This is a genomic window from Micromonospora sp. SCSIO 07396 (genome assembly GCF_053667945.1).
Genome location: NZ_CM132210.1, coordinates 7,347,218 through 7,403,799, shown reverse-complemented (window position 1 = coordinate 7,403,799; position 56,582 = coordinate 7,347,218). Strand labels below are relative to the sequence as shown.

Sequence of the window (56,582 nt, the reverse complement as noted above, 5' to 3'; positions counted from 1 at the left end):
GGCGGGCGGGCTCGGCGCGCACCGGCTGGTACGGCCGGGCCGGTTCGGCGCGCACCGGCTCGTACGGGCGGGCGGCCTCGGCCGACCACTCGGCCGCGCGTTCGGCACGGGTACGTCGGCCGACCGGTGGTTCCTCGTCCCGCGACCAGGAGGGGCCCCAGGTCCCGCCCCAGCTCGGGCGGTTCCAGCTCGGTCCGGACCAGTCCGGCTCGTCCGGCCCGGCGGTCGCCCGGCGCTCGCCGGACGGCGGCTCCCCGGCACCGCGCGCACCGACGCCCCGCTGGTCCGTCCCGGACGGCCCGGTGTCGGCGGTGGGCTCGGGGCGGTCGGCCCCGCGTGGCCCGTCAGGCGCGGAGAAGCGGTCGCGGGGGTCGTCGCCCGGGGAACCGGTGCCGCCCCGCTCGGGCGCGTGGAAGCCGGGGGGCACCTCGAAGCCGGAGGCGGCGGTGCCCACCGGGGGGACCTGCACGGCCGGTGGGGCCGAGGTGGGCAGGTCGCCTGCGGGCCGGTGGGCCGGCCGGGGTGCGGCGGGATCGTCCGAGGAATGCCGGGCGGCCTCCGGGTCGTGCTGCGGCCCGGCCGGGGAGGCCGGCCGGGGGGCCGGCACGACCAGCCGGTCACCGTCGGTGACCCGGGGGTCGGCGGGGTGGCCCGGCCCGCCGGGCGGGGCGCTCACCGGGCGCCGCAGCGGCGCCGGGAAATCCGGTGCCGAGTCGTGACCATTGCGGTGGACCCGACCGTTACGCGGGGACTCCTCGTCTGTCGACGGGGCGGCGAACGGCGCAGGTAGATCACCGTGCCGGGACGGCTGACCACCCCAGCCGCCGGCGGGGTCGGGCCGGTTCCACGGCGACCCGGTCTCCCGGTAACCCGGGGCGTCGACGCCGCCGGACCACCCGGTCGCAGGTGCCCACCCACTGGCGGAGCGGGCCAGGTCGTCGTGCTGACCCGTCCCGTCGCCGTGCTCTCCCGGGGTGGCGGCACCGGGTTGCCCTGATTCACTCACCGCGCGCTCCTTGGTCGCCCCCGCTGAGGCTACCGTGTGGTGACAGTGGCGATAAGTTACAGCGGCGGGCCAATTCCGGGGCCGGGGTGAGTGCCCTGACCGGTACGGGGTAAAAGTGCCGGCTGGAATGACGAAACTCGGAGGTTCCCATGACCGCTGTGGGGAACGGTGCGCAGACTGCCGGCCGGCCCACCCGGCTGCCCCGTTCAGCACGCCGTAAGCAGCTACTCGCGGCGGCTCAGGAGGTGTTCGTGGCGCAGGGGTACCACGCCGCCGCGATGGACGACATCGCCGAGCGGGCCGGGGTTTCCAAGCCCGTGCTGTACCAGCACTTCCCGGGAAAGATGGATCTGTATCTGGCGCTGCTCGACACGCACTGTGACGCCATCGTCGCCAAGGTGCACGAAGCGATGCGCGGCACGAACGACAACAAGGAGCGGGTCGGCGCTTCGGTGCGCGCGTACTTCGACTTCGTCGACCACGAGAGCGAGGCGTTCCGACTCGTCTTCGAATCCGACCTGCGCAACGACCCGGCCGTCCGGCAGCGGGTCGAGCGGGTGGAGCAGGGCTGCATCGCGGCGATCACCGACACCATCATCTCGGACACCGGGGTCAGCCGGGCGCACGCCGAGCTGCTCGCCTCCGGCCTGGTCGGCGCGGCCGAGACGGCCGCCCAGTTCTGGCTGGCCGGCGGCCGGCAGGTGCCGAAGGCCGAGGCGGAGGCGCTGGTCGCGGCGTTGTCCTGGCGGGGTATCGCGAGCTTCCCGCTCCAGGGTGAGTCGGCCTGAACATCCGGCTCCGAGATCGGATAGCCTTCCCAACGGCGGCTATCTCGCCCACCTGAGGAGGCACACGTGGAGGTCAAGATCGGCGTGCAGTACGCGCCGCGCGAGCTGGTTCTGGAGAGCGCGCAGTCGCCGGCCGAGATCGAGCAGATCGTGACCGACGCCTTCGCCAAGGCGGAGGGGACGCTCTCCCTGACCGACGAGAAGGGTCGACGGGTCATCGTGCCAGTCACCAAGGTCGCCTACGTCGAGATCGCCGAGGCGTCCGCCCGCGCGGTCGGTTTCACCGTTCGCTGAACCGGTCCGACCCTGCGGCGGGCGATGCCTGCCGCAGGGCGACCCGGTGACGCGGGTCACATTTTTCACCCCTGCCGAAAAGCCGGCCATCCAGGTCAGGGGCGTGTACCCACCCGCTCGGGTAGGATGAGGTAGTTGCCGTGGGCGCCGATCTGATCGAAGTCCTGCCCACGGCGCGCGTGCGGCCCGGTCTGACACGGCGATTTTCCGCCGCCGATCGCGTGGCCCGCGCCATACCGACCGCGCCCTGAGGACACCACGGGGCGCACCACGAGAGGGCACCCCCAGATCCAGATGAGCGAACAGATTCTCGACCAGCTGGAGGGCCAGGAACTGGCCCCCACCGCCCCGGTCCGCCCGGAGGCCCCCACGTTCGCCGCGCTCGGCGCGCGGCCCGAGACCGTCGAGGCCCTGGCTGCGGCGGGCATCACCCGCGCCTTCGCGATCCAGGAGTACGCGCTGCCGATCGCCCTGCGCGGCACCGACCTGATCGGTCAGGCACCCACCGGCACCGGAAAGACCCTCGGGTTCGGCGTCCCGCTGCTGGAGCGGGTCTTCGCCCCGGCCGAGGGCAGCGACGGCGTGCCGCAGGCCCTGGTCGTCGTACCCACCCGCGAGCTGGGCATCCAGGTCGCCAAGGACCTGGCCGCCGCCGGCCGTACCCGGGGCGTCCGGGTGCTGCCGATCTACGGCGGGGTGGCGTACGAGCCGCAGATCGACGCGCTGCGCAAGGGCGTGGAGATCCTGGTCGGCACCCCGGGCCGGCTGATGGACCTGCAGAAGCAGAAGCACCTGCGGCTGGACCGGGTCCGCGCGCTGGTGCTCGACGAGGCCGACCGGATGCTCGACCTGGGCTTCCTCGACGACGTCGAGAAGATCCTGGCGATGCTGCCGGAGGACCGGCAGACCATGCTCTTCTCGGCGACCATGCCGGACCCGATCGTCACCCTCTCCCGGCGGTTCCTGCGCCGGCCGGTGACGATCCACGCCGGGCACACCGCCGAGACCGGGCCGTCCCCGCAGACCCAGCAGCTGGCCTACCGCACCCACTCGATGAACAAGATCGAGATCGTGGCGCGGATCCTCCAGGCCGAGGGGCGCGGGCTGACCATGATCTTCACCCGGACCAAGCGGGCCGCCGACCGGGTCGCCGAGGACCTCGACTTCCGGGGCTTCGCGGTGGCCGCGGTGCACGGCGACCTGGGCCAGGGCGCGCGGGAACGGGCGCTGCGCGCGTTCCGGGCCGGCAAGATCGACACCCTGGTCGCCACCGACGTGGCCGCCCGGGGCATCGACGTGAGCGGCGTCACCCACGTCATCAACTACGACTGCCCCGAGGACCAGGACACCTACACCCACCGGATCGGTCGTACCGGCCGGGCCGGGGCGACCGGGGTCGCGGTCACCTTCGTCGACTGGGACGACATGCCCCGGTGGCGGATCATCGACAAGACGCTCGGGCTCGACATGCCGGAGCCGCCGGAGACCTACCACACCTCCCCGCACCTCTACACCGACCTGGACATCTCCCCCGAGATGACCGGCACCCTGCCGACCGCCGAGCGGACCCGCGCCGGGCTCTCCGCCGAGGTCGAGGAGGACCTGGGTGGCCGGTCCCGCCGGGGCGAGAGCGGTGGCCGGGGCGGCCGACGCGGCGAGACCCGGGGACGCGGCGAGAGCAGCGGTCGGGGCGGCGGACGCGGTGACCGGCGTCGGGCCCGCCCCGACTCCGACGCGCCGGATGCCACCGGAACGCCCGTGGAGGCCGCCGAGGAAGGCCCGCGTACCCCGCGCAGCCGGCGTCGCCGCCGGGCCGGCGAGGTGGTCGGGGGCGAGTCGACCACGGTGACCACCGGCGGGTCCACCGACACCGCCACCGGCCCGACCGGCGAGCCCGCCGTCGCCGCCGGGTCGGCCACCGAGGGTGAGCCGGGCCGGCCGCGTCGCCGCCGTCGCCGGCGCGGTGGTGGCGGCTCCGGCGCGGACGCGCCGGCCGAGGCCACCGCCGACTGACCCGACAGCACCGCCGACATCCCCCGGCCGTCCGACGGTCCGGGGGATGTCCCGTCTGCGCCGGTGGGCACATCGCCCTCCCTGCCCGGGGCGGGCCGGAAGCGGCGAGGGCCGGGTGGGAAAGGATGATGGGACCATGCCGGAACCGTTGGACGCCGCCCTGACCGAGGTCAGGGCGTTGCTGCTCGACCCCGCCCTGACCCGTGCCGTCGCCGCCGGCCGCCGTCGGGGCCAGCGCCCCTCGGTGGTACGCGCCGAACTCCGCCCGGTCGCCCTCAAGGCCGGCCCCCGGTTGCAGATCGCCACGTCCGACGGCGCACGGCCGTACACCCGGAACGTGTCGCCGGGCGCGGAGGCCGACGCGGCGGTCGACGCGCTGCTCGCCGAGCCCTTCGGCAACTGGCACGTGGAGACCGCCGGGGCGACCCTGCAGCTCCGGGTGACCAAGTCCGGCGAGGCGCAGGTGCACCGGGCGGCGGCCAGCCGGCCGGCCGCGCCCGCCGACGGCCACGACCGGGCCAAGGAGTACCTGCTCGACCCGGGCGACCCGATCTTCGCGGAGATCGGCGGCAACGCCGCGAAACGCCGGCAGGTGGACGCCTTCCTGCGGGCGCTGGCCGCCACCCTGCCCGACGACCTCACCGGGCGGCTGCGGGTGGTCGACCTGGGCTGCGGCAACGCCTACCTGACCTTCGCCGCCTACCGCTACCTGACCGCCCGCGGGCTCGACGTGGAACTGGTCGGGGTGGACGTGCGGGAGGACCAGCGGCAGCGCAACAGCGAGCTGGCGGAGCGCCTCGGCTGGGCCGACCGGGTCACCTTCGTGGCCGGCACGATCGCCGACGCGGTGGTGGAGCCCACCCCCGATCTGGTGCTCGCCCTGCACGCCTGCGACACCGCCACCGACGAGGCGCTGGCCCGCGCGGTGCGCTGGGACGCCCGGTGGGTGCTGGCCGCGCCGTGCTGCCACCACGACCTCGCGGCGCAGCTGCGCGCCCGGCCGGCCCCGGCACCGTACGAGTTGCTGACCCGGCAGGGCATCCTGCGGGAACGCTTCGCCGACGTGCTCACCGACGCGCTGCGGGCCGGGCTGCTGCGGTCACACGGCTACCGGGCCGAGGTGGTCGAGTTCGTCGACTCCCGGCACACCCCCCGGAACCTGCTGATCCGGGCCCGCCGGACCGGCACCGGCGGCGGTGACCCGCAGGCGGCCGAGTACCGGCAGCTGGTCGACCAGTGGCAGGTGACCCCGCGCCTGGCCACGCTGTTGGCCGACCCGACCGGGGACGGCGTGGCGGACAGCGTGCGGGGCTGAGCGGTTCAGCGCCGCCGGTCGCCGCCGCGGCCGCCGGGGCGCTCCCCCGGCCTGCGGTCGACGATCGAGGAGATCCGCTCCCGCGGCCTCCGCTCGTCGTCGCCGGGCGCGGCAGGGAACGGCACCACGGTGCCGGACAGTTCGGCGTTGCCGGCGGCGGCGAACGCGTTCCAGGAGATGTCGACCAGGAGCCGTTTGAGTTCGGCGTGCCTGACGGCGGCGCTGCGTTGCAGGGCCAGCCGGACGCCGAGCAGCACCCCCACCAGGGTGGTGGTGACCGCACCGGCGGCGGCCAGCACGTGCGCCCCGGTCGCCTCGTCACCGGTGAACACCAGCACCAGCAGCCAGCCCCAGAAACCCAGGGCGAACACGGCCGCCTTGACGACGAAGAAGAGGCTGACCGCACCGGGACGGTGCGACGCCGGACGGTCGGACTCGGCCATGCTGCTCCTCACCGGATGCGCGACAGGTGACGAACCCGTCGGGTTCGATTGACCTACGACAACTGACGCTGTGTCACGAACTGTGCCGCCGCCCCGCGTGGAGGCCGGACGGGGACTCAGCCGGCCGGTACGGGGAATTGCACCGGACCGCCGTCGTACTACCCTCGGGGGGCGTACCGGACACCCCGGCTCCCACCCGAAGAGGACGATCTCACAGGCATGGGTTCGACAGAGGTTTCACCCCAGATGGCGTTCGCCCGCTTCGTGCGACGGGCCATCGACGACGCCCGTGACGAGCGGGGTTGGACGGTGAGCGATCTCGCTGCCCACACCGGTGTGGGTCGGTCCACCGTCTTCCGCTGGCTCGCCGGCGACTGGCAGGACTACCCCGAACTGGCCAAGGTACGCGGCTTCTGCGCCGCCCTCGACCTGCCGGTCGCGGCGGCCTTCCGGGCGCTCGGCCTGCCCGACGCGGGGCCCGCCCCCCGCCGCCGCGCCGACGACGGCCCGGTGGAGGCCGACGTCCGGGTGATCCTCGACCGGCTGGCCGATCCGACGGTACCCGCCGAGGAGAAGCACCACATCCGTGACCTGCTGCGCTATCTGGCCCGCCGTCCGGTCCGCCGCGCCGGCTGACCGCCGCGCCGGTCGATCCGGCCGGCTCCCCGGACCGCCGGTCTCAGCGGACGGTCAGGGTGAACTCCGCGGTCCGCACCACGCCCGCCACCTGGAAGTCCAGGTACATCCGGTAGTTGCCGGGGCCGGGTGCGGTCAGCCAGAACGTCACCGTGTCGGCGGCCGGCCCCGGGCCCGGGTGCACGTGCAGGTAGCCCAGGTCCCCCTCGCGCAGGGCGACCAGGTGCCCGTACGCGCCGAGGTAGCGCTCCAGGGCGACGGGTCGCCCCGCCGGGTCCCGGACCGTGAACCGCAGCGGTACGGCGGCGTCCACCTGCGGGGTGCCCTCGTAGTCGACGGTGAACCCGTCGACGGCCGCCCGGCTGGCCGGGGCGGGCAGCGGACGGGGCGCGTACTCCCCCGGGGCGACCAGGTCCACGCCCAGCGTCGCCGGGGTCTGCCGGCCGTCGTCGGCGACCGCCGTGAAATCCGTGTACGCCCGCCAGACGCCCGGCTGCGGCAGGGTCAGCGGGATCGACCAGGTGCCGTCGGCGGCCATCGTCGGGTGCAGGTGCTGGAATCCGGTGAGGTCGCGGCGTACCACCACCAGGTGCATCGGCTTGTCGTGCACGACCGCGAACCGGGTGACCGGGCGACGCTGCGCGTCACGGATCTGGAACCGCAGTTCCCCGGCCCGCCCGGCGACGAACTCCCCGCCCGACCGGACGAGTGTGTAACCGCCGGAGCTGACGGACAGACCGGTGGCCGCGTCGCCTGAGGAGTCCCCGCCGGTGCCGTCGTGCTGGTGTGCGCCGGTGCCCGGAGCGTGGGTGTGGTCACCGGCGGCCGTCGCGGCGGTCGCCGTCGTACGCTCGGTCGGCCGCCCGTTGGCCCGGCCGAGCCCGAAACCGAGCAGGACGGCCAGCACCAGACCGCCCACCACCAGCGCCAGCCGCAGCGTGGCCCGGTCCGGCCCCACCGTCGACGCCCCGTCCCCGGTCGTAGTCCCGCCTGACAGGGTCCATCCGCCGGGTTCCGCGCCGCCCGGTTCCTGCCGGTCCACCGGGTGTGCGCTGCCCGCGTCACTGCCGCGCCCCTGCTGGCCCGTCGGTCGGGCGATGCCTGCGTCGGCCCCCCGGGCCGGCTGCTCCACCGGTCGCGCGACGCCCGCCTCGGCATCCCGGCCCGGCTGGTCCACCGGTCGGGCGATGCCTGCGTCGGCATCCCGGGCCGGCTGGTCCACCGGCTCCGGGGTGCCCTGGTCGGGGGCCGGTCCGCCGCCGGCTGCCGGGCCGGCGGGCCGGGTGACGGATCGCTGGTCGGCCATCCGCTCACCGTACCGCCGACCCCGACGGCACCGGGACGACGGCCGGACACCGTGGCGGCGGTCGCACCAGGGCCGGCCGGGGAACTTATCCGCCCGGTCCGCCGACCCGGGCCGGGTCAGCCGGCGACGGCGAGGGCGAGCGGGAGGACGTCGGGGGCACCGGAGCGGCGCAGCAGGCGGGCCGCCATCGTCATCGTCCACCCGGAGTCGACCAGGTCGTCGACGAGCAGCACCGGGCCGTCCAGGACGGTCAGCGCCCCGGCCACCTCGTCGGGGAGGCTGAAGGCGTCGTGCAGGGCGCGTACCCGCTGGGCGCTGTTACCGCGCGGCCCGCCGCCCCCGGCCGGGCCGACCGGGGTGACCGCGCCGAGCAGCGGCAGCCGGCCGACCGTGGCGATCCGCTCGGCGAGCGAGGCGACCAGGACCGGGTGGCTGCGGGAGCCGACCGCGACCACACCGGCCGGGCGACGCGGCCACGGGTCGTCGCCGTGCGCCCAGGCTTTCAGCACCTCCACCACGGCCGTCACGACGTCGTCGGGCACCGGGCCGTCGGCCGTGCCAGGGCCGACCAGGGCGCGGAGCCGGCCACCCCAGCCCAGGTCGGACAGCCGCCCCACGGCCCGACCGGGCAGCGCCTGCTCCGTCGGCGGAATCCGCCCCTTCAGCGGTACGCCGACCGCGTCGAGGCCGGTCGGCCAGAGCTTCTTGGGGGCGATCTGCACCCCGGGGCGCCCGAGGAAGGTCTGTGCGGCGGTCAGCGCGGGGCCGGACACGTCGGCGGTGAACAGGGGCGCGGCGCAACGGTCGCACCGGCCGCAGTCGTCCGCCCCGCTGTCGTCGAGGCAGTCCCGCAGGTACCGCATCCGGCAGCCGGGCGTCGCGGCGTACTCGCGCATGGCCTGCTGCTCGGCGGTGCGGGCCTCGGCGACGCGGCGCAACCGGGCCTCGTCGTAGGTCCAGGGTTCGCCGGTGGCTAGCCACCCCCCGCGCACCCGGCGGACCGCGCCGTCGACGTCGAGCACCTTGAGCATCAACTCCAGGCGGGTCCGGCGCAGGTCGACGAGGGGTTCGAGGGCCTGGGTGGAGAGCGGCCGGTCGGTGTGCAGGGCGGCCAGCACGGCACGCACCTGCTCCTCGGGCGGGAAGGCGAGTGAGGCGAAGTAGCGCCAGATCGCGGCGTCCTCGACGCCGGGCAGCAGCAGCACCTCGGCGTGTTCGACGGCCCGACCGGCGCGGCCGACCTGCTGGTAGTAGGCGATCGGCGAGGGCGGCGCACCCAGATGCACCACGAAACCGAGGTCGGGCTTGTCGAACCCCATCCCGAGCGCGCTGGTCGCCACCAGCGCCTTGATCTTGTTGTCGAGCAGGTCCTGTTCGGCGGCGCGGCGGTCGGCATCCTCGGCCTGGCCGGTGTAGGAGGCCACCGACCAGCCGCGCGCCCGGAGGAACTCAGCGGTCTCGGTGGCCGCCGCGACGGTGAGCGTGTAGATGATCCCCGAGCCGGGCAGCGCGTCCAGGTGGTCGGCGAGCCAGGCCAGCCGGTGCGCCGGGCTGGGCAGGTCGAGCACGCCGAGCCGCAACGACTCCCGGTCCAGGGTGCCCCGCAGCACCAGCACGTCGGCCCGGCGCGCGGCCCGGTCGGGTGCCGCCACCGGACCGGCAGGGGATCCGGCCAGGTCGGCCGACGACCCGGACGATACGTCTCGACCGGCGTGATCGACCTGATCGGCATGATCAGCGCGGTCGGCATGATTGGCGCGGTCGGGCGGGCCTGGGGTCGGTTCGGTGCCGAGTTGCTCGGCGACGTCCCGGGTCACCCGCTCGTTGGCGGTGGCGGTGGTGGCGAGCACCGGGGTCCGCTCCGGCAGGTTGCCCAGGAAGGTACGCAGCCGGCGGTAGTCGGGCCGGAAGTCGTGCCCCCAGTCGGACACGCAGTGCGCCTCGTCGACCACCAGCAGCCCGGTGGTGGCGGCCAGCCTCGGCAGGACGGCGTCCCGGAAGTCGGGGTTGTTGAGCCGCTCGGGGCTGATCAGCAGCACGTCCACCGTGCCGGCGTGGATCTCGGCGGTGATCTCGTCCCACTCGTCGAGGTTGGCGGAGTTGATGGTGCGGGCCCGGATGCCGGCGCGGGCCGCCGCCTCCACCTGGTTACGCATCAACGCCAGCAGCGGCGACACGATGACTGTCGGCCCGTGCTCGCCGCGTTCGCGCAGCAGGGCGGTGGCCACGAAGTAGACCGCCGACTTGCCCCACCCGGTGCGCTGCACGCAGAGCACCCGCCGCCGGTCCACCACCAGCGCCTCGATGGCCCGCCACTGGTCCTCCCGCAGCCGGGCGTGCGCGCCGGCCAGCCGCCGCAGCACCTCCTCGGCCCGCTCCCGCACGGCCGCCCGATCCCCACTCATCCGGCATTCCTACCACCCCGGCCGGACACCCCGACCTCCCACGCAGTTGATCAAGAGGTTTACGTCATGAACCGCTCTTCGGGTGACGCGAACCTCTTGATCACCGGGGCGACCGGGAGGGAGGGAGGGCGATCACCGGGGCTGCCGGGAGGGAGGGGCGGTGGGGTGGGGGTGGGGGGTGCAGGCGTCGGGGTGGTCGGCGGGGCGGGTGCAGCGCTGGGCGGGTGTCAGCGGTCGGTCGCAGTAGACCCAGTGGCGTACGGACTGGGCGTCCTCGCGGGACAGGGTGGTGCCGCCCCGGTCGACGTTGGACAGGAAGCCGAGTGCCCGGGTGATCGCCCGGGCGAGTCCCTGGGCGGAGACCAGGTCGTCGGCGGTCACGGGCAGGTGGACGACGAACCGTTCCCGGCTCACCGCCGCACGCCCGGCTGACCGACCGTGAAGCCTGCCCGGCTCACCGCCGTACGTGCGTGCTGCTCGGCGGCGAAGCCAGTCCGGGTCACCAGCGCACGTCCGAGGTGAAGTGGGTTCGCCAGGAGCGCAACGCGCGCTTGATCCGTTGGTTCTCCTCCCTGGTCAGGGCCAGGTCACGCCGGGCCGCCGCCAGGTCGGCGGCCACCCGGTGCAGGAAGGCGTGCACCTCCACCGGGTCGAGACCCCGCTTGACCAGGCCGAACTGTCGTTCCTTGACCTGTCGGGCGGTCAGCGGCCGACACGCCTGCGAGCGGTACCAACCACCGTTGGGCGGGCGCTCCGACCAGCGTCGTCCCGCCCGGCGACGGTGCGGGCGAGGTCCCGTGCGTTGCCACAGGCGCTCGCGGGTCGTGGCGGGCCACGGTCGATGGCTGGCAAGACGGCGCCACCGGCGGTGAGCGGTGAAGCCGCGCCACGGGCGGCGGAGCAGGGACAGCAGGGTGCGCATGGGTCACCTTCCGGGTCGCGTCCATTCGGTGCAGTGGAAGGTGACCCGGTCCGCCGATAGGGGACGCGGACCGGGTCACCGGCCTCGGGACCGCAGCCCTGTTCGGCGGTACGGCCCCGGAGCCAACCCTTGGTGTCCGCCCCCGAGGTCTGCCGAACCAACCGGAGTCGAACACTCGAAAACCTACACCAGTATCTAGCTATAGTCGACCCTCAGCTACCGGAGTGTCGACAACCTGTTGCAGTTACTTGTGCAGGTAGGGCAAGATCAGGGATGCCGAACCAACCGGAGCCCTCACCATGCCCACTGCACCCGCGCCCTTCAAGGTGATCGCCAACGACTTCGCCGCAAAGATCAAGAGCGGTGAGCTGAATCCGGGCGACAAGCTGCCTTCCACCCGCGAGATTGCCGACCAGTACGGCGTCAGCATGAACACCGCCTATCGGGCGATGTCGCTGCTGCACGACCGTGAGCTGATCACCGGTCAGCCCGGCCGGGGCACCTACGTCGCCGAGCCTGCGACGCGCTGACCCGCCCCACGGCAACCCCGCGCCCGGCAAACCGGCGTGCACGCAAACCCGCGCCCGGCCAACCGGCGTGCACGCATCGCCGGCCACCAGACCGGCGCACCCGCCAGCGTGGAGAACCGCCCCGCCGCCCTGTCGGTGGCCCTTGACCCGGGGATCCACTCTGGGCGACAGAGCCCTCACCCACTGGAGGCAGACATGCGCTGGCTCATCATCCTCATCGTCGTACTCGTGGCCCTCGCAGCCGTGGCATGGTGGCGTCGTGGCCGTCGGCCGGTGACCGACGGCGACCGGCAGGTACGTGACCTGACGGCATCGGAGCAGGCCCGCCGCCGCCGGGACGACCACCGGAACCCGACGGACGGCAGCAACCTCCGCAGCACCGGGGGCGGAAGTCTCTGATCGGACTCCCGAGCCCGAGATCCTGGGTCACGCCACTTCCCTGAACCGATGGGGCGGTGTCGGGCCGGCGTACCGGCCGGCCTCCCCACCCGGACCGTTGGATTGTGGAGAGTTGTTGCGGCCCAGGCGACAACAACTCTCCACAATCGGAGCGCCCCGGCCGTCCGGTGTCCGCGCTACCCCGGTCGCGGCAGCGACTTCCCCAGCGTGCGTACGGCGGTCGACGACATCGCCGCCAGCGCGGGCTGGGCGGGCAGGAAGACCGTGGGGACGCCCAACGACTGGTTCATCGCGGCGAGCCGGCATTCGGCCTAAAGGTCGGTGGTGTTCCGCACGCCCCGGACGATCACTCCCACCCCGTGGCGGAGGCAGTACTCGGCGGTCAGGCCGCGCCAGACGGCGACGGTGACGGAGGTCCACCCGGCTGGCAGGCTCGCCCGGACAGCGGCGGCCCGCTGCTCTTCGTCGACGCCCGGACGCTTCGCGCCGTTGACCGCGACGAGCACGACCACCTCGTCAAAGAGGGCGCGCGCCCGGCCCACCACGTCCAGATGCCCGGGGGTGAAGGGGTCGAAGCTGCCGGGATAGACGGCACGCACGCGTACCCGAACAGGGGTTCCTGCCGGCGGCGGCCCGTCGATGCGCATGGCCCGACTGTAGGTGCCGGCCGTCGCCACGTGCCAGCGAGACCATGTGTACGCGGCCGAACGACTCCTGGCCGGTCCGGGATCGCGCCTGGGCGATTGATCCACTCCCGGGGGCCGATGTAGCGGTGTCCCACGCCACGGGACACCGCTACATCGGCGACATTGAGCAGCTTCTCGACCCGGGCGGGTGCCGGGAGTTCGAAGTCGATCAAGCGCCCGACCAGACCAGACCCGACCGGGCGCGGGCGGGTCAGCGGGTGGTCAGCGGGTGGGGAGGCCGGCGCGGGCGGCGACGGCGGTGTCCGGCTGGTCGGCGAAGACCCCGTCCAGGCCGAGGCCGAGGAAGAGCTCGTACTCGGCGGTGATGTCGCCCCGGGCGTTCGGGTCGGCGCCGATCCGGAAGTCGACCGGGAGGAACTGGTTCTCGGCCCGGAACGTCCAGGCGTGCACCAGCAGCTGGTGCCGGTGCGCGTCGCGGATCACCGTGGTCGGGGCGAGCAGCTTGCCGGTGGCGTCCCGGGGGACGATCAGGTTCTTGTTCAGCCCGACCCCGTCGGCGTACCTGGCGATCCCGCGCAGGCCGGCGGCGGTCGCCAGGTCCTGGTAGGTGCGGGGGTCACCGGCGGCGGTGAAGTCGTACGGCCGGCCGGTGGCGTCGAGGAGCTGGACCAGCGGCACGTCGATCATCCGGTCGAGCGTGCGCAGGTTGGCGGTCTCGAAGGACTGGATGAAGACCGGGTCGTCGCGGTGGGTCAGCTTGTTCCGGCGCAGCACCGTGACCAGCGGCTCCTCCAGCGGCAGCCCGATCGAGGCGAAGTAGGTGGGGTGCTTGGTCTCCGGGTAGACGCCGATGGTGCGGCCCCGCGCCTTCGACTCGGCGCGGGCCAGGTCCAGCACCTCCTGGAAGGTGGGCACCGCGAACCGGCCGTCGAACGCGGTGTTCGCCACCCGCACCTGGGGCAGCCGCTCCTTGGCCCGCAGCGTCTTCAGCTCGGCCAGGGTGAAGTCCTCGGTGAACCAGCCGGTGACCGGCACCCCGTCGATGGTCCTGGTGGCCTTGCGGCCGGCGAACTCCGGGTGGGCCGCCACGTCGGTCGTACCGGAGATCTCGTTCTCGTGCCGGGCGACCAGCACCCGGTCCCGGGTCGAGACCAGGTCGGGTTCGATGTAGTCGGCGCCCATCCGGATCGCCAACCGGTACGCCTCCAGGGTGTGCTCCGGGCGGTAGCCGCTGGCCCCCCGGTGGGCGATCACCAGGGGCCGGTGGGTGGCCCGGTCGGCGCGGTCCGCGTCGTCCTCGCGGGCCGAGGCGGCGCCGGGGGCGGCCACCGGGACGGCGACGGCCACGGCGAGCAGCGCGCCGGCCACACCGAGAGCGGAAAGGGTACGTCGCAACGCGATCTCCTTGGTCGAGGGGCACCCGGCCGGACGCCGGTATGCCCGACAGGCGTTCACAGCAGACCGGGCGCGGCTGACGGCCAGTTGGTCGCCGACTGGCCGTCAGGTGAACCCTGCGGGGAGACCGGGACCGGGCCGGGATACGCGATTCACCGACCCGGTCCCGCCGGAATCGACAGGATTGTCTGGTGCGCCGGTTCCTCCGTCACCCCGTCCGGCTGGTGCCGTTCGGTTTCCTGGTGACGATCGCGATCGGCACCGGCCTGCTGATGCTGCCCTGGGCCACCAGCGCGCACCGGTTCACCCCGCTGGTCACCGCGCTGTTCACCGCCACCTCGGCGGTGTCGGTCACCGGGATGGCGGTCACCGACACCCCGAACTACTGGAACGGCTTCGGGCTGGTGATGATCACCGTGCTCACCCAGGTCGGCGGGCTGGGCATCCTCACCGGCGCGGCCCTGGTCAGCCTGGCGGTCACCCGGCAGCTCGGGCTGCGCAACCGGCTGCTGGTACAGGCCGAGACCGCCGAGTACGGCCCGGCCGACCTGCGCCGGCTGCTGCTGCGTATCGCCGGCACGGTGTTCGGCTGCGAGCTGGTGATGACCGCGGTGATCACCGCCCGGCTCCGGCTCGCCTACGACTACTCCCCCGGCCGGGCGCTGTGGTCGGCGGCGTTCCACTCGATCCAGGCGTTCAACAACGGCGGTTTCACCCTGTACACCGACGGGCTGGTCGGGTTCGCCCGGGACCCGTGGGTGGCGCTGCCGCTGGCGTTCGGCGCGATCGTCGGCGGGCTGGGCTTCCCCGCACTGTTCGAGGCGTTCCGCCAGCGTCGCCGGCCGGGCCGCTGGGCGGTGTCCACCAAGCTGACCGTCTGGGGCAGCGTGGTGCTGGTGGCGGGGGGTTTCGTCGGGCTGCTCGTCACCGAGTGGAACAACCCGTTCACCATCGGCACCTACGACACCCCGGGCAAGTTGCTCGCCACGTTCACCCAGATCGCGCTCAGCCGTACCGGTGGCTTCGACGTGATCGGCGTGGCCGCCCTCCGCGAGGAGAGTTACCCCCTGCTCATCGCCCTGATGTTCATCGGCGGCGGCAGCGCCAGCACCGCCGGTGGGATCAAGGTCTCCACGTTCTTCCTGCTCGGCTTCGTCATCTGGGCGGAGCTGCGCGGTGAACCGGACGTCACCGTGGGCCGCCGCCGGATCGCGGTGGCCAGCCAACGCCAGGCGTTGACGGTGGCGCTGCTCAGCGTCGCCCTGGTGACCGTCGGCACGCTCGGCCTGACCGTGCTCACCACCGACGTCCGGTCCAACGCGACGCTGTTCGAGGTGACCTCGGCGTTCAGCACCGCCGGCCTCACCGTCGGGCTCACCCCGCACCTGCCCGCGTCGGGGCAACTGGTACTGACCGTGCTGATGTACGTCGGGCGGATCGGCCCGCTCACCCTCGGTTCGGCGATCGCGTTGAACACCCGACGCCGGCTGTACCGCTACCCGAAGGAGCAACCCGTTGTCGGCTAGGGACGAAGGCGACGGCGACATCGCCGTGATCGGGCTGGGCCGGTTCGGCTGCCACCTGGCCGGGTCGTTGACCCGGCTCGGCCACCGGGTGCTCGCCGTGGACCGCGACCCCGACCGGGTGCAGCGCTGGTCGGCGGTTCTGGACCGGGTGGTGCAGGCCGACGCGACCGAGGAACAGGCGCTGCGGCAGCTCGGCATCGACGACTTCACCCGGGTGGTGGTCGCCATCGGCGCCTCGGTGGAGGCCAGCGTGCTCACCGTGCTGGCGCTGACCGAGGTGGGCGTACCGCAGGTGTGGGCGCGGGCGACGTCCCGCAAGCACGCCAAGATCCTGGCCTCGGTCGGCGCCCACCACGTGGTCTTCCCGGAGGCGGAGACCGGGGAACGGGTGGCCCACCTGATCGTCAGCCGGATGCTCGACTTCATGGAGTTCGGCGACGACTTCGCCATCGCCAAGGTGCCGGTGCCTCCGCCGCTGGTCGGTCACCGGCTGCGGGACCTGGCGGTGCAGGAGCGCTACGGGGTGATGGTGGTCGGTGCGAAACCGGCCGGGGAACGCTTCCGGTACGCCGACCCGGACACGGTGCTCGGGCCGGGCAGCGTCCTGATCGTGGAGGGCGGGATCGCCCGGGTGCAGCAGTTCGCCGCCCTACGCTGACCGCGCCGTCCGCCCGCCGCGACCGGGCCCGGCCTCAGCCCCGGGGCCCCTTGCCGGGACCGCCACCTGCGCCTCTGCCTCCCTTCCCGGTCACTTTCCCGCTTTTCCCGGTGCCCCACCCGGCCCCTTGCCCGCCGCCGGACCGGGCCCCTTGGCGGGCTTCTCGGCCTTCGGCTTCGGCTTCGCCGGCCCGGCCGCGCCGGAACCGCCCTTGCCGGACGTCTTCGCCGGTTTCTTCGCCGCCGGCTGCTTGGCCGCCGGTTTCTTCGCCGCCGGGGGCTTCACCACGGGCGCGCTGCCGGCCACCCCGGAGACCCGTACCCCGCAGCTCGAATCGCCGACGGTGAACTCCAGCGGCAGCGGGTTGCCCCCGGTGTAGCGGCCGGTCAGCGCGACCTTCTCCGACGCGCCGGGGGCCAGCGCGACCCGCCCGGCCGCCGGGGTGACCCGCACCAGGCGGCCCTCCTGGCGTACCTCGGGGGTGGTCGTGGTGACGGTCTGCTGGCCGGGGAAGGCGAAACTCATCGTCCAGTCCCGCAGTTCCCGGGGACCGGTGTTGGTCAGCGTCAGCTGGGCGGCGAAGTCCCTGCCGGAGTCGCTGCGCAGCGCGTACTCGACCTCGCACGGGATGGTCTCGGGCAGCCCCATCCGGGCCTCGGTGGGCCGGTCGACGCCGCCGCTGGCCGGGCTGCGCGAGGTCACCCCCCAGATGGCCGCGGTGACGGCCACCAGACTCGCGGCGGCCACCCCGGCCTCGATCCTCCGGCGGCGGGCGGCGGCCCGGCGGGTGCGGGTACGCCCCGAGAACGGCAACGCGTCGGTGTCGGCCGACCAGGGCAGGATCGTGGTGCCGGCGTTGGCGAGCAGGGCCGGGTCCATCCGCCCGGGTGCCGGCGAGACGGGCACCGCCGCGACCATCCCGGCCGCCGCGGCGAGGGTACGCGCCACCTCGGCCGTCGCCGGCCGGTCCTCGGGGCGCTTGGCCAGGCAGCGGCCGACCAGCTCGACCACCTCGTCGGGGAGCCCGCGGACCGGGGGCATCGGCTCCGGGTCGTGGTACATGTGCGCCCGCAGCATCTGCGTCGTGGTGCTGGCTTGCCAGGGCAACCGCCCGGTGAGCATCCGGTAGAGCAGCAGCCCGACGGCGTACACGTCGGTGGCCGGGGAGACCTGGCCGTTGTCGAGGCGCTCCGGGGCGAGGTAGGCGGGGGTGCCGAGCAGCGCGCCGTCCGGCCCCTTCTCACTCTCCCCGACCAGCGCCGAGATGCCGAAGTCGACGACCTTCACCCCGGTCGCGGTCAGCATGACGTTGCCCGGGGTCACGTCCCGGTGCACCACCCCCCGGGCGTGCGCGGTGGCCAGTGCCGAGGTCACCTCGGCGCCGATGGTCACCGCCTCCCGCCAGGGCAGCTGCCCGTCGCGGCCGAGCCGCGCGGTGAGCGGACCGCCGTCCACCAGCTCCATCACCACGTACGGCACGGTCAGGCCGACCTGCTCCGACTCGCCGTAGTCGTACACGTTGGTGATGTTGGGGTGGCAGAGCCGCGCGGCGGCCTGCGCCTCGATCCTGATCCGGTGCCGGAAGGCCCGGTCGCTGGCCAGCCGCGAGGCGAGCACCTTCACCGCGACCTGACGGCCGAGCACCTGGTCGTAGCCGCGCCACACCACGGACATGCCGCCCGCGCCGAGCTGCTCGATCAGCCGGTACCGCTCACCGAGGAGCTGGGCGGCGTTCCGGACTCCTGCACCCATGGTCGACCGAGTTGCCCGGGACGGCCCGGCCTACACCTCGATGGTCGTAATCGGTCAGGAAAGTCACCCGATCAGGCGGTCGCGAGCAGTTGGTCCACCGGGGCGTAGTCGTCGGTCAACACCAGCGCGCCGTCGACGAACCGGGTCACCTCGCTGCCGGCGAGCAGGTCCGGGATCTTCGTCACGGTGCCCAACCGGGCCCGCAGCGCCTCCAGCGGCAGCGGGGCGTCCGAGGCGACGATGAGGAAGTTGCTGCCCTGCTGCCCGGCGATCGCCTCCGGTGGCGCGACCAGCGCCATGTGCTCGAACTCGGCGGCCACCGTGGCCAGCTCCGACCTGATGAACCGGCCCGGCGGGTAGTCGATGACGTTCTGCACGTAGATGCCGCCGGGACGCAGCACCCGGTCGACCTCCGCCGCCATCTCCCGGGTGGCCAGGTGCCACGGCACCACCAGGTGCCCGAAGGCGTCGCCGACGACGAAATCCCGGCTGTCCGCCGGTTCGCCGCCGACCAGCATCCGGGCGTCGCCCACCGCCGCCCGCAGCCCCGGCCCGGTCCGGACGCCCAACTCCCGCCGGTCCAGGTCGACCAGCTCACCGTCGATCTCGAAGACCACGTTGTCGGTGCCCGGCCGGGTGGCGCCCAGGTAGCGGGGCATGGTGAACCCGCCCCCGCCCAGGTGCAGCGCGTCCAGCCGTTGCCCCTTCGGGGCGGACACGTCGGCGACCGCGCCGATCCACTGGGTGTACTCGTACTCCAGGTGCGTCGGGTCGTCCAGGTCGACGTACGAGTGCTGGGCCGAGTTGAGATAGAGGGTGCGCCCACCGTCGCGGACCGGATCACGCTCCACCCGGGCGCAGTGGTACGCGGTCTCCACGTCGCACGGGTTCGGCGCGACCGCGCTCAGCCCCGCCGCGACCAACCCGAGCACCGCCAGGGTGGCCTTCAGCCGGGCCGGACCGGGCAACCCCGCCGCCTCCTGCCGGCGCAGGTAGACCCCGAGCGCCAGCCCGACCACCCCGAGCCCCGCCGCCAGCCCGATCAGGATGACGGTGCTGGGCAGCGCCGCCACCAGCACGAACCCGGTGACCAGGGTGGCGGTGATGCCGCCGAGGGTGCCGATCCCGGAGAGCCGGCCCACCACCTGCCCGGTACGCCGCAGGTCGGACAGTTGCAGCTTCACCACCAGCGGGGTGACCGCCGACAGCAGCGCCGCCGGCACGAACACGGCCAACGCGGTGAGCAGCAGGATGCCGCTGACCGCACCGCCACGCAGCAGCTCACCGGCGTACCGGACCACCGGCAGGGTGACCGCGGCGGCGATGCCGGCCAGGATCAGCGCCGGGGCGAGCAGCCCGCGCGGGTCCCGACGGTCGGCCAGCCAGCCGCCCGTCCACGCCCCGTAGGCGATGGCGGCCAGCGCGATGCCGATCACCGAGCTGGTCACCTGGAGGGTCACCCCGACGTAGGGACCGACCAGGCGCAACGAGACCGTCTCCAGCACCAGCACCGCGCCGCTGGCGAAGAAGACCAGGAACGCGGCGAGCCCGTTGGGCAGGGCCCGGGAGGAGGTCGGCGCGGAGGGCGTCGGAACGGTCACGACGTCGGACGATGAGCTGCTCACCGTCGCGATGCTACGTCCCGTTCCTGGGGCGAACGGTCAGTACATCGAAAGATGAACATGGTTTGTGTGGTCGGCGGCCGGGCTGCCCGACCCGCTGTAGGCCCGCCAGCCGGTGTTCGGCATCCAGATCTGCCGGTACCAGATCACGTAGAGCACACCGAGCCGGTTGGCGTTGTTCTTGAAGTAGTTGGCCAGGCTGTCACCGTAGGCCTTGTCCCCGCCGGTGGCCGTCTCGTCCTTGAAGCCGCTGGTGGCGGCCGAGAAGTCGCAGGCCCGACCCTTGGGGTGCTCGCCGCCCCCGCCGCTGCGGTAGCAGGACACGTAGCGCTTGTAGCCGGCCGCTTTGGCCTGCTGCATGGCGTGCAGGGTGCGCGGGGTGATGCAGCCGGAGGTGGTCGGATCGTTCACCGAACACGACTCGCCAGGCCACGACCCGTCGGAGTTGCGCGGGGCCGGCTTCGCCGAACTCGACCCGCCGCTGAAACCGGCGCTGCTCCCCGAGCTGACCGTGGCCAGGGCGCGCTCGGCGTCCCGCTTCTTCTTGGCCAGCGTGTTGAGCTGCTTCTGCTGCTCGCGGACCTCGGCGTCGATCGCGATGGTGGCCTCGGCGGCGGTCTGCCGGGCCTCGGCCAGGGCACGCAGCTGCTTGCCGTCCCGCTGCGCCATCATGTCCAGGTCGGCGGCCCGCTTGAGGAACGCCTCCGGGCTGGCCGTGTTGAGCAGCATCGACGTGGGGGTCAACCGGCCCACCCGGTACGACTGCGCGGCCACCTCGCCCACCTGGGCGGTCAACGCGCCCAGCCGCCCCTCGACCTCCTTGAGCTGGGCGGCCAGCGCGGCCTGCCGCCGCTTGGAGGTGTCCAGCTTGGCCTTGGCCTCGATGTGCCCCTTGGCCGCCGCCGTCAACGCGTCCTTGAGCTGCTTGGTGCCACCTTCGCCGGGCTCCGCCGAGGCGGGCACCGCTCCGACGCCGAGCAGCAGCGCCACCGCGGCGAGCAGCACGGTCAACGGCCGGGTCAGGTTGGTCCTGGGCACGGAGGTGTCCTTCCCTCTGCCGCCGACGCCCGACCGGGGGCCGGTGCGGCGGCGGTCCCGCCGGCCCCGGTTGGCGGCCTGGGGGCGGAGACCGCCGGTCACATTACCGCAATCACGCCCGGTCACCAGGCCCGTGCCGGCACCGGACGGCGACCCTCGACCGGGAGTGTCGAGCCGGTAGCCGAGGGTCCACCGTCGTCGATCCCTCAGGCGGTGGAGCCGGTGGCGCGGCCCGCCGCGCCCCGGAACCGGACCGGCGGTCAGTCGCCGAGCAGGGCGGCCCGGACCTCGTGCCAGGTCTGCTCGTCGGAGGCGACCAGCAGGCCGGTGCCGTCGTCGGCCGGGTGGTAGTCGGTGCCGTCGAAGCGTCGGGCCACCCCACCCGCCTCGCGCACCAGCAGCGCACCGGGGAGATGGTCCCACGGCAGGGTCCGCCAGAACATGACGAACTGCTGGTCGCCGGTGAGCAGGTCGAGGTACTCCCGCCCGGCGCAGTGCTGGCCGGGCAGCAGCTCCCCGATCCGGCTGCGGCCGGCCGCCACCCGGTCCCGGGTGGCCCGGGGCAGGTACTGGACCATCGCGGTGCCGCGCAGCCGATCCGGCGGCAGGACGGGGTTCTCGCGGACCGGCCGGCCGTCCAGGCGGGTGCCGGCCCCGGCGCGGGCCACGGCCATCGTCCCGGCCAGCGGGTCGAACACCCAGGACGCGGCCGGCTCACCGCCGGAGAGCAGGGCAACCATCAGCGCGAACGGTCGCCGTCCGGCGGCGAAGTTCCCCGTCCCGTCGATCGGGTCGACCACCCACACGTCGCCGTCGCCGCGCAGGTGACGCAGCAGCGACCCGTCCTCGGCCACCGCCTCCTCGCCGACGACCAGGGAACCCGGCAGCAACCGGCGCAGCCCCGCCGAGATCCGCTCCTCGGCCCGCTGGTCGGCGACGGTGACCAGGTCGCCCGGTGCCTTCTCCGTGACGTCGGCGTCGTCCAGCTTGCGGAACAGCGGCAACACCACGCCCGCCGCGGTCTCCCGCAGCAGCGTGTCGACGTCGTCGAGCAGGTGGTCAGCCACGCGGCGGCAGCTTGACCACGCTGACGAAGAACTCGTCGATCTGCCGGACCACCGAGATGAAACGCTCGAAGTCCACTGGCTTGGTCACGTAGGCGTTGGCGTGCAGCTGGTAGCTGCGCAGGATGTCCTCGTCGGCCTGGGAGGTGGTCAGCACCACGACCGGGATACGGCGCAGCTCCTCGTCGTTCTTGATCTCCTCCAGCACCTCCCGGCCGTCCCGGCGGGGCAGGTTCAGGTCGAGCAGGATCAGGTCGGGGGTCACCGCGTCCGCGTACCGACCCTCGCGCCGCAGGTAGGCCAGCGCCTCGGCGCCGTCGGAGACGACCGTCAGCCGGTTGCGGAGCTTGTGCTCCTCGAACGCCTCCTGGGTCATCAGCACGTCGCCCGGGTCGTCCTCGACCAGCAGGACCTCGATCGGGCTCTTGCCGTCCGCCGGCGCGGTCATCCGACCCTCTCCTTCGTGCCACCCGTGGTGCCGTGCCCCGGCGGCCCGCCGGGTGGGTCCTCGTCCTGCGTGCCGTCCGGTTGCCGGCCGACAGGCGTCGGTCGGTCAGCCGGCTCGGCGTCCCCGGCCGGGCGGGACGCGTCGTCGGACGTCGTCGCCGTGCCGCCCCCGTCGGGCGCTGCCGGGACGTCCCCGTCGGATCCTGCCGGGACGTCTCCGTCGGGCCCTGCCGGGGCGTCCTCACCGGTCGCCGTCGCCGGGCCCGCCTCGGCGGCCACCTTCGCCGCTTCGACGTCCTCCGGCCGGGCCGGGAGGGTGAACCGGATCGCCGTCCCCTCGGCCTGGTCGGTGTCGACCCAGACCCGACCGCCGTGGTACTCGACGATCTTCTTGACGATGGCCAGGCCGATGCCGGTGCCAGGGTAGGCGTCCTTGGCGTGCAGCCGCTGGAAGATCACGAAGATCTTGTCGGCGAACTCGGGCTCGATGCCGATGCCGTTGTCCGCGCAGGTGATCTCCCACTCGTCGCCGACCAGCCGGGCCGAGACCCGCACCTTCGGCGCGACGTCCGGGCGGCGGAACTTCACCGAGTTGCTGACCAGGTTGACCAGCAGGTTGGTGAGCAGCGGCTCCTCGCCCCGGATCACCGGCAGCTCGCCCCAGGTCAGCTCGGCGTCGGCGTACTGCCGGCCCGGCTCGGTCTGGCTGGCCACGTCGCCCATCACCCGGTTCAGGTCGACGTCGACGAAGCCGGTGGTGAGCCGGCCGATCCGGGAGAACGCCAGCAGGTCGTTGATCAGGCGCTGCATCCGCTGCGCGCCGTCCACCGCGAAGGCGATGTACTGGTCGGCCCGCTCGTCGAGCTGCCCCGCGTACCGACGCTGGAGCAGCTGGCAGAAGCTGGCCACCTTGCGCAGCGGCTCCTGGAGGTCGTGCGAGGCGACGTAGGCGAACTGCTCCAGGTCACGGTTGGAGCGGGTCAGCTCCTCGGCCTGCTTCTGCAACTGGCTGTTGACCCACTCGATGTTCTCCCGGGCGGCCCGCACCTCGGCCAGATCCTTGGCGATCTTCTGCCGCATCACGTCCACGTCGTCGGCGAGCCGGCGGAACTCCGGCGGCCCCGACCCGGCGATGTGGTGCTGGTAGTCACCGGCGGCGACCTCCCGCACCTGCTGGGCCAGGCCGGTCAGCGGCCGGATCACCATCCGCTCCAGGGAGAGCAGCATCAGGGTGCCGGCGAGCACGACCACCACCGCCGCGACGATCAGCAGCATCACCAGCATGTTGCCGGTCCGCTCGATGTCCCGGGCGCCCCGCTCCCGCTCGGCCAGGATCGCCGTCTGGAGGTCGCCCACCGACGCCCGGATCTCGTCGAACTGCTGCCGCGCCTGGGCGGTGATCAACGCCTGGCCGGCGGCCGTGCCGCTGCTGCCGGTCGTCGCGATCACCGGCTCGGCCACCGTCCGCCGCCAGTCCGCCGCCTGCTGCTGCGCCGTGCGCAGCGCATCCACGATCGCCGGGTAGTCACGGCCGAGGTCGGCGATCGTGGCGGCCACGTCGCGCTCCTGCCGCACCCCCTGCTCGTACGGGGCCAGGTCAGCGCGGTTGCCGCTGACCGCGTACCCACGGACGCCCGTCTCCTGGTCGAGCAGCACGTTGAGCAGTTCCTGCCCCTGCACCCGCAGCGGGCCGGTCCGGGTGAGCAGCGTGTCGGTGTAGGCGCGGTTCTTCGCCGCCACCGCCGCCTCGGCCACGGCCAGCCCGACCAGCAGCACGCCCACCACGGCCAGCAGCGCCAGCACCCGACGACGCAGGGTCCACCCCCGGCGGTACGTGTTCACCGGCCACCGCCCCGGGTGACCAGCAGCATGGCGACATCGTCGGCGAGCGGCCCGCCGTTGATCTGCTCGGCCCGACCGACCAGCCAGGCGGGCAGCTCGGCCAGCGGCACGGCATGGTTGGCGCGCTCCTGGAGCAGGCCGGTCAGCCCGTCGACGTCCAACCGCTCGTCGCCGTCACCCACCCGCCCCTCGATCAGGCCGTCGGTGTACATCAGCAGGGACCAGTCATCGGTGTCGAACTCCAGGTCGAACGCGACGGGACGGCGGGGTCGTACGCCGAGCAGAAGGCCACCCCGGGCCGGGACCGGCGCGACCTTGCCGCCGGACAGCAGCAGCGGCGGCGGGTGGCCGGCCAGCCGGACGGTGGCCCGGTTGGCGGCCAGGTCGAGCCGGGCGGTGGCGACGGTGGCGAAGATCTCCTGGAGCCGGCGCTCGCTCATCAGCACCTGCTCCAGCGCGGGCAGCACCTCGTCGTCGGGCACCCCGGCCAGGATCAACGCCCGCCAGGCCACCCGCAGCTCGACGCCGAGGGCGGCCTCGTCCACGCCGTGCCCGCAGACGTCGCCGACGATCAGGTCGACCCGGTCCGGCTGGGTCTGCACCACGTCGAAGAAGTCCCCGCCGATCAGCGCCGCGTGCCGGCCCGGCCGGTAGAAGGTGTGCACCGCCACCTCGTCGGTGCTCATCAGCGGCTGGGGCAGCAGGCCCCGTTCCAGTCGGGCCGACTCGGCCTGGCGCAGTTCGATCTCGCGCAGCCGGCGGGCGTTCTCGTCGGCCCGCTTGCGTTCCACCGCGTAACGCAGGGCGCGGGTCAGCAGCACCCCGTCGACCTGGCCCTTGACCAGGTAGTCCTGGGCACCCTCGGCGACCGCGACGATGCCGAGGTGCTCGTCGGAGCGACCGGTCAGCACGCAGACGGCCGCGCCGCTGGACATCTCCAGCACCCGGCGCAGCCCGTCGAGGCCCTGCGCGTCGGGCAGGCCCAGGTCGAGCAGGACGCAGTCGACCCCGGCGATGCGCTGCCGGGCCTCGCTGAGGCTGGTCGCGACCAGCAGGTCGATCATCGAGTTGGTCTCGGCGAGCAGCTCACCGACCAGGAAGGCGTCGCCCTCGTCGTCCTCGACCAGCAGCACCCGCAGCCGTTCACCCGGCGGCAGGTTGGGGTGCGGCCCCAGCCCGCCGTGCGGGTACGGCACGACGGAGGGCCCGGCCATGCCCGGCCCCCGGTGCGACCGGGTCACCGCCGCGAGACGCGGGAGTTCGCTGGTGATGTCGGGCTCCTTCCGAGTGCCCTGCTGATCCTGTATTAGACAACGGTCGCACACAACACGGTCCGCCCGGTCCGGGCGTTCCCGGGCAAGGCCGTCACCAGGTGAGCGTCCGCTCAGCGCCGCGCGTCACGGTTCGGTTCCGGTACGCCCCGGCCGCGCCCCGCCGGGGCAGGATGGTGCACCACCCCCGCACCACCCCGAGGAGTTCCCGTGGGCGCACCCCCCGCCTCCGCCGCCGACCGGGCCCTGGCCCGCCCCCGGCGTCGTCCACCCGCCGCCCTGGCCGCCCTGCTGGCGCTGGTCGCGGTGGGCGCGGTCGTGCTGGTCACCCTGGCCACCCCGACGCCCCGGCCGGTCGACGCCCCGGCCGACGAGTTCAGCGCCGGGCGGGCGTACCGGACGGTGCAGACGGTGGCGCAGCGCCCCCATCCGGCCGGCAGCGCCGCCCACGACCAGGTCCGTGAGCACCTGGTCGGGGCGCTGCGCGGGCTGGGCCTGGAGACCGAGGTGCAGGACACCGTCGCCCCGGAGGCCGGGCAGCTCAGCGGGGCGGCCGGCGGGGCCACCTTCGCCCGGGTCCGCAACGTGGTGGCCCGGCTGCCCGGGACCGCCTCCACCGGCCGGGTGTTCCTGGTGGCGCACTACGACTCGGTGCAGACCGGCCCGGGTGGCAACGACGACGCGGCCGGCACCTCCACCGTGCTGGAGGTGGCCCGCGCGCTGGCCGCCGGCCCCCGGCCCCGCAACGACGTCGTGTTCGTGCTGACCGACGCCGAGGAGGCGTGCCTGTGCGGGGCGGCGGCGTTCGCGGCGAGCCACCCGCTGGCCGCCGACGGCGGGGTGGTGCTCAACCTGGAGGCGCGAGGCTCCACCGGCCCGGTGATCATGTTCGAGACGTCCCGGAACAACGCCGAACTGGTGGCCGCCTTCGGCCGGGGCGCCCCGCACCCGGTGGGCACCTCGTTCGCGGTGGAGATCTACCGGGCGCTGCCCAACGACACCGACTTCACCGCGTTCCTCGACAACGACTTCGTCGGGTTGAACGCGGCGTACATCGACGGGGGCGCGATCTACCACACCCCGCTGGACACCCCAGCGGCGATGGACCGGGGCAGCCTCCAGATGCACGGCGACAACGCGCTCGGGCTGGCCCGGGAGTTCGGCCGCGCCGACCTGACGGCGCTGAAGTCCGGCCACGACGCCACCTACTTCCCGGTGCCGGGCGGACTGGTCCGCTACCCCGGCTGGCTGACCTGGCCACTGGCCGCCCTGGCGGTGCTCGGGGTGCTGGTGCTGGGCTGGCAGGTCCGGCGCACCGGCCGGGCCGGGGCCGGTCGGCTGGCCGCCGGGTTCGGGCTGGCGCTGGTGCCGATCGTGGCCGCCCCGGTCGCCGCCCAACTGCTGTGGGCGGGGATCACCGCGCTGCGCCCCGGCTACGCCGAACTGCTCGACCCGTACCGGCCGGTCTGGTACCGGCTGGCGGTGGTGGCGCTCGCCGCCGCGATCCTGCTCGCCTGGTACGCGCTGACCCGCCGCCGGGTCGGCCCGGCGGCGCTGGCCGTCGGCGGACTGGGCTGGCTGGCCCTGCTCGGGGTGGTGCTGGCGGCGCTGGTGCCCGGCGGGGCCTACCTGGCCACCCTGCCGGCGCTGGCCGGCGTGATCGCCGGTCTGGTGGCACTGCGTACCGGGATCGACGGCCCGTGGCCGGTGGTCGCGGTGACCCTGGCCGGGGCGGTCGCCGTGGTGATCCTGCTGCCCACCGTGGTGCTGCTCTTCCCCGCGCTGGGGATGGCGATGGGCGGGGTGGCGGCGCTGTTCGCGGTGCTGCTGGGGCTGGCCGCGCTGCCGCTGCTCGACCTGCTGCACCCGGCGGCCGGTGGCCAGCGCGGCCTGGTCGCCGCCCGGGCCCGCCGGCTCGCCGCGCTGCCGGCCGTCGCCGCCACGCTCGCCGCCGCCCTGTTCGCCGGGGTCGGCCTGGCGGTCGACCGGTTCGACGCCGACCACCCCGTGCCCACCCACCTGATGTACGCCCTGGACGCCGACACCGGCACCGCCCGGTGGGTCAGCCGGGAGGCCGCCCCCAGGCCCTGGACCGACGGGTACGTCGACGGCCCCGCCTCGCTCGACGACTTCCCCGGACTGGGGGAGACGGACCTGCGTGGCGGCCCGGCCCCGGCGGCGAACCTGCCCGCGCCGACGGTGCGGGTGCTGGCGGACACCACCGCCGGTGGGCTGCGCACCCTGCGGCTGCGACTGCTTCCCCAGCGCACCGTCCGGCTGGCCACCCTGCATGTGGATGCGACCACCGCCGAGGTGACCCGGGCCGAGGTGGCCGGGCGTGAGGTGCCGGTCGGGCGGCAGCCGACCGTCGAGGAGGCGAAGGCCGACCGGTGGGGCTTCGGCATCGTGTTCCACGCCCCGCCTGCCGAGGGGGTCGAGATCACCCTGACCGTGCGGCCACGGGCGGGGCAGGTGGCGCTGCGGGCGATGGACGCCAGCGACGGGCTGGCGGGGCTGCCGGGGTTCCGGGAGCGGCCGGCGGGGGTGGGGGTGGTCGGCTCGCACACCTCGGAGATGTTGGCGGTCGCCCGCACGTATCCGTTCTGACGTCGCGGCCGAAGCGTTGGCCGATAGCACTGCCAGTAGTACCATCGAACGTGTGTCTTCGGTAAGTCGAATCATGGAAGCGATGCGAACCAACCCTCAGGGCGTCGCCTACCACGACCTGAAGCGGGTGTGCGAGCACTACTTCGGGACACCTCGGCAGGACGGCACCTCGCACGCGGTGTTCAAGATGCCGTGGGCCGGAGACCCACGCGTGAACATTCAGAACGACAAGGGCAAAGCCAAGGCGTACCAGGTACGGCAGGTTCTCAAGGCGATCGAGAAGAAGGAGGCCTTGTGATGCAGGACGTTCGCCCCGAGGTGAGTCACTACTCCTATCGCGTCACGTGGTCGGCCCAGGACAACGAGTTCGTCGCCACCTGCGCCGAGTTTCCCTCGCTGTCCTGGCTGGCCCCCTCTCAGATCGAAGCCCTGCAAGGGCTTCAGGACCTGCTGAGCGAGGTTGTCGCGGACCTGGAGCAGCAGGGCGAGGAAGTCCCCGAGCCGTTTGCCGATCGGAGCTACTCGGGCAAGTTCAACGTGCGCGTCGGTGAAAGCCTGCACCGCGAGTTGGCCATCCATGCCGCAGAAGACGGGATGAGCCTCAACCAGTACGTCGTACGGAAGCTGTCGGCAGCCTGAACACGGTGGGATGGCCCGGATAACCGGTCGCCCGGACCGGCGGGGCGGACTACGGTCCGCAGGATGCGGCTGGAGAAGGTCACCCCGGAGAACTACGAGGCGGCGCTCAAACTGTCGGTGCGCCCCGATCAGGAGGATCTGGTCGGGCCGGTGGTCAAGTCACTGGCCGAGGCGTACGTCTTCCCGGACATCGCCTGGCCGAGGCTGATCTTCGACGGCGACCGGCTGGTCGGCTTCCTGATGGCCTTCCTCGACTACGCGTGGGGCGACAACCCCGATGATGTCCGATCCGGCCTCTGGAAACTCAACATCGCGGCCGACGACCAGGGGAAGGGTTACGGGCGGTTCGCCGTCGAGGCGGTGTGCGCGGAGATCCGCGCCCGGGGCGGCAACCGGGCGTACGTCACCTGGGTGCCCCGGGCGGGCGGGGCGGAGGACTTCTATCTGAAGCTGGGCTTCCGGCCGACGGGTGAGCAGAGCGAGGGGGAGACGGTCGCCGTCCTGGACCTCTGACCGGCCGTCATGACGCCTGCATCACTTCCAGCGGTGTTGATCTAGAGGGGCGTAGACGATCAAGCTGGACGGCTGCGGCCCTGACCCGCGATGATCACCTCTACTCCCCTTCGACGGGCCTGAGACCGGCATGATCTTGGAAGAAGCCGCACAGGAGTGGGATTGGGCTGGTACCAAGTGGCTCGGAGGTCGGCCGTGGCTAAGTCCGTGCCGCCCACCTCATGGCTTAATCCCGATCGGCTTGGACAGACATGTCCCGGTACCAGGGGCATCTCTACCGGCCAACTGCGCAACTGTCGGGATGCCGATCGTGGTAGGGCTCTCCGGGGAAGCATCGAAGTCCCACAGATGGCACACTAAGTGCCACTCCTAGCACGTCCCCACCTGGGAGATCGCCTGTGAAGCCCGCGGATAGCCAAGACATCGCGCGCTGCCTAGACCTTGCCTGGGAACAAGTCGGCACATCCGACAGTGATCTCGACCTACCAGATGTAATCAACTTTGCCGACACAGACTTTCGATGGGAAGCATATCGGCAGACCTTACTCGGCAAAATCCTCGCAGGTGATTACAAGCCAGCAAGTGTAGACATCGTAGATCTTCCCAAAAACATCTTGACCGTCCGACCGCTCTCACGTCTAAGCCTAGATCGTCGCCTTGCCTACGAGGCAGCGGTGCTGGCTGCCGCTCCCCAAATCGATAAGATCATCCCCCCTTCCGTCTACAGTTCTAGGTGGTGGAAGCGCGAGCAGCGGCTACTCGGTCCGGTTGGATCTTGGCTCAGGATGCAGCGTGAGGCTCGCTCGCTTCACAAAAGAGAACCTTCCCTGCTATTGGCGCGAACCGACGTTACAGCTTTCTACGAATACGTAGATAACGACATCTTAACCTCGGATTTGGAGTCGATATCGATTCCCGGCTGGAGTATAGAGATCATCAGCAACTTCCTGGACGCCTTTAATCACCTAGGTAACGCTTGGGGCATTCCTCAAGGATTCGACACATCGGGCCTGCTGGCAAATCTCTACCTCCTTCCGGTCGATTCCGAAATCTCCCGGAACCAGCTCAGGAATTTCAGATACTCCGACGATATTTACATTTTCGGCAGAAGCTGGACGGAGCTACGGCAGGCGATTGTCGACATAACAGGAACACTACGCAACCGCCATCTCACCTTGTCGTCTTCAAAGACTCGGATAATCCCCAGCAACCTGATTGGCAAAGAGCTCGAGGAAGCCGAAAAAGACGCAATCAACTACGGCATCTCCGTAGACAGCACGAAGACGCGCACCGAACTCTGGGACTTTTTTGACAGAACGGTATCGGATGATCCGACCAACCCTCGTGACCTGAAGTTCGCGCTAAACCAGCTCTCCCGCGTTCATGACGACTACGCCGTATTCTGGCTAACTTCGAACCTCGGGGAAATCCCCCACGTCTCCAGAGAAGCCCTGTATTACCTGGCACAGTTTCATCGCGAAGAGCCGAAGCTCGGCCAATCAATTGTCGAACTGCTATCCAATAGCAAGCTCTTCCTGTACCCTTACGCGCAACAACACCTACTGATCTACCTGATCAGGCAAAGTGTGCAGATTCCGGAGGCACGGGAAGTGGCATGGCGATTACTCTTGGACAGAAACAAGGAAAGCTTTGTCCGAGAGTTCGCAGCCCGCTACTTAGGGCTCTTCGGTTTCGCAGGAGATGGGGCCAGGTTGAAGCAAGAGTTTCAGCAGGAAACCCACATTCGGGTCCGCCGAGCGCTGCTGGTTGCAATGTACGAGGCTAATGTCTCATCGCAACAATGGCTACGATCAGTAGCCAACGCCATACCCGAACTAGGCGACACCGTTGCGTACCTCAGAACTGAACCAGCTGAAATTCCACTACCGATTACTAGGAAGAGTTATGCCTGGAGCTAGTGTTGAAGCCGAATTAGTTAGCGAACTAGAGAGGCTTTACGAGGACTGCAACTATTCTTCCCAGACTTATTTCGAAGCAGCCAAGTCGGCCGAGTTTTGGGGACGCATCATCGTCTTCGGGCCGGCAGTTGCGGCAGCCGTGGCGGCGCTGCTCGTCGCTCTTGGCCTCCCGAAGCAGTGGAGTGCTGTCGGTGCAATTTCGGCGGCTATTGCCGCCACGGCATCCTTCCTCGGGTCAGACCGTCGCGCTGCCGCTCTTCGGGATACAGCGCGTCGCTTCACCACACTGCGGCATCTCATACGACTCGAACGCACTCTCGCAAAGAACAAGACGGCAGAAGAACTGGAGAATAGCGTCAGAGCGCTACTTGACCAGTATTCATCAATCGCCGCCGCTAACGAGATCGCATCAAACCGATTTTTCCTCAAAGCACAGGACAGGATTCGCGCCGGCGTACTTAATTACGAATCCGGTGACAGGTAATCCGATCCCGGAACCTGCCCGTTGTCTTGGCGGTCCCAGGTGTACGCATTCTGCACTGGTAGCAGATTTTGCGCAGGAGGCTGAGCACCTGGCGGTACAGCACTTGGTATCAACCGTCCCTCGTTGGTGACGACACGTTCAAGCTGTAGCCGCGAAGGCTGCGCGAATCAAGGGGATACTAACGACCTCGTGCACAGTTGGTGGCGCGATGATGAGCGCATCTCAGCGAATGTAAGGTGTGGCGGGTAGTGCCCTGTGCCGCCGGTTGGTGTTCTCGCCGCGGCCGGTGTATTGGTGGTCGGACAGGAGGCCGGCGATCGCGCGGACGGTGGTGTCGAAGGACTCCCGCCGGCCGTGGTAGCGGCCGAGAATTCGCCAGTTCTTGAGGTGTCCGATGGCGTGCTCGACCCGGATTCGCTGGGAGGAATCTGAGGCGCACCCAAGACCAGTTGGTTTATACAGGCCAGAGGGCATGCTCTCGCTATTTCCAGCGGAAGTGGACGAAGAGGCGGCCGAAGTTCTTGGAGTCCTTCTCGACCCGGTGGTAGAGCTGCTTGACGTCCTTCTGGTCGAGGAAGCGCAGCACCTTCTTCTTGAGCTGACCGGAACCCTTACCCGGGATGATCTCGACCAGGGTGGCCTTCTTCGCCACCGCCTCGTCCATGATCCCGCGCAGGGCACGGTCGATGTCGTGACCCTTGTTGAAGATGTCGTGCAGGTCCAGCTTGAGCTTCATCCCGCCTCCCCCACCTGCGCAGCCGCCATGGCAGGCCCATCGTAGGCCGGCAGACGTCGGAGCGAGGCTCAGGCTTCGTCGGGCAGGTTCGGCCGGTGCTCGCGGATCCAGGCCTCGATGTCCTCGGTACGCCAGATCCGACCAGTGGCGAGCGACTCATAGGGCTTCGGCCAGTCGGGGCGCTTCATCAACTGCTCGACACGCTGCCTGCTCACGCCCAGCCGCATCCGGATCTCGTACGCGCCCATGAGATGCCGGCCCATGAACGGGAGGCTAGACACGTCCCCACTAGGGGAGGCCCTAGATGGGCAAGGCCCTACTAGGGCCTTGACTAGGGGGTAACGTAGCGACCACCCTGAGACGGTGAAACCGCTGAACGTTTCCCGGGTGCATGCCCGCCCAGGCGGGGCTGTCCGGCCACACGTACCGATGCGGCCGCTCTGGCTGTGCCGGGTGTGCGCCGCGCCCTGGCCGTGTCAGCCCGCCCGGCTGCTACTGATCTTCGAATATCGGCGGGACCGGGTCGGGCTGTCCATCCACATGGCTGGGCAACTGTTCGACGCCACCGGTGACCTGGCCACCCTCAACCCGAACGCCGTCCCGCCCCCGGCGGAGCTGTTCGACAGGTTCCTGGCCTGGACCAGACGCGGAACCGGGCCGGGGGAAAGCTAGAAACCCTCCCCGGCCCGGCGCGGTCTGCGACTCAGCGACCGTTGCCGACCCGGCTCTCCACCCGGCGCAGCGCGGTCACGTAGTCGTCGTTGGTCGAGTGCATGGCCGCCGCGATGCGCAGGTGCCGCAGCGCGTCCGGGTAGCGGTTCAGCCGCTCCAGCGTCCGGCCCAGCACGTGGTGGGCGTAGTGGTCGCTGGGGTCCCGGTCGACCAGCTCCCGCAACTGCTCCTCGGCGCGGCCGAGCTGGGCGGTCTGGAAGTACGCCCGGGCCAGCAGCTGACGTACGGAGGAGTTGCCGGGCTCGGCCGCCACGATCGGCTCCAGCAGCCGGACCGCTCCGCTCGGGTCACCCATCTCGAAGTACATGGTCGCCCGTCGGTACTCCGCCAGAAGATCCATCCCGACCCACCCCCTCGCGTCACGTCGCCATTGCTCCGACGCTGGCACAACACCGGGCGTACCGCGAGTGTTCCTGGGGGTCGACTTGTGGCTCAGGAGGTCGGCTCGTCCCGTTCGCCGGTCAACTGCCAGGCCCGGACACCGCCGACGATTCCGGCCGTATTGGGCACGATCACCACGTCGTCGCCCATCCGGGCCACCTGCTCGGGGCGGATCAGCCGCGAGTTGCCGCCGCCGAGATAGAGCCGGTCCCAGCGGAACACCGGCCGAAGCCCGTCCACCACCTGCCGGATCCGCCGGGACCAGAAGGCGTCGCCGAGCCGCCGCCGCTCCGGCTCCCCGACGTACGTGTCGTAGGTGGTGCCCCAGCGGACCGGGGCGTGCGACAGCTCCAGGTGTGGGGCGAGCCGCCCGCCGTCGAACAGCGCGCTGCCCAGCCCGGTGCCGAGGGTCAGCACCAGTTCACAGCCGGTCCCGGCGACCACCCCGGCACCGTGCACCTCGGCGTCGTTGAGCACCAGCGCGGGAATCCCGAACGCCTCGGTGACCGCCCGCCGCGCGTCGTACCCGGACCATGCGGCGAGCAGGTCCGGGTCGACCCGGCTACGCGGCCCGGACCGGGTCACGTAGTGCGGCGTGGCCACCACCACCCCGTGCCGGATCATGCCCGGCATCCCCACCGTGACCCGGTCCGCCGGGGGCAGCCGGCCGGCCAACTCCAGCAGCGTCTTGACGAACAGCTCGGGCGGCAACGGGTACGGGGTGTCGACCCGGATCACCGGTGCCCGCAGGGTGCCGTCCCCGTCCAGCACCGAGCCCTTGATGCCGCCGCCCCCGCAGTCAACCGCGAACGTCAATCCCACACCCCCACCTTGCCCCACCCGCCACCGTTCCTCCCGTCCCTCCCTCATCTTTCGCCGACCGGACCGGCAGCCCGACCGCCGACCCACCCGCCGGCCGGAAGACCTGACGGAGGTGGTGACGGGCGACAGTGACCGACGGATGCGGTCGGAGCACAGGATCGTGGAGAGTTCTTGTCGCCATAGCCGCAAGAACTCTCCACGATCAGGCGCACGGACCCCGGTCCCCGCACCGGGCACCCCACCCGGGTGGTCCCGGACCGGTCACCGGGGCCGCAGTGGTCCGGCAGCCGTGGCGGCAGGGCCGACCACCGGGGCCGGCGGCCGGACGGCGGCGGTGGGCCAGCCACCGAGGCCGGTCACCGGGCCCGCCGTGGCCGGCAGCCGGGGCCGGGCCGCGCGGTGTCCCCGCCCCGGACCGGCGGGCGCTAGGCTCGGGGCCTCATGAGCGCCACGATGATCGCCAAGGGACTCGCCGCCGGGCACGGGGAGCGGGTGCTCTTCAGTGACCTCGACCTGGTGGTCGCCCCCGGTGACGTGGTGGGGCTGGTCGGGGTCAACGGGGCCGGCAAGTCGACGCTGCTGCGCACGCTGGCCGGGGTGCAGCCGGTGGAGGAGGGCGGTGTCACGCTGAGCCCGCCGGGAGCCTCGGTGGGCTACCTGCCGCAGGAGACGGAACGGCGGACGGGCGAGACGGTCCGCGACTTCCTGGCCCGGCGGACCGGCGTCACCGGGGCACAGGCCGCCCTGGACGCGGCCACCGGGGCGCTCACCGCGGGCACGGCCGGTGCCGACGACGCGTACGCCGGGGCGTTGGAGCGGTGGCTCGACCTCGGCGGGGCCGACCTGGAGGAACGCGCCGAGCAGGTCGCCGCCGAGTTGGGGCTCACCGTCGACCTGGACCACCCGATGACCGGCCTGTCCGGTGGCCAGGCGGCCCGCGCCGGGCTGGCGTCGCTGCTGCTCAGCCGGTACGACGTCTTTCTGCTCGACGAGCCCACCAACGACCTGGACCTGGCCGGCCTGGACCGGCTGGAGCGGTTCGTCACCGGGCTGCGCGCCGGCACGGTGCTGGTCAGCCACGACCGGGAGTTCCTGACCCGGACGGTGACCCGGGTGCTCGAACTCGACCTGGCGCAGCAGCAGGTCCGGCACTACGGCGGCGGCTACGGCGCCTACCTGGAGGAGCGGGAGGTGGCCCGCCGGCACGCCCGCGCCGACTTCGAGGAGTACGCCGACACCCGGGCCGCGTTGGAGGCCCGCGCCCGCACCCAGCGGGCCTGGATGGAGAAGGGCGTGAAGAACGCCCGCCGCAAGGCCACCGACAACGACAAGATCGGCCGGAAGTTCCGGACCGAGGCCACGGAGAAGCAGGCGGCCAAGGCGAAGCAGACCGAACGGCTGATCGAACGCCTCGACGTGGTCGAGGAGCCCCGCAAGGAGTGGGAACTGCGGATGGAGATCGCCGCCGCGCCCCGGGCCGGTGCGGTGGTGGCCTCGCTGCGCGACGCGGTGGTCCGCCGGGGCGACTTCACCCTCGGGCCGGTGAACCTCCAGGTCGACTGGGCCGACCGGGTGGCGATCACCGGGGCGAACGGCTCCGGCAAGACCACCCTGCTCGGCGCGCTGCTGGGCCGGTTGCCGCTCGACGCCGGGCACGCCGCGCTCGGTCCGGGGGTGGTGGTCGGCGAGGTGGACCAGGCCCGGGGGCTGTTCCTCGGCGACCAGCCGCTGCTGGAGGCGTTCGGGGCCGCCGTACCGGACATGGCACCGGCGGATGCGCGGACGCTGCTGGCCAAGTTCGGCCTGCGCGCCGCGCACGTGCTGCGGCCGGCGGCGACGCTGTCGCCTGGCGAGCGGACCCGGGCGGCGCTGGCGCTGCTCCAGGGCCGGGGGGTCAACCTGCTGGTGCTGGACGAGCCGACCAACCACCTCGACCTGCCGGCCATCGAGCAGTTGGAGTCGGCGTTGGCCGGCTATCCGGGGACGCTGCTGCTGGTCACCCACGACCGGCGGATGCTGGAGGCGGTCAGCGTCGACAGGCGGCTGCGGGTCGCCGACGGGCGGATCGCCGAGGACTGATCCGCGCCGTCCGGCAGCGGCGGGGTGACAATGGGTCATGCTCAGATGGGAGTACGCGCTGCTGGTACGCCGTCGCCAGCCGACCGCCTCCGACCTCAGCTGGGAGGTCGTCTTCGTCTGGTACGGCCCGGACGGCTCGATGACCGACGTCACCGCCTACGGCGACACCGCGCTGGCCCACCTGAACCGGGCCGGTGACCAGGGCTGGGAACTCGTCGGGATGAGCGAGGACCCGTCGCTGGAGGGTCACAACGAGCTGCACCGCTACCACCTGAAGCGCCCGAAGGCGGCAGGTGCGCCCCGGCAGCGCATCCGGGCCGTCGGCCGGCCCACCCGACGAGCCGGCGGCTGACCCGGGTGCCGGCGGCTGACCCGGTCGGCGGTGACGGCTGAGCCGGGTCGGCGGGGCGTACCGGTTCGGGTGGTGTGCCGGGCCGGGAAGCGGGTAACGGCCGGCGGGAGGTGGCCATGGTCGCGCTGGCGCAGGCACCGCCCTCGGCCGAACGGCTGCGGGCGCTCGACGGGTTCCTCGAAGCGGCCTGGGCCGAGCAGGCCCGCCACGACGAGCGGTTACGTGGGCTCGGCGTCGAGGTGCGGTTCGACCGGGGGGTCGCCCACCTGAGCGGGGAGGTGCCGGGACCGGAGCAGTTGCGGCTGGTCCGGGAGCTGGTCGGCCGGCTGGCCGGGGTCTACGGCGTGTGGGGGCGGGTGCGGGTCGACGGCCGGGACCCGGTGGTGGTGGACCTGGGCTGCGGCGGACAGAAGCAGTACCCGACGAACCTCGGGTTGGACATCTTCCCGGCCGCCGGGGTGGACGCGGTGGCGGACCTGTCCGGGTCGCTGCCGCTGGCCGACGACTCCGTCGACGTGATCTTCACCGTGCACATCCTGGAGCACCTGATCGACTTCCTGCCGCTGCTGGACGAGTGCCACCGGGTGCTGCGGCCGGGTGGCGTGCTGCACGTGATGAGCCCCTGGTGGGGGCATGTCAACGCGGTGGCCGACCCGACCCACGTCCGGCTGCTGGACGTACAGACGATCAAGGGGGTGTGCGGTCAGCGCCCGCCGGGGACCCCGCGCTGGTATCCGCTGCACGCCGGCTGCGACGGCGCGTCGATCTTCGCCGACCTGACCCCGCTGCCCGCCGACGCGCCGCCGGTGTCCCCGGCCCACCTGGCCCGCTTCTTCGACTGACCGAACCGGACCCCGACGGCAGCGGCGAAACGGCAGCCGCCGGGGCCGGTAGCGCGGGCGGACGACGGCGTCAGGCGGTGCTCTCCCGCAAGGCCAGCCGGTGCGGGGCGGTGACCTCCCGGGCGGGCGCGTCCCGCTCACCTGCCAGCCGGCCGGCGAGCAGGTCGACGGCGAGCCGGGCGATCCGTTCCTTGTCCGGGCTGACCGTGGTCAGGGTGGGGACGCTGAACCGGCCGTCCTCGATGTCGTCGAAGCCGGCGACGGCGACGTCGGCGGGGACCCGCAGGCCGGCCTCGTGCAGGGCGCGCAGCGCGCCGAGGGCGAGGGTGTCGCTGAAGCAGAAGACCGCGTCCGGGCGGACGCCGGAGGCGAGCAGGTGGCGCACGGCAGCGGCCCCGTCGGCGCGGTGCCAGGCCGGTGTGTCGGCGACGAGGCGTTCGTCGTACCGGATGCGGGCCTGCGCCAGGGCGGCGGTGTAGCCGGCCAGCCGGAGGCGGGCGCCGGCACCCCCGGGGGTGTGTTGCGCGCCGACGGCGGCGATCCGGCGGCGGCCGAGACCGATCAGGTGGGCGGTCATCTCCCGGGCGGCGGTCACGTTGTCGATCATCACGTGGTCGGCCCGGCCGTGGTCCGTCCGCTCGCCGAGCAGCACCATCGGCAGTTCCAGCCCGACGAGGTCGTCGGCCGGAAGCGACAGCGGACTGAAGATCAATCCGTCGATCATGTGGTCACCGATGCCGGCAGCGGCCACCCGTTCCCGTTCCCGGCCACCGCCGGTCTGGTCAATGAGCACGGTCCAGCCGTGGCCGGCGGCGGCGGTGACCACGTGCCGCGCCAGCTCGGCGAAGTAGGGCACGTCCAGCTCCGGCACGGCGAGGGCGATCACGCCGGTACGCCCCTTGCGCAGGTTGCGGGCCGACAGGTTGGGTCGGTAGCGGAGTTCGGCGATGGCGGCCTCGACCCGGGCCCGGGTGTCCGGGCGGACGTGCTGGTAGCCGTTGACCACGTTCGACACGGTCTTGACCGACACCCCGGCCCGCTCGGCGACGTCCTTGAGGCGGTGGCGCACGTCCCCGCTCCCTCCCGTGTCGGTGGCCCGCGGCAGATCCTTTACAACGTTGGCGACAACGGTATACAAACGCGGGGCGGTGCATCGACCGCAGTCGCTCCGAGCAGCTCAGGGAAGAGGTGGGCCCGTGCGTGCAGCGCGGATGACGATCGACCCGGCCTTCACGATCGGCCCGGTGGACCGCCGGCTCTTCGGTTCCTTCGTGGAACACCTGGGCCGCTGCGTGTACGGCGGCATCCACGAGCCGGGGCACCCGAGGGCCGACCCGCTCGGCCTGCGCCGCGACGTGCTGGAGCTGACCCGGGAACTGGGCGTCACCGTGGTCCGCTACCCCGGCGGCAACTTCGTCTCCGGCTACCGCTGGGAGGACGGCGTCGGCCCGGTCACCGACCGCCCCCGCCGGCTCGACCTGGCCTGGAAGACCATCGAGACCAACGCCTTCGGCCTCGACGAGTTCATGGCCTGGGCCACCGCCGCGCAGGTCGAGCCGATGATGGCGGTCAACCTCGGCACCCGGGGTGTGCAGGAGGCGTGTGACCTGCTGGAGTACACCAACCACCCGGGCGGCACCCGGCTGTCCGATCTGCGCCGCGCACACGGCGCGCAGCAGCCCTACGGGGTACGGCTGTGGTGCCTCGGCAACGAACTGGACGGCCCCTGGCAGGTCGGCCACAAGACCGCGCAGGAGTACGGCCGGCTCGCCGCCGAGACCGCGCGGGCGATGAAGCTGATCGACCCCTCGATCAGCCTGGTCGCCTGCGGCAGTTCCGGCCGGGGCATGCCCACCTTCGCCTCCTGGGAGGCGACCGTGCTGGAACACACCTACGAGCAGGTCGACTACGTCTCGGCGCACACCTACTACGACCCGACCGACGGCGACCGAGACAGCCTGCTCGCCTCGGCCGTCGACATGGACCAGTTCATCGACGAGGTCGTCGCCACCGCCGATCACGTGGCCGCCCGGCTGCGGCAGACCCGCAAGCTGAAGATCTCCTTCGACGAGTGGAACGTCTGGTACCAGTCCCGCGTCCAGGGCGACCTGGACGGGCGCGGTTGGGTCGAGGCACCGGAGCTGCTCGAAGACGACTACACGGCCGTCGACGCGGTGGTGGTCGGTGACCTGCTGATCACCCTGCTCCGGCACGCCGACCGGGTCGGCGTGGCCTGCCAGGCGCAGCTCGCCAACGTGATCGCCCCGATCCGTACCCGCACCGGCGGGCCGGCCTGGCGGCAGAGCATCTTCCACCCGTTCGCCCTGACCGCCCGGTACGCCACCGGCACCGTGCTGCGCACCGAGCCGGTCGCGCCGCACTACGCCACGAAGCGGTACGGCGACGTTCCGGTGCTGGACACCGTCGCGCTGCACGACGAGGAGTCCGGCGCGCTGACCGTGTTCGCGGTCAACCGGGGCACCGACGACCTCCCGTTGGAGATCGACCTGCGGGGCCTGTCGGGGCTGCACCCGGTGCGGCACCTCGCCCTCGTCGCCGGGGACGACCCGGACGCGGTCAACACCGAGGCCGAGCCGGACCGGGTGGCCCCCCGGGAGCTGTCCACCGGCACCGTCGACGGCGACCGCTGCGCCGTACGCCTGCCGGGGATCTCCTGGAACCTGCTGCGCTTCGCGCCGCACCCCTGACCCCGCCGGGTCCGGCGACGGCGGGGCGGGTGCCGGCCGGTGGTCCCGGCCGGCACCCGCCGGGCGGTCAGGCGGAGGCGGGTTCCTTGGCGTGCTCCTCGGCCTCCCGGACGGCCAGCCGGTTGTGCCGGTAGCCGTAGCAGAAGTAGACGACGCCGCCGAGCGCCATCCAGATCAGGAACCTGATCCAGGTCTCGACCGACAGGTTGAGCGTCAGGTACAGGCAGGCCAGCGCGGTGAAGATCGGCAGCACCGGGGAGAACGGTACCCGGAACGGCCGCTCCAGGTCGGGGCGCTTGCGGCGCAGGATCGGCACCGCGATCGAGACGATCATGAAGGCGCAGAGCGCGCCGATGCTGACCAGGTCGGCCAGGGCCGACAGCGGCAGGAACCCGGCGAGCACCGCCACCACGACCGTCATCACCGCCGAGATCCGGTACGGGGTCCCCCAGCGCGGGTGGATCTTCGCCACGGCGGGCGGGAGCAGGCCGTCCCGGGAGATGGCGAACCCGATCCGACCCATGGCCACCAGGTCGACCAGGATCACGCTGGTCAGGCCGGCGACGGCGGCGATGGAGACGAGCACCCCGGCCCAACCCGCGCCGACCGCGTTGAAGGCCGCCGCGATCGGGGCACCCCGGTCGATCTCGGTGTACGGCACCATGCCGACCACGACCAGCGAGACGCCGATGTAAAGCGCGGTGGAGATCAGCAGGGTCCCGAACAGACCCAGGGTCAGGTCCCGCTTGGGCCGCCGGGTCTCCTCACCCAGGTTCGCCACCGCCTCGAAGCCGGTGTACGCGAAGAAGACCACGGCGGCGGCGGTGAGCACCCCGACGAAACCGAAGACGGAGGGTTCCAGCCCGAACAGCGCCTGGGTGACCGGCTGCTTGATCCCGTCGTCGCCGGCACCGGCCGGCTCGGCAGGCGGGATGAACGGGGTGAGGTTGGCCGCCTTGACGAAGAACAGTCCGGCGACCACGACGAAGACGCAGACGCCGACCTTCACCAGGACCAGCAGGTTGGTGATCCGGGCCGACTCGCGGATGCCGACGATGGCGACCACGCCGAGCAGCAGCACGATGCCGATCGCCCCGAGGTTGACCACGCTGCCCTCCTCGGCGAACCAGGTGCTCGGCAGGCCGAACAGTTCGGCGAGGTAACCGGACCAGCCCCGGGCCACCACCGCCGCACCGAGCGCGAACTCCAGCAGCAGGTCCCATCCGATGATCCACGCGACGATCTCGCCCATCGTGGCGTACGCGTAGGTGTAGGCGCTGCCGGCGGTCGGCACACTGGACGCCAGTTCGGCGTAGCAGAGGGCGGCGAGCAGGGCGACCGCCCCGGCGATGGCGAACGAGATCACCACACCCGGCCCGGCGCTGTCGCGCGCCTCGATGCCGGTGAGGGTGAAGATGCCGGTGCCGATCACGATGCCGATGCCGAAGCCGGTGAGGTCGCGGGCCCCGAGTCGTCGTTTCAGACCGGGGGTGCCGTCACTGCCGTCGGCGTTGCCCTGGGCAACCACGTCCCTGATCGGTTTGGTTCGCAGCACGGACACTGCGCTCACCCCTCCCACCACCGCGACCGCCCTGCTGACAGCCGGTGCCGGGCGTTGCTACCCACCCCGACCCCGCCCCAATCACCACGCCCCCATCCACACCCGGTTTCCCACCAACCACTTTCGGTCACCCCCACCCGCGTCCCACCCCTTGCACCAGAACCCCAAGTATGAAAATTTCCTCCCATCCCCCCACCCACCCCGCCACTTCCCTCCACCCCCTCCCCTCCCCCTCCCCCACCCCCGCCGTCCCCGCCCTCCCTCGCCATCCCCGGTGATCAAGAGGTTTACGTCAATCCCAGCGCATCAGGTGACGCAAACCTCTTGATCAACTGACGCAAACCTCTTGATCACCGGGGGCGGGACGCCGGAGGGACCGGGGGGAGGTGGTAGGGCGGGAGGCGGAGGGGGCGGGGGAGGGGGAGGGGGCGGGGCGGTGAGGGCGGGTGAGGGCGGGACCGGATGAGGGGGAGAGTGTGGTGCGAAGGCTCGGGATCGGTGTGGTCGGGTTGGTGCTGGTGGTGGTCGGTGGGCTCGCGGCGAGCGGGCCGGCGGCGGCCACCGGCGGGGGAACCAGGGCGGCGGCCACCGGCGGGGGAACCGGGACGGCGGGGGCAGCGGCCACCGGCGGGGGTGGCGGGGCGGCGGCGGTCGGGCCGGCCGCCGGCAGCGCCACGGCGGGTGACGCCTGTGTGGTCGATCCGGCGGTGCCGAAGCGGCAGTTCCGGGCGATGTGGATCTCGTCGGTGGTGAACATCGACTGGCCGAGCGCGGGTTCCCGTACCGCCCCCGACCGGATCGCCGCCCAGCAGGCCGAGTACCGGGGCTGGCTCGACCTGGCGCAGCGGCTGCATCACAACGCCGTCGTGGTGCAGGTCCGGCCGACCGCCGACGCGTTCTGGCCGTCGCCGTACGAGCCGTGGTCGGAGTACCTGACCGGGGGGCGGGGACAGGATCCGGGCTGGGACCCGCTGGCCTTCCTGGTCGCCGAGTCGCACCTGCGGAACCTGGAGTTCCACGCCTGGTTCAACCCGTACCGGATCTCCATGCCGGCGCCCGGGGGCGCGGGCGCGGACCTGGGGCAGCTCGCCCCGGGGCATCCGGCCCGGCAGCACCCGGAGTGGACGTTCGCCTACCCGCCGGCCGGCGTCGCCGGCAGCCGGCTCTACTACGACCCGGGGGTCCCGCAGGTCCGCGAGTTCGTCCAGACCGCGATGCTCGACGCGGTACGCCGGTACGACATCGACGGCGTGCACTTCGACGACTACTTCTACCCGTACCCGAGCGGCAGCTACCAGGTGCCCGACGACGCCACGTTCGCCGCATACCCACGGGGGTTCACCGACCGGGCGGCCTGGCGGCGGGACAACATCGACCTGCTGATCCAGGAGATGGGCGGCCGGATCAAGGCGGTCAAGCCGTGGGTGAAGTTCGGGGTGAGCCCGTTCGGCATCTGGCGCAACGTCAGCGCCGACCCGGCCGGCTCGGACACCACCGGCAGCCAGTCGTACGACATCATCTCCGCCGACACCCGCAGGTGGGTCAAGCAGGAGTGGATCGACTACATCGTGCCACAGCTCTACTGGTACATCGGCCAGTATCCGGCCGCCGACTACGCCCGGCTGGTGCCGTGGTGGGCGCAGACGGTACGCGGCACCCGGGTGCAGCTCTACGTCGGCCAGGCGGACTACAAGAGCGGCGATCCGGCGTACGGCACGTACTGGATGAACCCGCAGGAACTGTCGGACCACCTGACGTTGAACCGGGCGTACCCGGAGGTGCTCGGCAACGTGCACTTCTCGGCGGTGCAGGTGCGGGCCGACCGGCTGGGCGCGACGAGCCGCTACGCCGCCGCGCACTACTCCCGGCCGGCGCTGGTGCCGACCATGGCGCAGCTGCCGGCGAAGCCGCTGCCGCGCCCGGTGCTCACCCGCGCCGAGCGGACCGCCGACGGGGTACGGCTGCGCTGGCGGCAGCCGGTGCCGGGCACCGCCACGTCGTACGCGGTCTACCGATTCGACGGGCTCGGGCCGGTCGACGGGTGCGACCGGGCCGACGCCACGCACCTGGTCGGCACGGTCCGGGCCGCCCCGGGGCAGCCGCAGTCCTGGGTGGACGACACCGCCGAGCCCGGCCGGGCGTACACCTACCAGGTGACCGCGTTGGACCGGGCGTGGAACGAGAGCGCCGCCTCGCCGGCCCGGGTGGTGCGCTGACCGGACGCGGACGCCCCGGGCGTCGCGACGCCCGGGGCATTCGTCTGTTTCGACGCATGTCACCAATACGTCGCCTCCGCCCCGCCCCACCGACCGGATATTGATCGAGACTGATCGAATTCCGGTTACCAGCCGGTGACGCACCGTACCGCCCATCCCGCGGAGGAACCCGTGTCCCGTCGTCTCGCCACCGCCCTCGCCGCCGGCGCGTTCGCCCTGCTCAGCGTGCTCGGCGTCGGCTCGCCCGCGTCCGCCGCGGTGAGCACCTCGCAGAAGCTCAGCGTGCTCAGCAGCTGGACCCAGACCAGCGCCAGCAGCTACAACGCCTGGAACTCCGGTCGCCTCAACCAGGCCGCCTGGGCCGCCTACGGTTTCGACTGGTCCACCGACTACTGCTCGTCGAGCCCGGACAACCCGCTCGGTTTCACCTTCAACCTCGCCTGCTACCGGCACGACTTCGGCTACCGCAACCACAAGGCGATGGGGATCTTCTCGGCCAACAAGTCCCGCCTGGACAGCGCCTTCTACGAGGACCTGAAGCGGGTCTGCGCCACCTACAACTCTGTCGTCCGGCCGGCCTGCACCAGCCTGGCCTGGACGTACTACCAGGCGGTCAGCATCTTCGGTTCGGTCGCCGCCGTCTCGCAGGCCGACCTCGACCGGGCCGCCCGGATGAAGGCCGACGCCGAGCGGGCCGCCGCCCGGCGCGGCTGACCCTGCCAGGGGCCGACACCCGACCTGTGGTGCCGTCCAGGGTTCCCCGGACGGCACCACAGGTCAGGCCCACTCCTCCCGACGGTCGGCCTCACGGTGGTGGACCGGCCTGGGCGTCAACGGGCCGGTCGCCCGGAACCGGATCGAGTCGGCCGCCAGGTCCGGATGCTCCACCGCGAACGCCAACGCCGCCGCCTCCTCCAGGCCCAGCTCACCACCCTCGCCGTAGGCGGCGTCGAAGGCCGCGTCACCGAGGATGCGCCGCAGCTCGGCCTGCTGCTGGAGCCAGTACGTGCCGTAGATGCCCGGGGTGCCGCGCAGCCGCGCCCGGGTCGCCTGGGCCGCACCGAACAGCCGGGCCGCCGTCAACGGCTCCCCGCCCAACGCGCACCGCACCGCCACCGCGTTCACCGTGTCGCAGGCCCGCCCGTGGTAGCCGTGCCCCATCCGGGCCCGCAACGCCACCAGCAGATGCTCGTGCGCGGCCACCAGGTCACGCCGGGCCAACGCCACCATGCCCAGCAGCATGTCCACCGACCGGTAGCCCCGCTCCACCGGCCGGGCCGCCTCCACCGGTCGGGCCGCCCCGAGCAGCTCCGCCGCCTCCGTCAACGCGCCCCGCCTCCACAGCAGCTCGGCCAGGTTGTAGACGGCCAGCAGGGCGTCCCCGCTGACCTCCAACTCGCCCGCCCAGTCGATGACCTCCCGGCAGACCCGCTCCGCCTCGGCGAACTGCCCCATGTCGACGAGCGGCACGGCCCGCCCGGCGAGCACCCGGGCCAGCAGCCCCGCGTCGCCGGCCTGCCGGGCCGCCGCCTCCGCACGCTGCGAGAACCGCAGCTCCTCGGCGAACTCGCCGTCCGCGCCGGCGTGCAGCGAGTGCAGGTGGTACGCCGCCGCCAGCTCCGCCTCGGGAATCGCCTCGCCGGTCTCGGCGATCCGCCCGTACAGCCGGAACAGCCACAGCCGGGCCTCCCGGGACAGCCCGCGCTCGCGCCACCACTGGTCCAGCCCACCGGCCAGCCGCAGCCCGGCGCGGGCGCTGCCCCTGGTGGCCGACCAGCGCAGCGCCGAGCGCAGCTCACCGGCGAGCGGGTCGACCGCGTACAGCGACAGGGTGACCGGTCGGCCGTCCGCCCCCAGGTGTGCCCGGTGCAGCGCGTGCTGGGCCCAGGCCACGTGCCGGTCCCGGGCGGCCTGCTCCTCACCGGTCTCGACCAGCCGACGCGCCGCGTACGCCCGGATCGGGTCGAGCATCCGGTAGGTGCTGCCCGAGGCGTGCGGCTCGGCCAGCACCATCGACTTGTCCACCAGCACCGACAGCGGGTCGAGCGGATCGTCACCGATCAACCACTCCACCGTGGCCAGGTCCACCGGCCCGGTGAAGACCGCCAACCAGTGCAGCAGCCGGGCCGCGCGGGGCCCCAACGTGCGGTACGACCAGGTGACAGTGGCCTGCATGGTGAGGTGCCGCTCGGTCGCCGACCGCTGCACCGCCCGGTGCGCCGGGCTCGGCGGCGTCTGGCCGGAGGCCGCGGCGACCAGGTCCACGGTGTCCTGCTGGTTGCCCGCCCAGCCCCGCTCGGGGGGCCGCTCCGGCACCCCCCGACCGGCGTCGAGGGTGCCCAGCATGTCGTCCAGCCGGGCCGCCAACTGGCCGGCGGAGAGCACCCGCAACCGGGCCGCGGCCAGCTCGATCGCCAACGGCAACCCGTCCAACCGCTGCACCACCCGACGTAGGTCCGCGGCCTCGGTCCACTCCGGCGGCCGCCCGCCCCGGGCCGCCGCCGTACGGTCCAGCAGCAGCGCCACCGCGTCGCTCTCGGTACGCCCCGGCTGCGGGTCGACCGCCAGCGGCGGAATCCGCCACACCACCTCGCCGGGCAGACCGAACGCCTCCCGGCTGGTGGCCAGCACCCGCAGCCCGCTGCCCCCGGCGAGCAGCCGCGAGATCACCTCGGCGCAGGCCGCCGGCTGGGCGTCACAGGTGTCCAGCACCACCAGCATCCGCCGGACGGCCGCGTACTCGACCAGGGTGTCCAGGATCGGGCGGCCCGGTTCCGGCCGGGCCCCGAGCACGGCGGCGATGGCGAACGCCACCAGCCCCGGGTCGGTGACCGTGGCGATGTCGACGAACCACACCCCGTCCGGGTACGCCTCCACCTGGCCGGAGGCCACCTCGACGGCGAGCCGGGTCTTGCCGGCCCCACCCGCGCCGACCACCGTGACCAGCCGCTGGCGGCGGATCAGCAGGTCCAGCTCCACCCGCTCGGTCTCCCGGCCGACGAACGAGCTGACCTGGGTGGGCAGGTTGTGCGCCAGCGCCTCGGCGGTGTTCGGGCGGGGGAACTGCCGTTCCAGCCCCGGCGCGACGAGCTGGAACAGCCGTTCCCGGTCGTCGAAGCCCCGCAGCCGGTGCAGGCCCAGGTCGATCAGGGTGGCCCCGGCGGGCAGCGGGTGGGCCAGCCGCTCGGTCGACGCCGAGCAGAGCACCTGCCCACCGTGCGCGGCGGCGGCCACCCGGGCGGCCCGGTGCACCTCGGGGCTGGCGTACTCGCCGTCGCGGGGCTCGGCGAAGCCGGTGTGCAGTCCCATCCGTACCCTCGGCGCGGCCTCCGGGTTGGGCCAGTCGTGGGTGGACAGCGCCCGCTGCGCGGTCAGGCAGGCGGTCAGCGCCGCCGACGCGTCCGGGAAGGCGAGGAAGAACGAGTCCCCCTCGGTGAGCAACTCCGCGCCGTCGGTCGCGGCCAGGGTGTCGCGCAGCAGCCGGCGGTGCTCCCAGAGCACCGGGCGGTAGTCGGACCCGAGCAGTTGGGCCAACCGGGTGGAACCTTCGATGTCGGTGAAGACGAAGGTCACCCAACCGCTCGGGAGGTGCATCCGTGGCGACATGCGTGGACCTCCGCCCCTGACGTCGGGTTCATGCTGCCCTATGGTCGACCGGTCACGCATCGTAAGAACGGTCGGGCGATATCAGACCCAAGGGGTCACTCATCCCGGCGTACCGGCCCGCCGAACCGTTACATCGGGCCGGTTGCGGTGCGGTCGGTGGCCGGCCAGGTCAACAGCCGCAGCCGCCGCCGCAACAACCACCGCCGGCGGCGGGACCCGCCGGGGCGCCGCCGGTGGCGGAGCCGCCCCCACGTCCGGTGACCGCCACGGTGGACAGCAGCTTGACCGTGTCGGCGTGACCCTGGGGGCAGTCGGCCGGCGCACCGGCCTCGGCCATCGGTCGGTTGACCTCGAAGGTGTCGCCGCAGGCGCGGCAGCGGAACTCGTACCGGGGCATGGGCCCACCCTACGGCCGGACCTGACTCCCCGGCCGACATGGGTGATACTCAAACAGTGGTGAGCGGCGAAGATTCGACGGAACGGCCCCTGCGCGCAGCGACCCCGCCCGAGGACGTGCCTCCCGCTCCGCGTCGCGGCTGGCTCCCCCGGCCCCGCCGACCCCGCCACGACACCCTCACCCCGCCGGCCGCCGGACCCGCCGCCGGTCCTCCCCCGGCCGCTGCTCCTCCGTCGGCCGCCGGGACGGACGCCCGTCCCGGGTCCGATGCGCCGGCCGCCCCGGGTGGCGGGACCGGGCCCGCCGAGCCGGCCGCCCCCGGCGCAGGGACCGAGCCCGCCGGACCGGCCGCGAGGACCGACGGGACCGCGAAGGCCGACGACGGGGAGGTTTCCGAGCCGGCCGCGAAGACCGAGCCGGCCGCAGAGACCCAGCCGGCCGCGGAGAAGACCGAGCCGGCCGCGAAGACCGACGGGACCGGGGAGAGCGGCACGGGCGACAGCGCCGCAGCCGGGGTGAAGACCGGTCGGCGGCGGCGGGTGCCGTTCGCCCACGCCGTCCGGCTGCCGCCGCCCCGGCAGGCGGTGGGAGCAGCGACCCGGGCCACCCGGGCCTGGTCGCGCCGGCCCAGCGGCCGGTTGACCCTCCCCGGCCTGTTCCTGTTCGCGCTGGTCGCGGCGACCGCCGCGGTCGGTGCGGTGGTGGTGCCGAGCGCGGTCCGGGCACCCCGGCCGGTGGCCGTGGACGACACCGCCTCCGCCGGCCCCGAGGCCCCGTCGGCCGGGGCGACCACCGGGGTGCCGGTGTTCCCGGGTGTCACCCCCACCCTGCCGCTGGGCAGCTTCCCGTCGGCCGGGGCCGTGCCGAGCGGGTCGGGCGTACCGCCCGCCGCCGGCCGGCCCGCCGACGCGCTGGGCGACTGGGCCCGGGTCACCGGCAGCAAGGCGGGCGTCTCCCCGATCGCCATGCAGGCGTACGGCTACGCCGAACTGGTGCTCGCCCAGACGAACCGGAGCTGCCAGCTGAGCTGGACCACGCTCGCCGCGATCGGCTACGTGGAATCCCGGCACGGGCAGGCCAACGGCGCGACCCTCGGGCCGGACGGCCGGGCCACACCGGAAATCATTGGTGATCCGCTCGACGGCAAGGGCGGGCGGTCCCTGATCCGGGACACCGACGGCGGGCTGTTCGACCGGGACACCGTCTACGACCGGGCGATCGGGCCGATGCAGTTCATCCCGACCACCTGGCAGCAGGTCGGCGCGGACGCCGACAACGACGGCCGCAAGGACCCGCACGATCTGGACGACGCGGCCCTCGCCGCCGGGAACTACCTGTGCCAGGGCGGCCGGAACATGACCATCCCCGGCGACTGGTGGGGGGCCATCCTCTCCTACAACGACGTACGCCGCTACGCGCAGGACGTCTTCGACAAGGCCCAGGAGTACGGGCGCGCAAGCCGTACGTGAGGTGATCGTTCGCATACATTGGCGGACCGGACACTTCCCCCGAAGAGCCGTTGACGGCAAGCTAGACGCGTGATGGTGCGCGAATGGGACCCCCGAACCGCGTCGTCCGCCGAGATCGGCTCCGTGCTGGACACGCTGAACGCGGTTCTCGCGGCCGACCTCCCGCAGGACCCGCCGTGGCGGGAGGATTCGCTGCGGGAGTACCTCTCCGAGGTGATGCCCGGCGAACGACGCATCTCCTGGGTGGCCCACGCCGATCCGCCGGCCGACGGGGGCCCCGCCCCGATCCTCGGGCACGTGCACGTGCTGCTGCTCGGTGACATCGGCGTACTGGAGGTGCTGGTGCACCCGGCGGTCCGTCGCAGCGGGCTGGGCCGGGAACTGGTGCGCACCGCAGCACGCCGGGTCTACCAGGAGGGCTTCCGGTCGATCGGGGTCGAGGTGGTCGGCGACACCCCGGCGATCGGCTTCTACTCGTCGCTGGGCTTCACCCGCGAGTACGTCGAGACCCGCAGCGTGCTCGACCTCGGCACGGTCGACTGGACGGCGCTGACCGAGATGGCCGCCGCTGTCGACCCGGGCTACCACCTGGAGTTCTACCCGGGTGGGCCGTCCGACGACCTGATCGAGGCGTACGCCCGGGCGAAGGCCGAGGTCCGCGACGTCGAGGACGGCGAGCTGCGCCCCAGCTCGTACGATCCGCAGCGGCTGCGGGACAGCCTCGACACGCTGCACCGGCGGGGCATGAAGCCGTACATCGTGCTTGCCCTGCACGAGCGCACCGGCACGGTGGCCGGCCTGACCGAGGTGGTGGTGCCGGTCCAGCACCCCACCCGCGCCGACCAGTACGACACCATCGTGACGCGTGACCACCAGGGCAACGGCATCGACCGGGCGATCAAGGCGCGGATGCTGCTGGAGCTGCGCTCCGCCGAGCCGGAGCTGACCGAGGTGCAGACCTGGAACACCCAGGCCAACGAGGTGATGCTCAAGGTCAACGCCGAGCTGGGCTACCAGCCCGACCGGGACTGGTGCGAGTACAGCGTGGACGTCGCCGAACTGGTGCACCGGCTCGACACCCACCGCTGAGCAGGGCGGCCGGCGGCATCCGGTCGGGGGCGTCGGGCAGCACTGTCGCGAATTCACCACATCGCCGCCCGAGGGATGGACGGCGGACAGCGACGCACCTTAACGTGCGTTGGTTCCCGTCCACCCATCGTGGAGGCCCCATGCGCCTGCGCCGCAGATTCGCCGCGCTCGCCACCGTCGCCGTCGTCGCCGTACCGGTGCTCGGCGTCGCTCCCACCGCGGCCACCGCCGCGCCCACCGACCTGTTCATCTCCGAGTACGTCGAAGGCTCGTCCAACAACAAGGCTATCGAGCTGTACAACGGCACCGGCGCAGCTGTCGACCTGACCGCCGGCGGCTACCAGCTCCAGCTCTATTTCAACGGGTCCACCACGGCCACCACGATCGCGCTCACCGGCACCGTCGCCACCGGGGACGTGTTCGTCTTCGCCGCCGCGTCGGCCGGCCCGGCGATCCTCGCCCAGGCCGACCAGACCACCGGCGCGAGCCTGTTCAACGGCGACGACGCGATCGTGCTGCGTCGGGGTGCCATCGTGCTCGACGCGATCGGGCAGGTCGGCGTCGACCCGGGCAGCGAGTGGGGCAGCGGGCTGACCAGCACCGCCGACAACACGCTGCGCCGGCTGCCGTCGGTGTCCAGCGGGGACACCGACCCGTCGGACGCGTTCGACCCGGCCGCCCAGTGGGCCGGCTACGCCACCGACACCTTCGACGGGCTGGGCGCGCACACCCTCGACGGCGGCGGCCCGGTCGACCAGCCGGCCGTGCTGACCTGCGGCGGGACGCTGACCATCGAGGCCGGCGCGACCGGCACCCGGGAGGTCACCGGCACCGACCCGGACGACACGGTCGTCGATCTGGCGGTCACCGCGGTCGCCCCGGCCCCGGCGGGCGGATCGATCAGCCGTACCGCGTTCACCCCGGCGACCGCGCCGGGTGGCACGGCGACCGCGACGGTCACCGCCACCGGCCTGCCCGCCGGCACCTACACGGTCACCGTGACCGCGACGGACACCGACGGCGGCACCGCCACCTGTTCGCTCACCGTGCAGGCCAACGGGGTGCTGTCGGTGGGCCAGGTGCAGGGCCCGACCCGCGACGACGAGAACCCGCGCACCGACCGGTCGCCGCTCGCCCCGCCCTCCGGTACCGGCACCAGCCCGCTGCTGTACGACGTCCGGGGCGTGATCACCCAGAAGTCGCTGGCCCGCACCTCGGCCGGTGCCGACCAGTACGGCTTCTACCTGCAGAGCCGCACCGGCACCGAGGACGGCGACCCGCTCAGCTCGGACGGGATCTTCGTCTTCATGGGATCCTTCACCACGCTGATCGGCGGCTACGCGCCGACCGTCGGCGACGAGGTGGTGCTGCGCGGCCGGGTGTCGGAGTACTTCGACCAGACCCAGCTCTCCGGTGCCTCGCTGGTCCGCCGACTCGACACCGGGCTCGACGTGAACACCGCCGTGACCGTGGACGACGCCGTCCCGCCGGCCGACGCGGCGGCAGCCGACCGGTTCTGGGAGCGGCACGAGGGGGCCCGGTTGCGGGTCCGTAGCGGCTCCGGCGTCACCGGTCCCCGGGACGTGTTCGGCTCCACCGCCGACTCCGAGGTGTGGGTGGTGGACCGGGCGGACCCGCTGCTCAAGCGGACCGACCCGTACGCCCGCCGGGTCTTCCGGGACGCCCACCCGCTGGACGACGTGCCGGGGCAGGTGTTCGACAACGGCAACGGGCAGCGCATCCTGCTCGGCGGTGGCGGCGTGAAGGCCACCGCCGGTGACTCGACGGCGCTGCTCCCGCCGGCCCGTACCTTCGACACCCTCACCGCCGACGCGTTCGGCGCGGTGTCGTACGGCTTCAGCAAGTTCAGCGTGCAGCCGGAGTCGCTGGCCCTGACCGCCGGGGTGGACCCGGCGGCGAACAACCCGCCGCGCCCGGCGGACCGGGCCCGGGAGGTCGCGGTGGCGACCTACAACGTGGAGAACCTGTACGACTTCCGCGACGACCCGTTCGACGGCTGCGACTTCACCGGCAACGCGGGCTGCCCGGGGGTGTCCCCGCCGTTCGACTACGTGCCGGCGGGCGAGGCCGACTACCGGGAGCACCTGTCGGAGCTTGCCGCGCAGATCCGCACCGACCTGCACGCCCCGGATCTGATCCTGGTGCAGGAGGCCGAGGACCAGGACATCTGCTCGGTCTCCGGCGGCAGCCTGGTCTGTGGCACCACCGACAACGCCGACGGAGCGCCGGACACCCTCCAGGATCTGGCGCTGGCGGTGCGGGCCGCCGGTGGTCCCGCCTACGCGGCGGCGTACGACCGGACCGGCGCGGACGCCCGGGGCATCACCTCGGCGTTCCTGTACCGCACCGACCGGTTGTCGCTGGCCGGGGCGAGCGCCACCGACCCGCTGCTCGGTTCCGCACCCACCGTGCAGTACCGGTCGGCGGGGCTGGCGTCCAACGCGGACGTGCAGAACCCGAAGGCGCTCAACGCGGTGCTGCCGGCCGACACCGACACCTCGACCGGCAAGGACGGCAACAACGTCTTCACCCGGGCCCCGCAGCTCGGCAAGTTCGTGGTGAAGGCGACCCCTGGCGGGTCGGAGTCCTACCTGCTGTACGCGCTGAGCAACCACTACTCGTCCGGGCCGGACACCCGGGTCGGGCAGCGCACCGAGCAGGCCGCGTACGGGGCGGCGATCGTCACCGCGATCGAGGCGGCCGACCCGGACGCCCGGGTGGTGTACGGCGGGGACCTGAACGTCTTCCCCCGCCCAGACGACCCGATCGCGACCGGGGCGAACCCGACCCCGTCGGACCAGCTCGGCCCGCTCTACCGCGCCGGCCTGCGTAACCTCTGGGACGACCTGGTGGCCGACGTGCCGTCGGCGGCGTACTCGTACAGCTTCCAGGGGTCGGCGCAGACGCTGGACAACCTGTTCGTCAACGACGCGCTGCACGCCGACCTGGTGCAGATCCGGGCCGCGCACGTCAACGCGGACTGGCCTGCGGAGTTCACCGGGGACGGCACCCGGGGGGCCAGCGACCACGACCCGCAGGTGGCCCGGTTCCGCAGCCAGCCGTCGCTGCGGGTGGCCGACGCGTCCGTGGTGGAGGGTGACCGGGGCAGCAGCACGATGACGTTCCAGGTCACCGTGTCCCGCCCGCTGTCCCAGCCGACCACGCTCTGTGCCGCCACGGTGGGGCTGACCGCGACGGTGGTGCTGGACTTCACCCCGTACGTCGGCTGCCGGACCCTGCCCGCCGGGCAGACCTCGCTGGCGTTCCCGGTGACCGTTCGCGGTGACCAGAAGCGGGAGACGGACGAGAAGATCGCCTTCGCGGTGGCCGGCCCGTTGAACCTGCGGTTCGCCGACCTGCTGGCGACCGGCACCATCACCGACGACGACTGAGCGTCGCGTACCTCCGACGGCCCGTCGGTCCGGCTTCCCGCCGGATCGGCGGGCCGTCACCATGGCGGGCGCACCACCCGGGGCGGCGGTGGCACGTTGCGGTACTTCGCCACCCGCACCTCCCACTGGCTCCGGCGGCGCATCGCGTCCCGGACGGCCCGGTTACGGTAGAACGTCTCCGGTGGCCGGGCGAGCCCGTAGACGTCCGCCCACCACTCACCCGGTTCCGGATCCAGAATCGTGTCCAGGTGCGACGGGTAGCGGCGGCCGGCACCGTCGCGGATGTCGTCGCGGTCCCGCATCGGGGTGAGCACCCGACCGAACTCGTCGACCACGGCCAGCCGGAAACCGGCCGCCGCGATGATCCGGCGCAGCAGGGCGATACTCGGGGTGAGCGCGCCCGCCTCGATCCGCCCGACCGTGCCGTGGTGCACCCCCGCCCAGCGCGCCAGTTCCCGTTGACTCGCGTCGGCACGCCGGCGGACCGCCCGCACGATCCCGGCCGCCGGCCACGGCAGGTCGTACGGTCTGCTGAGGAAGGTCGGCGGCTCGTCCCCTTCCCCGTCCGAAGCGGGAGGGGAGGTCGCACCCGGGGCGGGCAGGGCCGCGGGAGCCGGGCCGACACCCGGGGCGGGGTGAGACGCCGAAGCCGGACCCGAGCATGGGGTGGGGCGGGCGGCGGATTCGGGCGGCAGCGCGGGGTCGGTCATGTCGCCACCGTCGCGCCCGGCCGAACCCCGTCGCAACCCCGCCGTCATCACCTGTGGACAACGCCCAGGCCTGTGGAAAACTCGCTTCATTTGCGACCCGGCATCGATTACACAGGGTCACTTCACCGACCCGACCCGTCAATTACCGTGAGTCATGTCACCTCGGGCAGGGATCCACATCACCAAGATCCGCAAAAACAGCCTGAACAGCGGAAACGCCCAACCTCTCTCCACCCAGCCCTACTCCCCCTCGCACGCTTTGCTCTGCTGCCGAATCGGCGACAGGCACCCACGGTAAGCGTCGCATAGAGGGCAGCAGAGCAAAGCGTGCGAACCAGGGTGGTGGAGGGGGAGCCGAAAAGTGCGGAGAGTAACCAGATCGGTTGACCGCCGAGCAGGCGGTCGACGCCGATGAGGGACCAGCCACGCCGGCAGCAGGCGCCCGCCGACGGCGGCGGGGCCGGGGAGCCAGGTGCAGGGGCGTGGGCGAGGAGCCACGGCCACGGGCGTGGGCCACGGCGTCCGCAGCCCGCCCCCGCGATCAGTAGCGCTGGCGCAGCAGCTCGGCGGCCTCGACCGCCCAGTAGGTGAGGATGATCTGCGCACCAGCCCGACGGATCGAGGTGAGCGTCTCCAGCATCACCCGCTCGCGGTCGATCCAGCCGTTCGCGGCGGCCGCCTCGACCATCGCGTACTCGCCGGAGACCTGGTAGGCGGCGACCGGGACGTTCACGGCGGCCCGGACCGCCGCCACCACGTCGAGGTAGGGCAGCGCGGGCTTCACCATCACCAGGTCGGCGCCCTCGGCCACGTCCAGCTCGACCTCGCGCAGCGACTCCCGCAGGTTCGCCGGGTCCTGCTGGTAGGTGCGCCGGTCGCCGTCGAGCGCCGACTCGACGGCGTCGCGGAACGGGCCGTAGAAGGCGGAGGCGTACTTCGCCGCGTACGCCAGCACCGCCACGTCGGCGTGGCCGGCGGCGTCCAGCGCCCGGCGGACGACGCCCACCTGGCCGTCCATCATCCCGGACGGGCCGACCATGCCGACCCCGGCGTCCGCCTGCGCCACCGCCATCTCGGCGTACGCGGCCAGGGTCGCGTCGTTGTCCACCCCGCCGTCGGGGGTGAGCAGCCCGCAGTGACCGTGCGAGGTGAACTCGTCGAGACACAGGTCACTCATCACCACGGTGGCGTCGCCGACCTCGGCCACCACGTCGCGGATGGCGACGTTGAGGATGCCGGCCGGGTCGGTGCCGCCGGAGCCGGTCGGGTCCCGCCGCTCGGGCACCCCGAACAGCATGATCCCGCCGACCCCGGCCTGGACCGCCGCCACGGCCGCCTTGCGCAGCGAGTCCCGGGAGTGCTGGAGCACCCCCGGCAGCGACGCGATGGCCCGTGGCTCGGTCAGCCCCTCCTTGACGAACATCGGCACGACCAGCTCGGCCGGGTCGACGCGGGTCTCGGAGACCAGCCGCCGCACGGCCGCGTTGCGACGCAGCCGGCGGGGCCGGATCTCGGGGTACGGCATGAGGGGCCTCCCAGTACGGCTAGCGGAACCTGAGCGCGGTCGGCCCCTGCACCTTCGAACCCCGACGCTGCTTCGCCGGCATCGCGGCGAGCTTCTCACGCAGTTCGACGGCGTAGGCGGCCAGCGCCTCGACCAGGTCGGGCACCGAGGCGTGCGGCGGCTGCACGTCGACCCGCAGGCCGAACTCCGTCGCGGTCTCCGCCGTCTTGGGCCCGATGACGGCAACCACGGTACGCGCGTGCGGCTTCCCGGCGATACCGACGAGGTTGCGCACCGTCGAGGAGGACGTGAAGAGCACCGCGTCGAACCCGCCCGACTTGATCGCGTCGCGGATCTCGGCGGGCGGCGGGGCGGCCCGGACCGTGCGGTACGCGGTCACGTCGTCGACCTCCCAGCCGCGCTCGGTGAGCCCGGCGGCGAGCGTCTCGGTGGCGATGTCGGCGCGGGGCAGCAGCACCCGGCC

The 56,582-nt window shown here is 72.6% G+C and carries 50 protein-coding genes and 2 pseudogenes (2 of these 52 running past the window's edge); 25 read left to right on the top strand and 27 right to left on the bottom strand.

The window, feature by feature from the left end:
* A protein-coding gene (locus tag ACWCHM_RS32645; protein ID WP_454221175.1) for a hypothetical protein crosses the window boundary here: on the bottom strand, positions 1-1,006 show its 5' end (the start). Its footprint begins 2,237 nt before the window's first position; the window shows 1,006 of its 3,243 coding nt (coding positions 1-1,006); its start codon is at positions 1,004-1,006; its stop codon lies beyond the left edge, outside the window.
* A gap of 149 nt (positions 1,007-1,155) precedes the next feature.
* Between ACWCHM_RS32645 and ACWCHM_RS32640 the strand changes: the two genes are divergently transcribed.
* The 4 genes from ACWCHM_RS32640 (at position 1,156) to ACWCHM_RS32625 (ending at position 5,416) form a co-directional block, all read left to right on the top strand.
* Positions 1,156-1,794: a TetR/AcrR family transcriptional regulator gene (locus ACWCHM_RS32640; protein ID WP_204957649.1), complete on the top strand. Its 639-nt coding sequence runs from the start codon at positions 1,156-1,158 to the stop codon at positions 1,792-1,794.
* Positions 1,795-1,860: 66 nt separating this feature from the next.
* Positions 1,861-2,088, top strand: coding sequence for a DUF3107 domain-containing protein (locus ACWCHM_RS32635; protein ID WP_088644741.1), 228 nt, complete (start codon positions 1,861-1,863; stop codon positions 2,086-2,088).
* A 294-nt stretch (positions 2,089-2,382) separates the two neighbouring features.
* Complete coding sequence (locus ACWCHM_RS32630; protein WP_454221174.1) at positions 2,383-4,101, top strand: DEAD/DEAH box helicase; 1,719 nt, start codon at positions 2,383-2,385, stop codon at positions 4,099-4,101.
* A 136-nt stretch (positions 4,102-4,237) separates the two neighbouring features.
* Positions 4,238-5,416, top strand: coding sequence for a class I SAM-dependent methyltransferase (locus tag ACWCHM_RS32625; protein WP_204957647.1), 1,179 nt, complete (start codon positions 4,238-4,240; stop codon positions 5,414-5,416).
* 5 nt (positions 5,417-5,421) lie between these two features.
* Here the strand turns inward: ACWCHM_RS32625 and ACWCHM_RS32620 are convergent, their stop codons facing one another.
* On the bottom strand, positions 5,422-5,859 hold the full coding sequence (locus ACWCHM_RS32620; protein ID WP_281902650.1) for a hypothetical protein: 438 nt from the start codon (positions 5,857-5,859) through the stop codon (positions 5,422-5,424).
* Positions 5,860-6,078: 219 nt separating this feature from the next.
* Between ACWCHM_RS32620 and ACWCHM_RS32615 the strand changes: the two genes are divergently transcribed.
* Positions 6,079-6,495, top strand: coding sequence for a helix-turn-helix domain-containing protein (locus ACWCHM_RS32615; protein WP_204957645.1), 417 nt, complete (start codon positions 6,079-6,081; stop codon positions 6,493-6,495).
* 43 nt (positions 6,496-6,538) lie between these two features.
* Here ACWCHM_RS32615 and ACWCHM_RS32610 read toward each other — a convergent pair whose 3' ends face one another.
* The 5 genes and pseudogenes from ACWCHM_RS32610 to ACWCHM_RS32590 form a co-directional block, all read right to left on the bottom strand.
* The gene (locus ACWCHM_RS32610; RefSeq protein ID WP_454221173.1) at positions 6,539-7,801 is read right to left on the bottom strand and encodes a hypothetical protein; all 1,263 of its coding nucleotides are present in this window, start codon (positions 7,799-7,801) and stop codon (positions 6,539-6,541) included.
* 116 nt (positions 7,802-7,917) lie between these two features.
* Positions 7,918-9,417: pseudogene (locus ACWCHM_RS32605) on the bottom strand (helicase-related protein); the annotation flags it as partial.
* A 153-nt stretch (positions 9,418-9,570) separates the two neighbouring features.
* Positions 9,571-10,206 (bottom strand): annotated as a pseudogene (locus tag ACWCHM_RS32600) (DEAD/DEAH box helicase); the annotation flags it as partial.
* Positions 10,207-10,338: 132 nt separating this feature from the next.
* Entirely contained in the window at positions 10,339-10,620 is a 282-nt protein-coding gene (locus tag ACWCHM_RS32595; RefSeq protein WP_454221172.1) for a hypothetical protein, read from the bottom strand.
* A gap of 85 nt (positions 10,621-10,705) precedes the next feature.
* Positions 10,706-11,128, bottom strand: coding sequence for a DivIVA domain-containing protein (locus ACWCHM_RS32590; RefSeq protein WP_454221171.1), 423 nt, complete (start codon positions 11,126-11,128; stop codon positions 10,706-10,708).
* Between the two features lie 299 nt (positions 11,129-11,427).
* Between ACWCHM_RS32590 and ACWCHM_RS32585 the strand changes: the two genes are divergently transcribed.
* On the top strand, positions 11,428-11,658 hold the full coding sequence (locus ACWCHM_RS32585; RefSeq protein WP_454221170.1) for a winged helix-turn-helix domain-containing protein: 231 nt from the start codon (positions 11,428-11,430) through the stop codon (positions 11,656-11,658).
* A gap of 195 nt (positions 11,659-11,853) precedes the next feature.
* Positions 11,854-12,057, top strand: coding sequence for a hypothetical protein (locus ACWCHM_RS32580; RefSeq protein ID WP_454221169.1), 204 nt, complete (start codon positions 11,854-11,856; stop codon positions 12,055-12,057).
* A 311-nt stretch (positions 12,058-12,368) separates the two neighbouring features.
* Here the strand turns inward: ACWCHM_RS32580 and ACWCHM_RS32575 are convergent, their stop codons facing one another.
* Positions 12,369-12,704 (bottom strand): adenylyltransferase/cytidyltransferase family protein, encoded by a 336-nt coding sequence (locus tag ACWCHM_RS32575; protein WP_454221168.1) that lies wholly within the window; start codon positions 12,702-12,704, stop codon positions 12,369-12,371.
* Between the two features lie 261 nt (positions 12,705-12,965).
* Entirely contained in the window at positions 12,966-14,099 is a 1,134-nt protein-coding gene (locus ACWCHM_RS32570; RefSeq protein WP_454221167.1) for a glycerophosphodiester phosphodiesterase, read from the bottom strand.
* A 191-nt stretch (positions 14,100-14,290) separates the two neighbouring features.
* On the opposite strand from ACWCHM_RS32570, the gene ACWCHM_RS32565 reads away from it, so the two are divergent.
* Positions 14,291-15,625, top strand: coding sequence for a TrkH family potassium uptake protein (locus tag ACWCHM_RS32565; RefSeq protein WP_454221166.1), 1,335 nt, complete (start codon positions 14,291-14,293; stop codon positions 15,623-15,625).
* Positions 15,615-16,283 carry a potassium channel family protein gene (locus ACWCHM_RS32560; RefSeq protein WP_239484964.1) on the top strand — a complete coding sequence of 223 codons (669 nt, stop codon included), beginning with the start codon at positions 15,615-15,617 and terminating at the stop codon, positions 16,281-16,283. Before ACWCHM_RS32565 ends, ACWCHM_RS32560 begins: the two co-directional genes overlap by 11 nt.
* 90 nt (positions 16,284-16,373) lie before the next feature.
* On the opposite strand, the gene ACWCHM_RS32555 is transcribed toward ACWCHM_RS32560, so the two are convergent.
* From ACWCHM_RS32555 to ACWCHM_RS32525, 7 genes are all read right to left on the bottom strand, one after another.
* Positions 16,374-18,035 (bottom strand): protein kinase domain-containing protein, encoded by a 1,662-nt coding sequence (locus ACWCHM_RS32555; RefSeq protein WP_454221165.1) that lies wholly within the window; start codon positions 18,033-18,035, stop codon positions 16,374-16,376.
* 71 nt (positions 18,036-18,106) lie between these two features.
* Positions 18,107-19,660, bottom strand: coding sequence for a fused MFS/spermidine synthase (locus ACWCHM_RS32550; protein ID WP_454221164.1), 1,554 nt, complete (start codon positions 19,658-19,660; stop codon positions 18,107-18,109).
* A gap of 36 nt (positions 19,661-19,696) precedes the next feature.
* Positions 19,697-20,695 (bottom strand): coiled-coil domain-containing protein, encoded by a 999-nt coding sequence (locus ACWCHM_RS32545; RefSeq protein ID WP_281902631.1) that lies wholly within the window; start codon positions 20,693-20,695, stop codon positions 19,697-19,699.
* A gap of 260 nt (positions 20,696-20,955) precedes the next feature.
* On the bottom strand, positions 20,956-21,762 hold the full coding sequence (locus ACWCHM_RS32540; protein WP_204957637.1) for an inositol monophosphatase family protein: 807 nt from the start codon (positions 21,760-21,762) through the stop codon (positions 20,956-20,958).
* Positions 21,755-22,207, bottom strand: coding sequence for a response regulator (locus ACWCHM_RS32535; RefSeq protein ID WP_088644726.1), 453 nt, complete (start codon positions 22,205-22,207; stop codon positions 21,755-21,757). Before ACWCHM_RS32535 ends, ACWCHM_RS32540 begins: the two co-directional genes overlap by 8 nt.
* Positions 22,204-24,048 carry a sensor histidine kinase gene (locus ACWCHM_RS32530; protein WP_454221163.1) on the bottom strand — a complete coding sequence of 615 codons (1,845 nt, stop codon included), beginning with the start codon at positions 24,046-24,048 and terminating at the stop codon, positions 22,204-22,206. Before ACWCHM_RS32530 ends, ACWCHM_RS32535 begins: the two co-directional genes overlap by 4 nt.
* Entirely contained in the window at positions 24,045-25,262 is a 1,218-nt protein-coding gene (locus tag ACWCHM_RS32525) for a PP2C family protein-serine/threonine phosphatase (protein WP_281902627.1), read from the bottom strand. The genes ACWCHM_RS32530 and ACWCHM_RS32525 overlap by 4 nt, the downstream gene beginning before the upstream one ends.
* A 267-nt stretch (positions 25,263-25,529) precedes the next feature.
* Here ACWCHM_RS32525 and ACWCHM_RS32520 point away from each other — a divergent pair, with 267 nt between their 5' ends.
* The 6 genes from ACWCHM_RS32520 to ACWCHM_RS32495 all read left to right on the top strand — a co-directional run bounded on the left by ACWCHM_RS32520 (position 25,530) and on the right by ACWCHM_RS32495 (position 31,481).
* Complete coding sequence (locus ACWCHM_RS32520; protein WP_454221162.1) at positions 25,530-27,926, top strand: M28 family peptidase; 2,397 nt, start codon at positions 25,530-25,532, stop codon at positions 27,924-27,926.
* Between the two features lie 73 nt (positions 27,927-27,999).
* Entirely contained in the window at positions 28,000-28,224 is a 225-nt protein-coding gene (locus ACWCHM_RS32515) for a toxin HicA (RefSeq protein ID WP_454221161.1), read from the top strand.
* Positions 28,224-28,565 (top strand): type II toxin-antitoxin system HicB family antitoxin, encoded by a 342-nt coding sequence (locus ACWCHM_RS32510; protein WP_145923058.1) that lies wholly within the window; start codon positions 28,224-28,226, stop codon positions 28,563-28,565. The genes ACWCHM_RS32515 and ACWCHM_RS32510 overlap by 1 nt, the downstream gene beginning before the upstream one ends.
* Positions 28,566-28,628: 63 nt before the next feature.
* Positions 28,629-29,078 carry a GNAT family N-acetyltransferase gene (locus ACWCHM_RS32505; RefSeq protein ID WP_454221160.1) on the top strand — a complete coding sequence of 150 codons (450 nt, stop codon included), beginning with the start codon at positions 28,629-28,631 and terminating at the stop codon, positions 29,076-29,078.
* A 398-nt stretch (positions 29,079-29,476) separates the two neighbouring features.
* Positions 29,477-30,997: an RNA-directed DNA polymerase gene (locus ACWCHM_RS32500; protein WP_454221159.1), complete on the top strand. Its 1,521-nt coding sequence runs from the start codon at positions 29,477-29,479 to the stop codon at positions 30,995-30,997.
* Positions 30,984-31,481, top strand: coding sequence for a hypothetical protein (locus ACWCHM_RS32495; RefSeq protein ID WP_454221158.1), 498 nt, complete (start codon positions 30,984-30,986; stop codon positions 31,479-31,481). The genes ACWCHM_RS32500 and ACWCHM_RS32495 overlap by 14 nt, the downstream gene beginning before the upstream one ends.
* Before the next feature lie 481 nt (positions 31,482-31,962).
* Here the strand turns inward: ACWCHM_RS32495 and ACWCHM_RS32490 are convergent, their stop codons facing one another.
* Positions 31,963-32,217 (bottom strand): Smr/MutS family protein, encoded by a 255-nt coding sequence (locus ACWCHM_RS32490; RefSeq protein WP_067315484.1) that lies wholly within the window; start codon positions 32,215-32,217, stop codon positions 31,963-31,965.
* Positions 32,218-32,285: 68 nt separating this feature from the next.
* Positions 32,286-32,480, bottom strand: coding sequence for a helix-turn-helix transcriptional regulator (locus tag ACWCHM_RS32485; protein WP_067315487.1), 195 nt, complete (start codon positions 32,478-32,480; stop codon positions 32,286-32,288).
* Between the two features lie 166 nt (positions 32,481-32,646).
* Between ACWCHM_RS32485 and ACWCHM_RS32480 the strand changes: the two genes are divergently transcribed.
* On the top strand, positions 32,647-32,889 hold the full coding sequence (locus tag ACWCHM_RS32480; protein WP_454221157.1) for a hypothetical protein: 243 nt from the start codon (positions 32,647-32,649) through the stop codon (positions 32,887-32,889).
* A gap of 31 nt (positions 32,890-32,920) precedes the next feature.
* Here ACWCHM_RS32480 and ACWCHM_RS32475 read toward each other — a convergent pair whose 3' ends face one another.
* Both ACWCHM_RS32475 and ACWCHM_RS32470 read right to left on the bottom strand, forming a co-directional pair.
* On the bottom strand, positions 32,921-33,289 hold the full coding sequence (locus ACWCHM_RS32475) for a tetratricopeptide repeat protein (protein ID WP_088644718.1): 369 nt from the start codon (positions 33,287-33,289) through the stop codon (positions 32,921-32,923).
* Positions 33,290-33,381: 92 nt separating this feature from the next.
* Positions 33,382-34,146, bottom strand: a complete 765-nt coding sequence (locus tag ACWCHM_RS32470) for an ROK family protein (RefSeq protein ID WP_454221156.1) — start codon at positions 34,144-34,146, stop codon at positions 33,382-33,384.
* Positions 34,147-34,593: 447 nt separating this feature from the next.
* Between ACWCHM_RS32470 and ACWCHM_RS32465 the strand changes: the two genes are divergently transcribed.
* The 3 genes from ACWCHM_RS32465 (at position 34,594) to ACWCHM_RS32455 (ending at position 37,425) form a co-directional block, all read left to right on the top strand.
* A complete protein-coding gene (locus tag ACWCHM_RS32465; RefSeq protein WP_454221155.1) occupies positions 34,594-36,231 on the top strand; it encodes an ABC-F family ATP-binding cassette domain-containing protein in 1,638 nt (545 codons plus the stop codon).
* Positions 36,232-36,268: 37 nt separating this feature from the next.
* Positions 36,269-36,583 (top strand): hypothetical protein, encoded by a 315-nt coding sequence (locus tag ACWCHM_RS32460; protein ID WP_088646124.1) that lies wholly within the window; start codon positions 36,269-36,271, stop codon positions 36,581-36,583.
* Between the two features lie 116 nt (positions 36,584-36,699).
* Positions 36,700-37,425, top strand: a complete 726-nt coding sequence (locus tag ACWCHM_RS32455; protein WP_454221154.1) for a methyltransferase domain-containing protein — start codon at positions 36,700-36,702, stop codon at positions 37,423-37,425.
* A 70-nt stretch (positions 37,426-37,495) separates the two neighbouring features.
* Here ACWCHM_RS32455 and ACWCHM_RS32450 read toward each other — a convergent pair whose 3' ends face one another.
* Positions 37,496-38,494: a LacI family DNA-binding transcriptional regulator gene (locus ACWCHM_RS32450; RefSeq protein WP_454221153.1), complete on the bottom strand. Its 999-nt coding sequence runs from the start codon at positions 38,492-38,494 to the stop codon at positions 37,496-37,498.
* Between the two features lie 142 nt (positions 38,495-38,636).
* On the opposite strand from ACWCHM_RS32450, the gene arfA reads away from it, so the two are divergent.
* On the top strand, positions 38,637-40,133 hold the full coding sequence (gene arfA / locus ACWCHM_RS32445; protein WP_454223241.1) for an arabinosylfuranosidase ArfA: 1,497 nt from the start codon (positions 38,637-38,639) through the stop codon (positions 40,131-40,133).
* Positions 40,134-40,200: 67 nt separating this feature from the next.
* Here arfA and ACWCHM_RS32440 read toward each other — a convergent pair whose 3' ends face one another.
* Positions 40,201-41,703 (bottom strand): amino acid permease, encoded by a 1,503-nt coding sequence (locus tag ACWCHM_RS32440; RefSeq protein ID WP_281902608.1) that lies wholly within the window; start codon positions 41,701-41,703, stop codon positions 40,201-40,203.
* 512 nt (positions 41,704-42,215) lie between these two features.
* Here ACWCHM_RS32440 and ACWCHM_RS32435 point away from each other — a divergent pair.
* Both ACWCHM_RS32435 and ACWCHM_RS32430 read left to right on the top strand, forming a co-directional pair.
* Complete coding sequence (locus ACWCHM_RS32435) at positions 42,216-43,910, top strand: glycoside hydrolase family 10 protein (protein ID WP_454223239.1); 1,695 nt, start codon at positions 42,216-42,218, stop codon at positions 43,908-43,910.
* A gap of 171 nt (positions 43,911-44,081) precedes the next feature.
* Entirely contained in the window at positions 44,082-44,624 is a 543-nt protein-coding gene (locus tag ACWCHM_RS32430; protein WP_454221152.1) for a phospholipase, read from the top strand.
* Between the two features lie 63 nt (positions 44,625-44,687).
* Here ACWCHM_RS32430 and ACWCHM_RS32425 read toward each other — a convergent pair whose 3' ends face one another.
* Both ACWCHM_RS32425 and ACWCHM_RS32420 read right to left on the bottom strand, forming a co-directional pair.
* Positions 44,688-47,516 (bottom strand): ATP-binding protein, encoded by a 2,829-nt coding sequence (locus tag ACWCHM_RS32425; protein ID WP_204957622.1) that lies wholly within the window; start codon positions 47,514-47,516, stop codon positions 44,688-44,690.
* Between the two features lie 169 nt (positions 47,517-47,685).
* Positions 47,686-47,913, bottom strand: a complete 228-nt coding sequence (locus ACWCHM_RS32420; protein ID WP_204924783.1) for an FmdB family zinc ribbon protein — start codon at positions 47,911-47,913, stop codon at positions 47,686-47,688.
* Between the two features lie 56 nt (positions 47,914-47,969).
* On the opposite strand from ACWCHM_RS32420, the gene ACWCHM_RS32415 reads away from it, so the two are divergent.
* From ACWCHM_RS32415 to ACWCHM_RS32405, 3 genes are all read left to right on the top strand, one after another.
* The gene (locus tag ACWCHM_RS32415) at positions 47,970-49,382 is read left to right on the top strand and encodes a lytic murein transglycosylase (RefSeq protein ID WP_454221150.1); all 1,413 of its coding nucleotides are present in this window, start codon (positions 47,970-47,972) and stop codon (positions 49,380-49,382) included.
* 72 nt (positions 49,383-49,454) lie between these two features.
* A complete protein-coding gene (locus ACWCHM_RS32410; RefSeq protein WP_281903376.1) occupies positions 49,455-50,471 on the top strand; it encodes a GNAT family N-acetyltransferase in 1,017 nt (338 codons plus the stop codon).
* Between the two features lie 140 nt (positions 50,472-50,611).
* Positions 50,612-53,884, top strand: coding sequence for a lamin tail domain-containing protein (locus ACWCHM_RS32405; RefSeq protein WP_454221148.1), 3,273 nt, complete (start codon positions 50,612-50,614; stop codon positions 53,882-53,884).
* A 56-nt stretch (positions 53,885-53,940) separates the two neighbouring features.
* On the opposite strand, the gene ACWCHM_RS32400 is transcribed toward ACWCHM_RS32405, so the two are convergent.
* From ACWCHM_RS32400 to ACWCHM_RS32390, 3 genes are all read right to left on the bottom strand, one after another.
* Positions 53,941-54,594: a helix-turn-helix transcriptional regulator gene (locus ACWCHM_RS32400; RefSeq protein WP_454221146.1), complete on the bottom strand. Its 654-nt coding sequence runs from the start codon at positions 54,592-54,594 to the stop codon at positions 53,941-53,943.
* A 541-nt stretch (positions 54,595-55,135) separates the two neighbouring features.
* Positions 55,136-56,119 carry a porphobilinogen synthase gene (gene hemB / locus ACWCHM_RS32395; protein ID WP_454221144.1) on the bottom strand — a complete coding sequence of 328 codons (984 nt, stop codon included), beginning with the start codon at positions 56,117-56,119 and terminating at the stop codon, positions 55,136-55,138.
* Between the two features lie 19 nt (positions 56,120-56,138).
* Positions 56,139-56,582: the 3' portion of a uroporphyrinogen-III synthase gene (locus ACWCHM_RS32390; protein WP_454221142.1), read on the bottom strand. The gene runs 1,137 nt beyond the window's last position; 444 of the gene's 1,581 nt are visible here — the last part of the coding sequence; the start codon falls outside the window, past its right edge; its stop codon occupies positions 56,139-56,141.

What these genes read in the sequence shown, in the direction of transcription:
- ACWCHM_RS32555 (WP_454221165.1), bottom strand. Translation starts at nt 18,035, where the DNA reads ATGGGTGCAGGAGTCCGGAACGCCGCCCAGCTCCTCGGTGAGCGGTAC.
- ACWCHM_RS32535 (WP_088644726.1), bottom strand. Translation starts at nt 22,207, where the DNA reads ATGACCGCGCCGGCGGACGGCAAGAGCCCGATCGAGGTCCTGCTGGTC.
- arfA (WP_454223241.1), top strand. Translation starts at nt 38,637, where the DNA reads ATGACGATCGACCCGGCCTTCACGATCGGCCCGGTGGACCGCCGGCTC.
- ACWCHM_RS32490 (WP_067315484.1), bottom strand. Translation starts at nt 32,217, where the DNA reads ATGAAGCTCAAGCTGGACCTGCACGACATCTTCAACAAGGGTCACGAC.
- ACWCHM_RS32405 (WP_454221148.1), top strand. Translation starts at nt 50,612, where the DNA reads ATGCGCCTGCGCCGCAGATTCGCCGCGCTCGCCACCGTCGCCGTCGTC.
- ACWCHM_RS32575 (WP_454221168.1), bottom strand. Translation starts at nt 12,704, where the DNA reads ATGCGCATCGACGGGCCGCCGCCGGCAGGAACCCCTGTTCGGGTACGC.
- ACWCHM_RS32410 (WP_281903376.1), top strand. Translation starts at nt 49,455, where the DNA reads ATGGTGCGCGAATGGGACCCCCGAACCGCGTCGTCCGCCGAGATCGGC.
- ACWCHM_RS32485 (WP_067315487.1), bottom strand. Translation starts at nt 32,480, where the DNA reads ATGGGCCGGCATCTCATGGGCGCGTACGAGATCCGGATGCGGCTGGGC.
- hemB (WP_454221144.1), bottom strand. Translation starts at nt 56,119, where the DNA reads ATGCCGTACCCCGAGATCCGGCCCCGCCGGCTGCGTCGCAACGCGGCC.
- ACWCHM_RS32460 (WP_088646124.1), top strand. Translation starts at nt 36,269, where the DNA reads ATGCTCAGATGGGAGTACGCGCTGCTGGTACGCCGTCGCCAGCCGACC.
- ACWCHM_RS32510 (WP_145923058.1), top strand. Translation starts at nt 28,224, where the DNA reads ATGCAGGACGTTCGCCCCGAGGTGAGTCACTACTCCTATCGCGTCACG.
- ACWCHM_RS32590 (WP_454221171.1), bottom strand. Translation starts at nt 11,128, where the DNA reads ATGCGCACCCTGCTGTCCCTGCTCCGCCGCCCGTGGCGCGGCTTCACC.
- ACWCHM_RS32525 (WP_281902627.1), bottom strand. Translation starts at nt 25,262, where the DNA reads ATGGCCGGGCCCTCCGTCGTGCCGTACCCGCACGGCGGGCTGGGGCCG.
- ACWCHM_RS32610 (WP_454221173.1), bottom strand. Translation starts at nt 7,801, where the DNA reads ATGGCCGACCAGCGATCCGTCACCCGGCCCGCCGGCCCGGCAGCCGGC.
- ACWCHM_RS32580 (WP_454221169.1), top strand. Translation starts at nt 11,854, where the DNA reads ATGCGCTGGCTCATCATCCTCATCGTCGTACTCGTGGCCCTCGCAGCC.
- ACWCHM_RS32495 (WP_454221158.1), top strand. Translation starts at nt 30,984, where the DNA reads ATGCCTGGAGCTAGTGTTGAAGCCGAATTAGTTAGCGAACTAGAGAGG.
- ACWCHM_RS32620 (WP_281902650.1), bottom strand. Translation starts at nt 5,859, where the DNA reads ATGGCCGAGTCCGACCGTCCGGCGTCGCACCGTCCCGGTGCGGTCAGC.
- ACWCHM_RS32615 (WP_204957645.1), top strand. Translation starts at nt 6,079, where the DNA reads ATGGGTTCGACAGAGGTTTCACCCCAGATGGCGTTCGCCCGCTTCGTG.
- ACWCHM_RS32465 (WP_454221155.1), top strand. Translation starts at nt 34,594, where the DNA reads ATGAGCGCCACGATGATCGCCAAGGGACTCGCCGCCGGGCACGGGGAG.
- ACWCHM_RS32585 (WP_454221170.1), top strand. Translation starts at nt 11,428, where the DNA reads ATGCCCACTGCACCCGCGCCCTTCAAGGTGATCGCCAACGACTTCGCC.
- ACWCHM_RS32515 (WP_454221161.1), top strand. Translation starts at nt 28,000, where the DNA reads ATGGAAGCGATGCGAACCAACCCTCAGGGCGTCGCCTACCACGACCTG.
- ACWCHM_RS32400 (WP_454221146.1), bottom strand. Translation starts at nt 54,594, where the DNA reads ATGACCGACCCCGCGCTGCCGCCCGAATCCGCCGCCCGCCCCACCCCA.
- ACWCHM_RS32630 (WP_454221174.1), top strand. Translation starts at nt 2,383, where the DNA reads ATGAGCGAACAGATTCTCGACCAGCTGGAGGGCCAGGAACTGGCCCCC.
- ACWCHM_RS32625 (WP_204957647.1), top strand. Translation starts at nt 4,238, where the DNA reads ATGCCGGAACCGTTGGACGCCGCCCTGACCGAGGTCAGGGCGTTGCTG.
- ACWCHM_RS32640 (WP_204957649.1), top strand. Translation starts at nt 1,156, where the DNA reads ATGACCGCTGTGGGGAACGGTGCGCAGACTGCCGGCCGGCCCACCCGG.
- ACWCHM_RS32420 (WP_204924783.1), bottom strand. Translation starts at nt 47,913, where the DNA reads ATGCCCCGGTACGAGTTCCGCTGCCGCGCCTGCGGCGACACCTTCGAG.
- ACWCHM_RS32475 (WP_088644718.1), bottom strand. Translation starts at nt 33,289, where the DNA reads ATGGATCTTCTGGCGGAGTACCGACGGGCGACCATGTACTTCGAGATG.
- ACWCHM_RS32505 (WP_454221160.1), top strand. Translation starts at nt 28,629, where the DNA reads ATGCGGCTGGAGAAGGTCACCCCGGAGAACTACGAGGCGGCGCTCAAA.
- ACWCHM_RS32480 (WP_454221157.1), top strand. Translation starts at nt 32,647, where the DNA reads ATGCGGCCGCTCTGGCTGTGCCGGGTGTGCGCCGCGCCCTGGCCGTGT.
- ACWCHM_RS32425 (WP_204957622.1), bottom strand. Translation starts at nt 47,516, where the DNA reads ATGTCGCCACGGATGCACCTCCCGAGCGGTTGGGTGACCTTCGTCTTC.
- ACWCHM_RS32455 (WP_454221154.1), top strand. Translation starts at nt 36,700, where the DNA reads ATGGTCGCGCTGGCGCAGGCACCGCCCTCGGCCGAACGGCTGCGGGCG.